Here is a 57,671-nt window from a genome sequence, read left to right on the forward strand (position 1 = left end):
CACTTCAATATGAGCAGAATCTAGTTGCCTAGAAAAATATTTATTCAATTTTAAAGCAAGAACATACAGGTTCCAACTTTAAGGGTACACGTCAAAATGGTGTTTATCAATCAGTTTTATTTTGGAAATAATTCTTTCCGTAACGATGCATAAATAGGTTGTCCGCCTAGTAAATTACTGGTGATATAGGCAATGAAAGTTAGAATCGTCATCGGTAGAATTTGGTCAACAGACCCAACCATTTCTGTTAGTAAAGTAATTGCAGTAAAAGGAGCCTCTTCGATTGCCCCAAAGTAGGCTGCCATTGAAATAACGATAAGGTTAAGATAGCATGTTGCGGGAATGATGTTTTGGTGGATCATAATTACACTTGCAATTGCGCCGATTAATGACCCTAATACAAGAATTGGCATGAAAATTCCACCAGGAACAGAAGCGCCATAGCTAATCATGGAAAAACAAAAACGGACGATGAAGAAAATAACAAAAAGTCCCAAAAGACTTGTTAAATTTTTATGTTGGTTAAGATTGACGATGTAAGAAATGAAATCATGACTTCCTCCTAAAATACGAGCATTCCACAATCCGATTGGAATTACGAGAAATAGAGGGATTGCACTGTGATAAATACTAGGAAACTTAATCTTACTGTACCACCAATGCAAGTTTAAAAGAGTATATTGATAGCCAAAAGCGAGTAAACCAATTAAAATGCCAAGAAGAACTAACCAACCATAGCAATCTTTTGGGACATTTGAATGGACTGGTATATAGAGGCAGGGACGAACTCCAAAAAATAAAATTGTCACAAAATCAGATGTGATTGCGGCTGCGAGGGCAGTAATACAACCCTGGGGATGAAAATCAAAGGTGATTTCTTCTAAAAGAAAGATAACTCCTGCTAGTGGGGCACTAAATGCAGCTGAAAGACCAGCGGCAACACCGCACTCTAGAAGGAATCTTGTTTCTTTTTTACTTATCATAAACTTTTCTCCCAATAATTGACCGATACAAGCTCCCATTTGAATACATGGACCTTCACGACCGAGAAAAAGTCCTGGACAAATTGCTAACAATCCACCAATGAATTTGCGCCATAAGACACTCCAAGCATTCATTTGATGTTCATTTAATAAAATAGCTTCAATTTGTGGTACTCCTGATCCAACTAAGTCGAGTAAGGAGGGCTTAAGGATTCTACTAAGAATGAAAATAATTAAAACTGTAATTATAATATAAGGGATAAGGAGTTGGGGATGTTGAGTCATTACCGGATAAATAAACATTAATAATTTTAACGTATGATCAATAATCCATCGAAAAATACTTACAATAAATCCGGTCAAAGCCCCAACAATAATGGCTTTACCTATTAATGAGATAAATGCCATTGACATCGGTTTCGATAAGACATCACGGGCACGTTTAATGTTAGACTGGCTATTTGACACAACAATTCCGCCTTTCAAAAATTTAAGGGTTATTTAACTTGTATTATACACGTTCTAAATAATATTTAGTGTTGATATGGTAAAATCGAAAATATGTTGCACAATAATTAACTTGGAGGAAAAGAAATGGAATTTATTGCAGTATTAGCAGGTTTGCTACTAGCAACACAAATTGTGGCGCATCTATGCCGGCGGGTTGAGATACCTGAAGTAATTGGACAGATTCTGGTAGGAATTATTGCAGGCCCTGCTGTTTTAGATTGGGTTCATCTAAACTCAATGATGAATGAATTTCAGGAAATTGGGGTTATTATCTTGATGTTCATTGCAGGGCTAGAAAGTGACTTGTCTCTATTAAAAAGATACTTGAAGCCAGCTGTTGTTGTAGCAATTCTGGGGGTAATTATCCCTATTGTAGTTATGGGACCAGTAAGTTATATATTTGGCTTTACTAAGCTTGAATCACTATTTATCGGGGTTATTTTTGCAACAACATCCGTTAGTATTTCAGTTGCAGTATTACGTGAATTTAATCGACTCGATAGCCGAGAAGGAGCAACAGTACTTGGAGCAGCAGTTGCCGATGATATTATTGGCGTTATTTTATTGAGTGTAATGATTAGCGTGATTAACGGAAGTAGCAATAGTGGTCACGGTAATGGGCAACCTTTGGGGATTGTCCTCTTGATGCAATTAGTATTCTTTGGTGGTACCTATCTATTGATCCGCTGGTTAGCACCTTACCTGATTCATATGAGTGATCGCCTATTAACGGTTGCTTCAACATCAGTAATGGCGATGATCATTTGTTTAGGAATGGCGGCAATTGCTGATTATGTTGGTTTGAGTGGGGCTGTTGGTTCCTTCTTTGCGGGAATTGCGGTTGCAAATACAAAGCATAAAGAAGTTGTTGACCGCAGCTTTATTCCAATTGGGTATGCAATGTTTATTCCGCTATTCTTTGTTAGCGTAGGCCTAAATATGCGCTTTGATAACATTAGTGAATCGCTTGTTTTTGTAATTGTAATGACAATCCTTGCGTGCCTAACAAAACTACTTGGATGTGGAGCGGGTGCTAAGTTATCTGGATTTAGCATGCCAAGTTCTTATGTTGTCGGCAGTGGAATGGTTGCCCGTGGGGAAATGGGCTTGATTACCGCTCAAATTGGTTATGAAGCTCATCTTCTTTCACCAATGTATTATTCAGATGTAATTACTGTGATTATTATCGCAACTGTATTAGCGCCATTTATCTTAAAGCATGCATTGAAACAATCAGCAAACGAACTTGAGTAAAGGGGACTTTTGATGGAAAATCATGAACGAGAAACGGAACAGGCACGAGTTGATAATGTTGAGAAGCAAATTGACCAACAAGTAGCTGCAACCACTAAAGCTGTTGAAGATGCTCATCGTGAAACACGAGCAGTTGAACGGAATTATAGTGAAAATGCGTCTATTAACCGTTATGAAGTTGATGATATTGCCGAATCCCGGTCAATGATTGAACAACAACGCCAATTAGTTTCGCGAGCAGCAGAAAGTGAATCAATTCTAAAACACCAATTAAGAACGCTAAAAAATTTAAAAGGATCACCGTATTTTGGACGGATTGATATTCAAGATCCTGGTGATGATAAGAGTGAAACCCTATATATTGGTACTTCATCTTTAATGAATGAAGATAAAACAGACTTTTTGATTTACGACTGGCGAGCACCAATTTCTGGAGTTTACTATAATGGTACCCTTGGTAAAGTAAAGTATGAAACGCCTGCGGGGATGCAAACCACAGAATTAAAAAAGAAACGGCAATTTACTATTAAAGATGGTAAGATCACGAACATGTTTGATACTAATGAAACTGTTGGTGATGAAGTTTTGCAAGCGGCTCTGGGAAAACAAAATGACCAGTATATGCATAATATTGTGGCAACAATTCAAAAAGAGCAAAATGATATTATTCGAGATACGCGTAGTGACCTTTTGCTAGTACAAGGAGTTGCCGGTTCGGGGAAGACTTCAGCAATCCTTCAACGAATTGCATATTTGCTTTATCATAGTCGAACAGAATTGAACGCTGATCAGATTGTTCTCTTTAGTCCTAATAAGTTATTCAGTCACTATATTTCTGAAGTTTTACCAAGTCTAGGGGAACGAAATATGCGGCAAGTAACACTGGAAGGATTTATTCGTCGGCGTTTTGAAGGATTGCAAGTAGAAACATTATTTGATCGCTATGAAGAACGGCAAAAACCTGAAAATACATCGCACGTTGTTGCCGACTTTATTGAAAGTGAATCTTTTATGACATTGATTGCACGTTACGTAGAAAAGATGACAATTGATGATTTGCAGTTTGCTGATATTCGCTTTAATGGTCAAATCTTCTTTTCTGCTGACCACATCAAGGCTCTTTATAAAAAATTACCATTGACGATGGCTCCTGCTGATAAGTTAGTTCAGTTAAAGAATAAGTTAATTCGTGAATTACAGCGGCGGGTTAAAGATGAGGCCAAAAAGGATTGGGTGGCTAAAGAGTTAGATTCACTTGATTTACAACAATTGCATAACCTTTATGGTAAGAAAACAATTGATGACTTTAAGAATGAAGATGAGCAATATGCTTACCTTTCACAGCGGTGGACTAAACGACGCTTACGTGTTATTGCCGATGCAATTTATAATAATTATTTTCTGGATTTTTATAATCAATATAATAAGTTTTTGCATAAGGTAGAAGTGCCTAAGACAATTAGTCAGCGGGAATGGGCGACAATGATTCTTGCATTTCAAGACGAGATTGAATACCATCGGTTGGAATTAATGCATGCAGCACCTTTGATGTATCTGCGTGATTTGATTTCCGGTACGGGACAAAATCGTTCTTTTCAATATGTGTTTATTGACGAGATGCAAGACTATTCAACCGCAATGTTGATCTATTTAAAACACGCCTTTCCCCAAGCTAAGTTTACGGTCCTTGGTGATAGTGAACAGGCTTTGTTTAAACCGTTACAATTACCGGAAGAGTTATTAAATAAACTTAGTGGGGTATTAAAGGCTAAACGGCCTAATTTAATTGCTTTACGGCGGAGTTATCGTTCCACGACGGAAATTACTAATTTTGCTAAAGCATTGTTGCCAGATGGTGATAAGATAATTTCGTTTACCCGTCATGGGAAGAAGCCGCGCCTATTAGTACGTTATTCTGATAAAGAGAGCCAGCAAAGTTTGTTAGATGAGACTCTTAAATTAGCTGGTGAACATGAAACGGTAGCTATCCTAACTAAGAATCAAGCACAAGCAACTGCTATTTATCAATTGCTTCATCGGCAAAAGGTTGAAAATATTCACCTCTTAGATAAAAATACAAGTGAATTGCCAAAGGGAATCTTAATCCTTCCTATTTACTTAGCAAAAGGACTCGAATTTGATGCAGTCCTTGCTGCTGATGTCTCTGCTAAAAACTTGGCTAACACTGATGAAGTCGGTATGATTTATACAATGGCATCACGAGCAATGCATGAATTAGTACTTTTGAGTAATGGCCCGGTTAGTGATGCTGTTAATGAAAAGGCAGGGCGACTCCTGACGATTGAGTACCAACTACCAAATAAAAATTAATATGTCTATTAACTAAAAACGCTTTCAAGAAGTGGTGACTTATGATAGTCTAAAGGTTGTAGACATAGAAAAAGGAGATGCTTCGCCATGGTTAAAGACGAATACACACTTGTACTAGTAAAGCCTGATGGGGTAAAGACTCGGCATATTGGTGATATTATTACCCGGATTGAAAGAAAGGGTTATAACATTGAAGCACTTAAAATGATTGAACCATCAGAGGAAAAGCTTCGTCAGCACTATTTTGATAAAGTTGATAAGCCATTCTTCCCTGAATTGCTAGAATACATGACAGAAGGGCCAATTGTTGGGATAGTTGTCTCTGGTACTAATGTGATTCAAGCAATTCACAATATGGCAGGTGCTACTAACCCTGGTGAAGCTGAATGGGGAACAATTCGTGGTGACTATGGTCGGGAATGGCCGGATGGGAACTTACGAAATATCATTCATACCTCAGATAATGTTGATAGTGCCACTCGTGAAATTGGTATCTGGTTCCCAGAATTTAATATTAAAGATAAGCAATAAATGAAGAGAGTGAGAATAATCTTCTCGACAAGGTAGTAAGCAAAGTTAGGACGATGTAGGCTAATTATCGTTCGTGCTTAGACTTGGGCCTTGTGGTGAGACGAAGCTAGTTCCACGTTATTTTGCTATTGTTCGTAAAAGCAGTAGGGGTTGGGATATAAGTCAGGTTCTTTTCACAAAAGACAAATAGCACACAAAATGGCCGCCAACGCTCGGTAAAAGCCGAACATTGGCGGCCTATTGTTGCTTGTGAGGGGGCTCTTAGAGGCTAACTTCGCGTCGAAAAACAAAGTCGCGAGTGACTTCTGTCCCGCTCTTTTTATTAAATTTCTCCCTTGTGCCTTTGAAGTTTTCGTTGAGCAGCAAGAGTATTGCGTTCCCAAAAAACACCATCAGTATAGCCTTGGATGGTACGATTATCTTTAACTTGATTAAGACGATACTGTCCCCAGGCACAATATAGCAGGCTCTGTTCAATTCCTAGATAATGTCGGTCTAGTTTAGCGGCAGTTACGAGACTTGAACCTGAGCCAGCGAAAGGATCAAAGATAAAGTCATTTGGATTCGAGCTAGCAAGGATGATTTTGGCAAGAAGTTTTTCAGGCTTTTGAGTTGGATGTCCAGTGTTTTCTGGCATTGACCAGTAAGGAATTGAAATATCATCCCAAAAATTAGAGGGCATTGTATCGCGGAAATTGCCATTTTTAGTTGCTTGCCAATCTTTAGCTACTCCGTCTTGTCGGTACGGGGCAACTACTTGACGACGTTGTTTAACTTGGTTGACATTAAAAGTGTAATTATCTGCATCGGTGGTTAAAAACCAAATATCTTCCATCCCGTTTTTCCAATTTTTCTGTGATCCACGGCCCTTTTCGCGCTGCCAGGTGATACGATTCTGAATAGTGAAATTTTGTTCGAGGACTGGAGCGAGTGCAATACTAGTTGCCCAGTCAGAAAAAACGTAGATACTAGCGTGTTTTTTTAGTAAAGGTCTTAAAAGATTAATCCATTTTTGAGTATAAGCTTGATATTGGCTAGTAGACATTTTTTTGAAGTTTAAACCGTCATAGTGTTTATTAAGATTATAAGGAGGGTCAATAAGGGCAAGATCAACCTGGTGAGGGGCTAGTTTAGTCATTACCTTAAAGGAATCCCCGTTGATGATTTTATCGGATGTTTTCTGAAGATTATCAGTAGGTTGAATAATTTGATTGAGGAGTTTAGCTGAAGCTTCCTCTAGCGTAAAATCGATTGTTTTATTTCTTTTTGAGCGCATATTGACCACTCCTGTTCGACGTTTAATATTATTATACTTGTCATATTCAGGATTGTCTTGCCTTTTTAGTAGGAGTTGGATTAAAATTGAGTATATTAAGTAGCACGAGCCATAGCGAGGGACGGTCGGTGAAAAGGTCCCCAAAGTGCGAAATGGTCACAACAAAATATATAATGAGTGGCAATGATGATTGCAATTTAGGTGGTACCGCGCGAAAAGCGTCCTATTTAGTTTATATGACTAAGTAGGGCGTTTTGTAATTTAGGAGGAATTTAAAATGGCAGAAGAAAAACACGTTATTTTAACTGGTGATCGACCAACAGGTAAGTTGCATATTGGACACTATGTAGGTTCATTAAAGAATCGGGTTGAATTACAAAATACAGGTAAATATGATACCTTTATCATGATTGCTGACCAACAAGCATTGACTGATAATGCCCGTGATCCTGAAAAAATCCGTCATAGTCTCCATGAAGTTGCCCTTGATTATTTGGCGGTTGGAATTGACCCGAAGAAATCAACAATCTTGGTTCAATCACAAATTCCAGCACTGAGTGAATTAACGATGCACTACCTTAACTTAGTAACCGTTGCGCGTTTACGCCGAAACCCAACTGTTAAGACTGAGATTAAGCAAAAGAAATTTGGTGAAAGTGTGCCAGCCGGATTCTTTATTTATCCAGTAAGCCAAGCAGCGGATATTACGGCATTTAAGGCTGATACAGTACCGGTTGGTGATGACCAAGAACCGATGCTTGAACAAACTCGTGAAATTGTGCGAACATTCAATCGTATTTACCAACAAGATATTTTGGTTGAACCTGAAGGGGTATTCCCACCAAAGGGTCAAGGACGGATTCCAGGACTGGATGGCAACGCAAAGATGAGTAAGTCCCTTGGCAATGCAATTTATCTTTCTGATGATGCTGATACAGTGCAGAAGAAAGTAATGTCGATGTATACTGACCCAACACATATCAAAGTTAGTGATCCTGGTCATGTCGAAGGCAATACTGTCTTTACTTACCTTGACATCTTTGATCCAGATAAAGAGCAAGTTGCTAAATTGAAGGAACAATATCAAGCTGGTGGCCTTGGAGATGTTAAGATCAAACGCTACTTAAATGAAGTCCTTGAGGCTGAACTTGAGCCAATTCGCAAGCGGCGCGAAGAGTATGCAGCTAATCTGGATTATGTTGATCAAGTTCTTAAAGAAGGATCAGCACGGGCAAATGAAGTTGCTAATCAAACACTTAAAGAAGTTCGTGATGCAATTGGGATTAACTACTTTGGCTAAAAATATAAACTGAAAAAGCGAGGTTGCTAGGAAAATAAGTTTTTCCTTGAGCCCCGTTTTTTTTCGTGTCTCCTATAGCAGAACATGGTAACATAAAAGAGATGTATTTATACGAAAAATAATTAATTAAAGCGGAGGTGAAAATGGTGGAAAACCTCGCGATTGTAGACCTCGGCTCAAACTCGGCCCGAATGGCAATAACAGAAATTGCTCCAGATGGACGATTTCGTGAAATTCGACGTGTAAAAGAAAATACACGTTTATCTGAGGGAATGGGACGAGAAAAAATGTTACAAGAGAGTGCAATCGAACGAACGATTACGGCTCTAAAACGATTTAAAAAAATCTACCAAGAGATTCCGAATATTAAGGTTCGTGCGATCACAACTGCAGCAGTTCGGCAGGCCCGAAATCGCCAAGAATTTTTGAATCGAGTCCAACGGGAAGTCGGTATTCATCTACAAGTTTTATCTGGTAAAAAAGAAGCCTATTATGATTACTTAGGCGTTGTTCGGACATTGCGACTTAACCACTGTTTAATTCTAGACGTTGGTGGAGCAAGCTGTGAATTGATATTGGTGCAGCAGCGAAAAGCACGTAATTTAATTTCTATTCCGGTGGGGGCTGTTAATTTATCAGAACAATACCACTTAAATGGCTATGTTCGTTCAGCTGACCTTTTTCGTGCTCAGGTAGCCATAAATGAACGATTGACTAAAATTCCGTGGTTACGATATGCGACACGTGTTCCGATTGTTTTGTTAGGTGGTGCTAACCGGACTTTGGCGCGTATGACTCAATCCTATCATCACCATCACCGCCGAAACGGTTCGATTCATGGGTATCAGCTTTCCTCACGAGTAGTGTTTGCTACTTACCGTGAATTATTAAATCGTAACTTGGCCCAGCGTAAACGTATAACTGGTCTAGAACCGGAACGAGCAGATATTATTATTGGTGGAATGCTGCCTCTTGTAACCCTTTTGCAACGCAATAGTGATGGTCGGGTTATTTTTTCGGAGAGTGGTGTCCGCGAAGGGATTATCACTGAATATGTAAATCAAAGGAAGCGACACCATGACTGATTGGCAACACGGTTTTTATAAATTATCTGCCGATGATCGACGGCAACAATTGACAAAAGCTCGTCAATTATCCCCCCTTGAAGAACAAGTATTAGCGAATACTAGTTCAGATTTAGGAGATGAGCTAGTCGAAAATTATATTACTGATTATTCTTTACCTGAAGGAGTAGCCTTAAATATAACAGTAAACAATCATCAGTATGTTGTACCAATGGTGATTGAAGAGCCTTCAGTCATTGCTGCTGCTAGTAATGGTGCGCATCGGGTAAGCAGGTCGGGAGGATTTATTGCCCCTCAGCAGGTCCGCCAGTTAGTGGGGCAAGTTGTTTTAGACGATGTAACGGATAAAGCAGCGGTTAAATCATGGTTATTGGCACACCGAGATGAAATTTTAACGATTGCAAACCAGGCTCACCCCTCAATGCAAGCACGTGGCGGGGGGGCAAAGTCGCTGAAAGTGCGTAATCCTGGTGACTTCATTAGCATTGATTTAGGGATTGATGTTTGCCAGGCGATGGGCGCAAATAGCGTTAATACGATGGCAGAAGCGGTTGGCAACTGGTTAACAGATCAAGGCTTCCATGTTATTACCGCAATTTTAAGTAATCTTGCAACGCGGAGCCTGCAAACTGCTACTTGTAAAGTAAACTTTCGATATTTAGCCACTACTGAGATGGATGGGGAACAAGTTGCACAACGAATAGCCCGACTTAGTGATCTTGCACAAGTTGATCCTTACCGCGCAGCTACCCATAATAAGGGGATAATGAATGGAATAGACGCAGTTATGATTGCAAGTGGAAATGATTGGCGGGCAATTGAAAGCGGTGCCCATGCCTATGCTGCTCGCGATGGTCAATACCGAGGCTTAAGCACTTGGAAAATCCAGGATGACTACTTGGTAGGAAAAATCGCTCTGCCTTTACCAGTTGGTGTAATTGGTGGATCAATTGGGTTAAATAAAATGACCAAGATAAACTATCATATTAGCCAAATTAAAAGTGCCGAAGAATTAGCAGCCGTAACCGCGAGTGTAGGCTTAGCACAAAATCTAGCTGCTTTACGGGCATTGACAACCACAGGGATCCAAGCCGGTCATATGAAACTTCAATACCGCTCATTAGCAGCAAGTGTTGGAGCTACGCCAGCCGAAGTTCCGTTAGTAGTGGCTCAATTAAAGCAGCAACCGCATGTTGACCAAGCCCTTGCTAAAGAAATATTATCAACGATCAGAAAGGACCAAGCTAATGACTGAAGAAAGAATTACACTAAATAAAGAAAATCAAGCACTCCTCGATCAGGTTAATAACCTTTATCCTGAGGGCAGTGTCTTTGTTCAGTTTCATGGTGATAAGTCGGGATACGTTCGCCATGACCAGGCAACTCAGCAAACTATTCCTGGTGCCTTGGTTATTATTGTGACTGACTTGACTGCTCCAAATTACACTGCTTCCCATGAATTATTGCACCTTTTGATGTTACTCAAAGGTTTTCCACAAATCTTTTTCCAGCTATCTCTTGGGGATAAGGAACTCGATGAGCAAATGATGATTATGTCAACGGACTTGTATAATATTGCAGTGCATCGAGTAGTGGTTGCAGAACAACGTAAGCATGGTTTTATTACTGATGAGATTGAAACAGAGTATCTAAAGGGAATTGAGCATACGTTAACTCCAGAAAAAGAGGAAGATGATGAACGGACTTTACGGCTGTTAACTCTTTTGGATGCCTTAGTCTTTTATGGTGCTCACATTTCAAAATATGAAAAAGTCTTAGAAGAAAAGTACCCTCATGCATTGGCGGCAGCCAAAAAGATGTATGCTGAGATTACAAAGAAACCAATTAAGTCACCGTTTGATATGCGGCGGTCAATTGTTAAGATCTATTCTTTGTTTGACCAACAGATGCAGGAATGGGGCTTGCCAGCATTACATAATAATGAATATACAACCGTCTCTCCCGTATTAAGTGCCCGTCAATTACGCTTAGAGATGCGCCAAGTTTTTGAAATCTATCATTCTGATATGAAAGAACGAGGAACAGATAGGCGTGCATATGTTGGTCTTCGGCGGAGTGATGGGCAAAATTCATTTACTCTTCCGGCACCAGCCCAGAATGCGCCAGAAGCCTTTAAGAAGATATATGATCAATCAGTAAAGGAATTCCTTGAACAGAATAGCATTCCATACATTGTAAGGAAGTGAGCTAGATGGATGCGACGATTCAAAAAACATTTGACGACGCAAAAAATATTGTCTTTCTAACGGGAGCCGGTGTTTCAACAGCTTCTGGTATTCCTGATTTTAGGTCAGCAAACGGTTTATATACGCAGAATCGTAATGCTGAATATTACTTAAGCCATCGTTATTTTGTTAGTGATCCAGAAGGCTTTTATGAATTTTGCAAAAAAAACTTGTATTTTCCAGATGCAAGGCCAAATGTAATTCATCAAAAACAGGCAGCATTAACACAACAGGACCGTGCTACTGTTATCACCCAAAATATTGATAACTTATATGAAGAAGCCGAAACAAAACACTTGATTGATTTTCATGGAAACCTCTTCCGAATTTATTGTGAAAAGTGTCATGAAACAGTGTCGGTGCGTGAATATTTGAAGAGTCGCTTGCATCAAAGGGATAATGGTCCCTTGCGCCCAGATATTGTGCTATATGATGAAGGAATTAAGCAAGAAGATATTGTCAATTCGGTCAAGGCAATGCAACAAGCTGACTTAGTTGTGGTTGTGGGCACTTCGATGAAGGTATACCCATTTGCGGGACTACTAGATTACCGTAATCCTAATGCTAAGGTGATTGCTGTTAATCAGCAGATATTGCAGTTTCCTTTTGATTTCCAAATGGTTCAAGTTGATGCAACAAAATTTTTTGATGAACTAAAAGTATAAAAAAGAAGCTGCAGTTGTCTGAGGACAATTTCCAGCTTCTTTTTGCTCCAGTGTTTATTCAAAGGGAATGACCTTCCTATCAATATTGAATGGTAGGGCTTAAGAGCGTTGAAAAATGAATATAGATTTATTTTTGAATGTCGAAGAATTTGCTAAATGATTTGATGAGGATTTTCAAGGGATAAAAGGGAGGATTAACGATGAAAATAACGATGGGGATGACAACGTGGACAGAACATCCGGTGCTTATTCATGATGAGCAACGCCCGGTAAGACTTGATGAGTATGCTCAATATTTTCCGGTGGTTGAGGTTGATACTTTCTTCTATGCTTTACCTCAAATATCAACAATTCAAAACTGGCTTGCTACGGTTCCCCCAACTTTTCAATTTATAGTTAAAGCTAATCAGAAGATGACATTGCATCAGCGGAATCAGGAACGTGGCGAACTGGAACAAGTATTTCAGCAATATCGTCGGATAATCACCCCTTTAGTAGCCACTGGTCAATTAAAGACAATACTATTTCAATTTCCCCCATATTTCGATGCAACTGTGCGTGACTTTTCCTACTTACGATTAATTCGAGAGTGGTTAGGGAACTTACCAATTGCAGTCGAATTTCGTAATCAAACTTGGTATAAGAAAGAAATTTTACCGTCAGTCTTAGATTTCTGTCGGGAACTCAACTTTACATTAGTGGCCGCTGATGAACCCCATAATACACCAACATCAGTACCATTTGTACTTGCAACAACTAATCCTGACTTAGCAATGTTACGTCTTCATGGGCGAAATCGAAAAGGCTGGGAAAATCAAGGGAAGGAATGGCGGAAGACACGGACTTTGTATCGCTATTCCACGGAAGAACTCCAATGCTTTAAAGAACAAATTGAGTCAATACAGCCGCAACCTAAAGAACTCTGTGTTATCTTCAACAATAACTCAGCTAAGGATGCAGCACCCAATGCATTGAGTCTGCAAAAAATGATGAATATTGAATTCGAGGGGCTGGCACCTAAATCGCCAGAACAGCTTGATCTGTTTTAGGATGGAGCAAGTCCCAATAAAATGCTATACTAAATGTTAAATCTTAATTAGTAATATCTTAGAAAGAGGGGCCTCATATGGCTGAACAAAAACCAACTTATTACATTACAACACCAATTTACTATCCATCTGGTAAGCTCCATATTGGTAATTCATACACAACGATTGCGTGTGATGCAGAAGCACGTTTTAAGCGTCTGATGGGTTATGACGTCTTCTACTTAACAGGAACTGATGAGCATGGCCTTAAGATTGAACAAAAGGCTGAAAAGCTCGGCATGAAGCCACAAGAATACGTTGATCAAATGGCTGCCCAAATTAAAGAACTATGGAATAAACTTGAAATTACAAATGACAAGTTCATTCGGACAACCGACGATTACCATGAAAAAGCGGTTCAAAAGATTTTTCAACAATTGCTTGACCAGGGAGATATTTATAAGGGTAAGTATACTGGTTGGTACTCTGTTGATGATGAAGAATACTTTACGGAAAGCCAGCTAGCAGAAGTTTACCGTGACGAAAACGGCAATGTGATCGGTGGAAAAGCTCCATCAGGTCATGAGGTTCAATTAGTTGAGGAAGAATCATACTTCTTTAAGATGAGCAAGTATGCCGACTGGTTAATGGACTACTATAAGGAACATCCTGACTTTATCGAACCACAATCACGGATGAATGAAATGATCAATAACTTCTTAAAACCAGGACTAGAAGACCTTGCAGTTACGCGGACATCATTTAGCTGGGGCGTTAAGGTACCTAGTGATCCTAAGCACGTGGTATACGTATGGATTGATGCATTATCAAACTATATTACTGCGCTAGGATATGGCAGTAATGATGATAGCCTCTTTAAGAAGTATTGGCCTGCGGATGTCCATATGGTAGGGAAGGAGATTGTTCGGTTCCATACGATTTACTGGCCAATCATGCTTCATGCACTTGGCTTACCATTGCCAAAACATATCATCGGTCATGGCTGGTTAACAATGCGTGACGGTAAGATGTCAAAATCAAAGGGAAATGTTATTTATCCTGAAACGCTTGTTGATCGTTACGGTCTCGATGCTACACGTTACTACTTATTGCGGGCAATGCCATTTGGTAACGATGGAGTCTTTAGTCCAGAAGACTTTGTTGATAAGGTAAACTATGACCTTGCTAACGATCTAGGAAACTTGCTTAATCGGACTGTTGCGATGATTAATAAGTATCAAAACGGTAAATTGGTTGGCACTAATGATGCAACCACTGATTTTGATGCTGATTTAGAACAAACTGCTAGTGATGTAATCGCTGAGTACAAAGAATTAATGGATAAAACACGATTTGCTGAAGCGTTGGCAACTATTTGGAAGCTAGTTAGTCGTGCTAACAAGTACATTGACGAAACTGAACCATGGGTATTAGCAAAAGATGACAGTAAGAAGGCTGTATTATCTGATGTGATGACCCATCTAGCAAAGAGTTTGCGAATTATTGCAGCCTTAATTCAACCAATTATGCCGAACGCACCAAAACAAATTGTTGAACAACTTGGAATTGAAGGGACTAACTTGTCATTAACTGATCTTCAATTTAATGATTTCCCAGCAGAGGCTCAGGTTGTCGCTAAAGGAACTCCGATCTTCCCACGCTTAGATGTAAAGGCTGAAGTTGAATTTATTAAGAGTAAGATGACAGCAAATGAAAAGAAGAAGGGAAGAAAGGCAATGGCTGAAGCAAAAGAAAAAGCTCAAGAGACAGCGCAAGAAGAGAAAAACGATGGTAAAAAGCCAATTCGGATTGATGTCTTTGACAAGGTTGAATTAAAAGTTGCGCAAATTACTGCTGCCGACCATGTAGAAGGCGCTGATAAGCTTCTTAAATTCCACATGGATGATGGGACGGAAGAAGGTCGCCAAATTCTTTCTGGAATTGCTAAATGGTATCCAGATCCTTCTGTTTTAGTAGGGAAGAAAGTTTTGATTGTTGCTAACTTGAAACCACGGAAAATGCGGGGAGAATTAAGCCAAGGAATGCTCTTATCTGCTGAAAAGGACGGTAATGTGCAAGTAGTAACTGTTCCTGATAATTTAGTGCCTGGAATGGGCGTTGAATAAAGTGAGCAATCATCAACACCAGCAGCTGGTTTATGATTCCCATACCCACCTAAATGACGATGTGTTTTATGATGATGTGCCTGCATTTATTAACCGTGCTGCTCATTATGGCGTGACGGAGATGAATATTGTTGGCTCTAATCAGCTGTTAAATACCCGTGCTTTAAAGTTGGGACACCAGTATGATAACCTTCACCCAATTATTGGTTGGCATCCAGAAGACATTGCTACGTGGAATGGCGAGACCAAGAAAGAGTTAGAGCATCAATTAACAGATCCCTTAGTGGTGGGAATTGGCGAGATTGGCTTAGACTATTATAATGATGAGCATTCTCCTCACAAACGGCAACAAGAAATCTTTGCTGAGCAGCTTGAATGGGCGCGCAAACTTAAATTACCAGTCTCAATTCACTGCCGGGATGCGTTAGCTGACACGTATGAAATTTTGCGTAATGCTCATGTTGATGAATTTGGTGGGGTGATGCATAGCTTTAACGGGACACCAGAATGGGCAGAGAAATTTATGGGTCTCGGGATGATGATTTCTTTTAGTGGTGTCGTAAGCTTCAAAAACGCAACAGAAGTCCACGAAGCTGCATTAGCTGTTCCCCTTGAAAAGATGATGGTTGAAACAGACGCTCCTTATCTTACCCCCTTCCCATACCGTGGAAAGCAAAATGAACCCGGCTTTACTAAGTTTACGGTGGATGCAATCGCTAATTTAAAGCAAGTCGATGCGGGAAAGGTAGCATATAAAACATTTACGAACGCCCGCCACTTATTTTTAGAAAATAAAGAAAGAGGCCTATGATTAGAATAAAAGAAGTTATAGTTGTTGAAGGTAAAGATGATACGAAGCAAATCTTAAAGGCTGTTGATGCAGATACTTACGAAACAAATGGGTCGGCAATTTCAACAGCTGACTTGGCAAAATTGAAAAAATTACAAACCAGTCGGGGCCTAATTGTTTTTACTGATCCCGACTTTAATGGGGAACGGATTCGAAAGATAATTAGTGAGGCAATCCCCGGAGTGAAACATGCTTTTATTAGGCGAAAAGACGGTGTGCCAACCGAAGCCCATGGCAGCTTAGGCGTTGAGCATGCAGCGCCGGTAGTCATAAAGTCAGCTTTAGAGCACCTTTACACACAAACAACGACCCCCCAGCAGGTTTTCAAGCGCGAAGACTTGCAAAAAGAGGGATTAACAGGTCAATCGGATTCCCGAAAACGGCGTGAAAAGTTAGGACAATTACTTGGAATCGGCTATGGAAATGGGAAACAATTGATTCACCGCCTAAACATGTTTCAAGTTGATCGAGCAACATTTGAACAAGCAATTAAGCAAATAAATCAGGAGGAAGATCATGAGTAATTCACCAGAAATTGGTAGTCGAACGCGTACGCGCGCGATAATGGAAAAGTATGGAATCCGAACTAAGAAGAGTTTCGGACAGAATTTTCTTACTGATTTAAATGTCCTAAAAAATATCGTTGAGGCGGCGGAAATTACAGCTAATGACAATGTAATTGAAATCGGTCCTGGTATTGGTGCTTTAACAGAGCAATTAGCACAAGCAGCTGGGGAAGTTCTAGCTCTAGAAATTGATCAGGATTTAATTCCGGTCTTAAAAGAAGTATTATCACCATATGATAATGTCAAAGTGATTAATCAAGACGTGCTACAAGCTAATTTGCCAGCACTAATTAAACAAGAATTTAAGGATCCTAGTCGTCCGATTAAGGTGGTTGCTAATCTTCCGTATTACATTACAAGTCCGATTTTAATGAATTTACTGGCTAGTCCTGTTGAGTGGGCAACAATTTGTGTAATGATGCAAAAGGAAGTCGCTCAACGACTCACGGCTAAACCAGGAACTAAACAATATGGAGCTTTAACGTTGGCTATTGAATATCAAATGCGGGCAAAAATTGCTTTTGATGTTTCACGGAAAGTATTTGTGCCGGCGCCTAATGTTGATTCCGCGATTGTTGTATTAACGCCACGGACAGAACCGCTTCCCGTGCAGCCTTTTGATAAGCAAAAACTATTTGGCTTTATCAGAGGATGCTTTGCTCATCGTCGCAAGAGTCTTTGGAATAACTTGCAAAGTGTAATTGGTAAAGATCCAGCAGTAAAAGAGAAAATAACTACTGTTTTAACCCAGTTAGGCATTTCCCCACAAATTCGTCCGGAAAAGTTAACCCTCGAACAATTTGTGGAGCTTGCGAATGCTCTTCATCATCAAAAACTCTTGTAAAAAGAGAGTTGACCGTTATAAAATAGTATGGTAAAATTTTGATTTTTGTAGAAAAAAAGAGTATGCTAATCTACAGTGAGGTGAAGAGGTCGTGCCTAATAGCATTGTAGAAATTAAAAAGAAGCTAGATGAACGGATTGGCAAGCATGTTTTAGTAAAAGCGCAAGCTGGACGTAAACGTATTACCACCCATCACGGTATTTTAAGCAAGACTTATCCTGCAGTATTTATTATTCATTTAAACGATGAACAGGGAACATTGGATCGAGTTTCCTATAGTTATACTGATTTATTAACGCAAAATATTTCAATTGACTTCGATGAAGCAGAATAAGCCAATAAAAATTAAAATTCATATTTAAAAATAATAGGAGTGATTAAAAAACACCTTTCAAAGGGAAGGCATTTTTTAATCACTCCTTTTTGCTTGCAGATTAGTTAGGAAACAGTGGTTGCAAGGATTATAGTTCCGTTAGTATAATTTAACTAACTAAATTATTACAAATAAGGAGGGATGCCGGATGATAGTTACAGAAAAAGCACCAGCAAAATTGAATTTGAGTTTAGACACGCCGATGCGATATTTTGATGGTTCTCCTCAATGGGATATGGTAATGGTCTCGGCAGACCTGGCTGATTATGTAACTGTTGAGACACATCGGCGCCCTGCAACAATTAAAGTCTATACAAACAGTAGCTTTTTACCAAATGATCAACGTAACCTAGCATATCAAGCGGCTCATATTTTACGCAGTCGTTTCCATTGTAAAGATGGCGTTACGATTCGGATTAAGAAACAAATCCCGGTAGCTGCCGGATTAGGTGGTGGCTCTTCAGATGCAGCAGCGGTTTTGCGAGCGTTAAATAATATTTGGCGGTTGGGTTTAAGTTTATCGGAACTGGCAAAGATAGCATTAACGATTGATTCTGATGTTCCATATTGTATATACAACAAATTAGCCCACATTACTGGTCATGGTGAAAAAATTGAATTATTACCACCGCAGCCGCATTATTGGGCAGTGATTGCAAAGCAAAAGATCAGTGTATCCACACCGCAGATCTTGCGGCAAATTAATTATGAAAAACTCCACCATCTTAATAATGAGGCTTTGCTTGTAAAGTTAAAAGAAGAGGATTGGCAAGCAGCAACAAAATATATGGGAAATGTTTTAGAGCCCTTAACGATGAATGTCTATCCGGAAATTGGCCGCCTAAAGAATAAGATGAAAGAATTGGGGGCTGACGTTGCGCAAATGAGTGGGACCGGCCCAACTGTATTCGCAATCTGCCATACGGAATCACGAGCAAGACGGATTCAAAATAGTATTCGTGGATTTTGTCGAGATGTTCATGTTGTAACTTTGCTTTGATCATAATAAAGGACAAGGAGAGAGGAAAGAAGGGCCTCTCTCCTTGTCCTTTTGTTTTTATAGTTGCAATCGAACATAAAATTCGATATGATATTCATTATTCTAAATAGTAACTGTTACGATTAAGAGAGGAAAAAATGAAAAGATATCTTATCGGTGTTAGTAGTATTGTTGCTTTGTTGGTTATAATTCTTGGCTTATCTTTTGTTCCGTGGAAATCACTGGGGAAAAATCAGAAACCGATTAGGGTGGTAACAGGATTAAATTTTTATGGTGAAGTAGCACAAAAAGTGGCCGGCAATCATGGTCAAGTAGTTTCGTTTATTGACAATGCTTCAGTTGATCCTCATGATTATCAACCCAATACTAAGCAAGCACGGCAAGTTGCGAAAGCCAATGTAGTAATTGAAAATGGTCTCGGCTATGATAGCTGGGTAAACAAGCTCGTTAAATCAAGCAGTAATCATAACAAGGTTAAGGTAATTAATGTGGCATCCTTAACCGGAAAGAAAGCTGGCGATAATGAGCATATTTGGTATGCACCTGCGACAGTCGAAAAGTTAGCAAATGATCTTGCAACTCAATATGGTAAACTTGATCCACAACATGCTAAAGATTACCAAAAGAACGCGCAAAAATATTTAGCTTCTCTTAAACCGCTTAATGAAGAGATAGCAAAAGTTAAGCGCCAGGTAAATCCTAGCTCTAATCGCGTGGCAGTAAGTGAACCAGTTTTTGATTATGCCTTAGAAAATGCTGGTTATCAAATTATGGACAAGCATTTTGAAAAAGCTGTTGAAGATGGAAATGATCCATCTCCTAAAGATATTGAAGAAATTCAACAAGCGATCATTAATCACCAGATTGCCTTCTTCGTTGATAATTCACAGACAAATGATAAGGTTGTTGATAATTTAGTTAAACTTGCCCATGAACATGATGTTCCAGTATTAAAGGTAACGGAAACAAAGCCAAATGGGGATGACTATAGGCAGTGGATGCTCAAACAATACCAAGCATTATCACGCATTCAACAAAAGGAGAATTAAGAAAATAATGGCAGTTGTATCAGTTGATGATTTAACGATCGCTTATGGGAATCATACGGTAATCGATCATTTAAGTTTTTCCGTTAATGAAGGAGACTTTTTAGTTGTAGTCGGTGAAAATGGGGTGGGGAAAACGACGCTTGTTCGCTCGATACTTGGGTTTTTAAAACCAAAAAGGGGGACAATAAGTATTCCACCCAGTACCCGAATTGGCTATGTTCCTCAATTTCGTAATATTGATGAGGAATATCCGCTTTCTATCCGCGATTTTGTTGCTTTAAATACTAAACCACGTCTTCTGCCATGGCTGACTAAAAGCGAACGAAACCGTGTTGACAGGATGATTCGTGAAAACAATCTAATAAAGATTGCTGAACGTCCGCTTGGCTTGGCATCAGGTGGTGAGAAGCAGCGGGCATATCTTGCTCAAGCTTTATTGCCTAACCCGAACCTCCTTATTTTGGATGAATCAACGGCAAGTCTGGATAATGAAATGAAGTATGAATTGCTCGATCTGGTAGCTCGTTTCCAACAAAATGGCCTAAGTGTAATGTTTATCACTCATGATTGGGACCTAGCAGAGCAATATGGGACACGTTTTTTGTACCTCTCTCCCGGTACTTATTCCACTGGGCCAATTAACGAGTTGCCCAGTCCGGTAAAGGGGGATAAAAATTAATGTTAACTTTAAGTTTTATGCGTCACGCATTTGTCGCCAGTACATTTATTGCAATTATTTGTGGAATTATTGGAGTCTTTGTTGTTGCCCGAAATTTATCGTTCTTAACGCATACTCTGTCTGAAATTGGGTTTGCTGGTGGTGCTTTTGCTGTTTTTGCTGGGTGGTCAGCGTTAAATGGAATGATTTTGTTTACGATGTTAAGTTCAGTCATTGTTGGCCAAATGAGTATAAAAGAATCACGACGAGAAGCGGTTATTAGTGCGGTTTCTGCCCTATTCATTGGTTTAGGAATCCTTTTCTTATCTTTGAGTAGTCAGTCAGCTAGCTCAGCAACAAGTATTTTATTTGGAAGTGTGGTTGGAATTAGTTTGAATGAGGTATGGCAACTTGTCTACCTGTCCATCCTTGTGTTGATTATTTTGTTGTTGATGTATCGTCGACTTAAGTTTGACTCTTTTGATGCAATTGGGGCGCAAGTCAGCGGAATAAATCAAACAGTCATTTCGGTTGTTTTTTTGTTACTCCTTGCGTTGAGCGTTAGTGTCGCCGCTCAGATAGTTGGTTCCTTGTTAATTTTTATTCTCCTAACATTACCAGCTGCTAGCGCTAAATATTTTACACATGGTGTAGCACGGATGATTATTCTAGCGATTTTATTTTCACTGTTAGGAACATGGCTAGGCCTTTTTCTTGGATATTTGACAGATTGGCCAGTGAGTTTCTTTATTGCAGTAATTGAAGTTATTATCTATGCAGCAGCTTTGGTTTATAATAAGTTTATCGAATCAAATTAATTTAATTATTGGGAAGGTTGAAGTGTTATTTCAAACTTCCTTTTTTCTCAGTAAACACTAAATTTTTTACCGAAAATCCGAACATTTTATGTTAAAATCAATGTTAATTAATCCTTTTTGAAAGGCAGAGAAAAACATGAAAATTAGACGGAGTAACCGACTAGTGGATATGACACGTTACTTGCTTGAACATCCGCGATCATTAGTATCGTTGAAGTTTTTCGGTGAACGTTACGGTTCTGCTAAGTCATCAATCAGTGAAGATTTAGGGATTGTTAAACATACCTTCCAAACTTGGGGACAAGGACGATTAGAGACGATTCCTGGAGCAAGTGGTGGCGCGGTATTAACGCCTTTTTATTCTAAAGAAAATGCTCAAGTGGCCATTGATAACTTGGTTGACCGAGTTAATGATGACTCACGTTTGTTGCCAGGCGGCTATGTTTACTTATCAGATTTAATTGGCCAACCAGAAATTTTGCGGCAGATTGGTAAGTTAATTGCTACTCAATATGTTGATACTGATGTTGATGTTATTATGACAGTTGAGACTAAAGGAATTCCGATTGCCCAAAGTGTTGCGATGTACATGAATAAACCATTTGTTATTGTTCGTAACAGTTCGCATATTACTGAAGGGCCTACTGTGAGTGTTAATTATGTCTCCGGCTCTGTCCAACGAATAAAGAAGATGGAATTATCCCGGCGGACGTTATCAGCCGGGGCTAATGTTCTTGTTGTCGATGACTTTATGAAGGGTGGCGGCACGATTAATGGAATGAAATCGTTGATTAAAGAATTTGATGCTAACTTAGCCGGGATTACTGTTTTTGCAGAAGGCCGTCCAGTAAACGATCAACGGTTAGTGGATAATTGTACTTCATTAATCAAAGTGGAAACCAAAGATGGTACTGGGAAGAAGATCGCAGCCCAAGCAGGGAGTTTCATGGAAAACGTATTTGATAAGAAAGTAGAGAATTAGGAAATGACAAAACGTAATGCAATTATTTTAGCTGCTGGTAAAGGTACACGGATGCGCTCAAAGTTATACAAAGTTTTACACCAGGTTTGTGGTAAGACGATGGTTGAGCATGTTTTAACCCAATTGGAAAAGGCCCAAATTGACAATATCATTACGATTGTTGGTTTTGGTGCTGAAACAGTTGAGCAACAATTAGGTCATCGTACTAAGTATGCTCTCCAAGAACAACAACTGGGAACTGGGCATGCAGTAATGCAAACAAAAGACCTTTTGGCAAATGAAGATGGCGAAACAATTATTGTTAGTGGTGATACGCCTTTATTTACTGCCGAGACCTTTGAAAAGCTCTTTGAATATCATGAACAGCGGCATGCGGCAGCAACTATTTTAACTTCTATTGCGCCTGATCCAACTGGTTATGGCCGGATTGTCCGCAATGATGTTGGAATTGTCGAACGAATCGTTGAACAAAAGGATGCTACTATTCAAGAGCAAGCAATTAAGGAAATCAATACTGGGGTTTATTGTTTTGATAATAAGAAATTGTTTGCAGCCCTTAGTAAAATTACGAATGATAATGCGCAAGGTGAATATTATTTAACTGATGTTATCGGTATTCTAAAGCAAGAAAATGAAATCGTAACAGCCTACAAGATGGATAACTTTGATGAATCGATGGGTGTAAATGATCGTGTTGCCCTTGCCCGCGCAAATAAGGTAATGCGTAACCGGATTAATACTCATTGGATGCGTGAAGGAGTTTCAATGATTGATCCTGAAGCAACTTATATCGATGCGGATGTTAAGATCGGTCGCGATACAGTTATTGAGGGTGGCGTTGTAATCAAGGGCCATACAGAAATTGGTAATGATTGTTATATTGGTGCTGGTTCGCGAATTACTGATTCCAAGATTCACGATGGGGTGAAAATTATTTCTTCTACCCTTCAAGGAGCAGAAATGCATAATGGTAGTGATATTGGTCCTAATAGCCATCTCCGTCCAGAAGCAGAAATTGGTGAAAATGTTCATATTGGTAATTTCTGTGAGGTTAAGAAGGCTTACATCGGTGAAGGAACAAAGGTTGGTCACTTGACTTATATTGGTAACGCTACTTTAGGCAAGAATATTAATGTTGGCTGTGGAGTGGTCTTTGTTAACTACGATGGAACGAATAAGCACCATACCAATGTAGGTGACCATGCATTTATTGGTAGTAATAGTAACTTAGTAGCTCCGGTTAATATTGCTAAAGATTCATTTGTAGCTGCTGGTTCGACCATCACGGATAGTACGGAACAATATGATATGGCAATTGCCCGGGCACGGCAGATTAATAAAGAAAATTATGCTAAGAAGCTCCCGTGGTAACTTGCTTTTTGCCTCACTAATTTATATTATGTAAATGGTAGTAGTATAACTTTTATTAATCAGCGGAGGACCTAATGACACAGCAATATTTTGATCAAAATTTAAAAATCTTTGCGTTAAATTCAAACCGTCCCTTAGCAGAAAAGATCGCTAAGCATGTCGGTGTTGATTTAGGAAAATTATCTGTTAATCGTTTTAGTGATGGTGAGATCCAAATTAATATTGAGGAAAGTGTGCGGGGAGACAATGTTTATGTCATCCAGTCGACGTCGGCACCAGTTAATGACAATTTAATGGAGTTGTTAATTATGGTCGATGCGCTGCGTCGTGCTAGTGCCAAGACGATTAATGTGGTGATGCCATACTATGGTTATGCCCGTCAAGACCGGAAAGCACGGAGCCGTGAACCAATTACTGCGAAGTTAGTTGCTAATATGTTGCAAAATTCCGGTGTTGATCGGATTATTGCACTTGATCTTCATGCCGCACAAATTCAAGGGTTCTTTGATATCCCTGTTGATCATTTGATGGGTGCTCCTCTTTTAGCAGAGTATTTTATCAACCAGGGTGTTGCTGAAAATGCAGTTGTTATTTCTCCTGATCATGGTGGAGTAACACGGGCACGAGCACTTGCTGAGTTCTTAAAGTCGCCAATTGCGATTATTGATAAGCGGCGTCCACGGGCGAACGTTGCGCAAATCATGAATATTATTGGGGACGTTAAGGGCAAGAAATGTATTATGATTGATGATATGATTGATACTGCAGGAACTATTAGTTTAGGTTCGCAAGCATTGATAGATGCAGGAGCAGAAGAAGTCTACGCATCATGTACTCATGCGGTATTATCTGGCCCAGCAATTGAACGTTTACGGAATGCGCCACTTAAAGAAGTGGTTGTGACGGACTCAATCCAATTGCCAAAGGAAAAACAAATCGATAAAATCAAGCAGGTATCGGTTGCTCCACTAATCGGGGATGCAATTAAGCGGATTAACGAAAATCGTCCTGTTAGTCCACTCTTTAAGCAAGTATTCCAAAGTGCACAGTTAGTGAAGAAGTAATTTTAAGTAAACTGGAATTTGAATTTAGTAAATAGAGTGAGGTCGAAAGGAAAAACATTTTCGTTTTCTTTCGGCCGTTCTTGTTTTAAAAGAATATAAAGTTTGAGGAAAGACAAACAGTCATTATCAATTCATGTTATAATACGATGTGAAATAAGGAGGAGAAAAATGACAACAATTAAGTTTTTCAAAAAAGCAATGGTTGGAACAGCGGCGGTCGCTACTATCTTTGCCCTAGCTGGTTGTGGTAAACAATCTGCGTCAAGTAGTGATACAAGCTCTTCCAGCACATCGTCTGTCCGTTCTTCCGAAAGTAAAGCTTCAAAGGCTTATCGTACAGCTAATAAGCTCATTCAAAATCATGATTATGAAGGAGCATATGAACAGTTAAACCAATTAAATGATCATAATGCCCAAACGGAAGCACTTGCTGATGATTTACAAAGCTACATGGATGCTCAAAAGGCATATGAAAACGGTGATTATGATAGTGCTAAGAATAGTTTGAAGTCACAAAAATCAACTAGTACAGCGATGCGCAATGCATATGCTGACTTACAAAGCAAGGTAAGCTCTGCCCAAGGTTCTAATAGCTCACAAACTTCATCATCTACTAATAAGAAGGCAGGTTCTACAAACTCATCAACTCAACAATCGACTCCTGCTGCTAACCAAGCTGCATCTGATGCAACTAGTGATAATGTAGTACAACAATTTGCTAATAAGATGGGCTTCAGTGGTTCTCAAGGTTACCAAATTATGCCAACAGGTAAGGATGGTAATGTTTATAAGTTTGAAGTTCGGCAGAACAATAGTGATAATACTGTTGCAAGCTTAATTGGTATTTACCAATATAACAGTCAAACTGGGGCAGTAACAAAAATCGCTTAACTAAAACGTAATGAAAAGTAAGAGATAGGGTTTGTAAGGGCTTATCTCTTATTTTTTTAATTAAGAAAGGATGGTTATGCACCAGGAATTGTTGTTTAACCAAGCTAATTATAAAAATATTCCGTTAGCTAATCGAGTTTGCCCAACCAACATTGATGGATTTGTTGGGCACCAACATTTACCTGAAAAAGGGAAGGTTATTCGTAAAATCATAATGAGTGACTAGCTGCAACCATTAATTTGGGACTACTTGGAACAAAGTTGCCAAACATTTTATCATCCTAGTATCCAGGGCCGAGAGCCACGTTTTCAGGCGCAAATGGAGTGGCATCGAGAACATGATTAAAAAACGGTGGGGCTATGACATGAGTCAGGTTCCTTTCACAAAAGACAAATAGCGCAGTACAACAATGGCCTCCAACGCTCGGTAAAACCGAACATTGGAGGCCTATTATTGCTTGCGGGGGCTTCCCAAGGCTAGCTTCGCATCGGAAAACGAAGTCACGAGTGATTTCTGTCTCGTTTCCACCGTTTATTTTACTTTAAGACATATTTTGCGATTGCTTGACCAACGCCATCATGATTATTATCACTAGTTGTAACATCAGCAATTTTTAGGGTATCCGGAATTGAGTTTCCCATCGCTACTCCCAAGCCAGCAAATTCGATCATTGAATCATCGTTTTGCGCGTTACCGAGAGCCATTACTTCTTCTTTTTTAATTCCTAGTTCTTTACTAAGTAATTGAAGGGCATTTCCTTTACTTGCTTGTTTATTCATAAATTCCAAATAAAAGTCTTCGCTGCGGACAATTGAAAAGCGATCACGCATTTCTGCCGGAAACTCTGTCCATGCTTTGTCAATTTGTTCTTTAGTATCAACCATCATTGCTTTGGCGATAACGTATTGATCTTGCATTTTGGAAAGTTCTTCAAAGGTGCGGTAACGGATTGGCATACTTACAAGATCTGACTCGTAGACGGTATATGGACTTAGATCTCGATTAATTGTGTAGATGTAATCTCGGGTTTCAATTTGAGACTTGATGCCTTCTTTAATACAATAAGTTTGCCAGTCGGCATAGTCATTGAAAGACATTGTGTAATTAACCAAGACGTTGCCACTGGTTGATTGAGCTAGGGCACCGTTGAAGCTAATAACAAATTCGTTATCTGAATCATTTAAGCCCAATTGGTTAAGGTATGCTTTTACGCCGGTCATTGGGCGGCCAGTGCATAGGACGATCTTTACTCCTTGTGCGCTGGCTTTTTTTATTGCGGCAACAGTTTGTGGTGTGATTTCACGCTGGTCATTGATTAATGTTCCGTCGATATCGATTGCGACTAATTTAATTGCCATTATTTTTGCTCCTTTGGGTTAATAATATGATTATTCTTGATATAGCTTTGAAATTCTTCATAGATTGGTTCGAAAATTTCGATATTGTTTCGCATTTCAAGCATCTCTTTTGGGAAAAAGAACCGTTGATCTCCGGCTTCTCGTCCTGATACGCTAGCGACTAAGGTGCTAACTTGGGATAGTTCGATAAAATCACCGTTGGGTTGGAGAAGCTCGATTTGGGTTTGAGCATTAGAATCTTGAGGATGATAAGTATCGTATGGAAGTTTAAAGCTATCGTTAACTGCGGTGTAATACTGACTATTAAATCCAGCGGTTTGGATTAGTTTTCTTAAAGTTGGTAAAAGCTTTTGTGTATTTTTATCATAAATGACTGATTTAAATGGGCGACGGTTAAGAAAACGACTAGCAAGATCACTTAAAATTTCATCACGGGAATGTGTCCAATGAATAAAATAAGTGGTTAAAACACCGTCATCAAGCGCTAAATAGTCATCAAGGGTGAATTTACCATTAAAAAAAGGCATAAGCATATGGGGGGTAAAATCAGGCTCAAAGTCATTCGGGTGCTGGTAAATATATTTTGCCCGCATTAAGAGGTGGTCTAAGATAACTTCCATCGAACGCGAAACAGGATGAAAGTAGACTTGAAGATACATTTGTAGCCGACTGATAATATAATCTTCTACTGCGTGCATTCCCGAAATTTCAAATGCAATGCCACTTTTAACGGGGCGCATAACGTGGAGAACCCGATCAAGGTCAAACTTTCCGTAGTTTGTTCCCGTATAATATGCGTCACGTTGTAAGTAGTCCATCCGGTCCGCATCAACTTGACTTGAGATCATCTGAACTACTTGAGGATTCTCATAAGTATGGTCGATCACACTAGCAACTTGGTGCGGAAAGTCAGGTGAGACACGTCGCAGTATTTTGTTGATATTAGTGCTACTATCAGTGATCAACTGCCGAGTGATTTGTTCATGGTTGGTATGGAAAATATGCTCAAAGGTGTGGGAATAAGGACCGTGCCCTAAATCGTGGAGGAGGGCTGCGCATAAAGCAACTGGCCGTTCATGGTCATCCCAAAGCCCATCATCAGGATGTTGACAAGGGTAATTACGCTGAAAATAGTTGCACATTTGGCGAGTGATTTCATAGACTCCCAAGCAGTGACCAAAACGGGAATGCTCAGCCCCATGAAAGGTAAAAGATGATGTTCCTAGTTGCTTAATTCGTCGCAATCGTTGAAACTCGGGAGTGTTAATTAAGTCCATAATAATTTGATTATCGACAATAATTTGTCCGTGAATTGGATCACGAAAAACCTTTTCACGGTGTAGCTTTTCGTCATAAAAGTAATTCATATTAACCTTCTTTCTTTAGACGTTCTTGTAAACGTTCCATGCTGATTAGTTCTCTATTGAGGGTAGATATAAAATTAGGTGACCACATTAAATTATTAAGACTATCAGGAGCAGTAAGTGGTACAACTGCTTGGATTTGTTGAATTACGTCGGGGACATTTAATTGAATGTTGAGAACTTTAGAAATAGTTGTCATTGCTCCTGGCCAAACGTCTGGAAAATGCCACTTATTTTGATTTTGTTGCAGGCCAGTATCGTAAAAATCACGAATTAGTTTTCCACGCTCTTGTTGATTACCGCAAATACTTAAGTAGAGCATTACCGTAACGCCCATTTTGTTCCGTCGTTGAGAAATACCACCGATTTTTTTGCCGTTAACGCTGATATCGAAACTTCCCGGGCAATACGAATGGGTGATTTCACCAGTAGCAATTTTTAAGTTTGGGATGGCCTCCTGGATTAGGTTAACCATTCGTTGGTAGGCTTCGTCAATAGTTAATTCATGATCCTCAAGATGCCAAGGATAGAAAATTGACAAGTTTAAGATACCGTCGTCACTAACAACTGCCAATCCTCCTGAATTACGTATAAAATAATGAAAACCACGATGAGTAAGCAAATTAAGGGCTGTTGATAAATGGGGCAATCGTTGGTCCTTTAATCCTAAAATAACCGTATCTTCTAATGTCCAAAAATGAAGAAGGGGGAATTTAAGGTCGTTGGCTGAACGTAACAAAGCGTTGGTATAGATGAAAGATGAAAGATTGTCTGAGGGAGATAAAGGTTGAATAAACTGTTGAAAACATTGATTCTTAAAATTAGGCATCGTACTTCTTCTTTTCTGTGAAATAATATATCTATATTATACAAGAACTCGTGAGAACATGGACGTTTCACGGGGTATTTATTAGTAAAAAGAGTATAATAATGGCGATGAGAAAAGCGAAAGGAGGAGTTTATTATCAAAAGCGTAATTCCTGTCCATGTAGATCTCTCAACGATCATTGATCAGAATGGACAGCAAGAAAAATTTACCTTTACCGAAGAAGGTACTTTTGTTGAAATGAATGGTAAGTATTATTTACGGTACATTGAACACCAAGACGGGCAAGAAACTCCTGTGCAAATTAAATTTGAAGATGAGTTGATCCGTTTAAGAAGGCGTGGAAATGTCGAAACAAACCTATTTTTAGACCCAACACAAGAAACCATCATGCGGTATCAAACAGGATACGGCATGATTAAAATTGAGGTGTTAACAGAAAGTTTGGAAAAATACGTTGATGTAAAGGCCCCAGCTGGTCACCTTTCTGTTAAGTATCAACTAAAACAAGCGGGACAATTAATAGGGAGTTATCAACTAGAATTGCAATTTAGCGCTTAATATTGTATGATGTAGTTTAGACTTTTTGAAGGGATGTGCACCAATTTGGATTTAAAGGTTTTTGACGGTCAGGACAAATCAGAACTTTCAATGATTGAAGTCGCACACGCTATTTTAGCTCACCATGGAGAAGCAATGGCGTTTGTTGATTTGACCAACGAGGTTCAGCAATATCTGGGTAAGAGCGATGAGGAAATTCGTGAGCGTCTTGCACAGTTTTATACTGACTTAAATGTTGATGGCAGTTTTATTTCCCTTGGTGACAACACGTGGGGTCTGCGTGCTTGGTACCCATTCGAATCTATCGATGAAGCCACGGTTGGTGAAAACGAAGAAGATGAAGAGGATGATCGTCCAAAGAAGAAGCGGCGTAAAGTCAATGCTTTCCTCGCAGACACCGATGACGATGACGATGTAATTGACTATGATAATGATGATCCTGAAGATGAGGATCTTGATACTGACGATGACACTGATGACGATGAAGATTATGATGATGACGCTGATGACTTCAGTGATGACGATGATGATCTTGATGATGGTATCGAAGGTCAACTGTCAGAATTACATGATGAGGAAGACGATGACGAGGATGATGAATAATTTTCAACTTTGAGCTTGACTATTATTTGTTGACCCTGTATTATCTTTCTTGGGCGCCTGTAAAGACAGGCCAATAAGTTCGTAGATAAATAAGCTCCCTGTTTCATTGCTTTATTTGAAATAGGGAGTTTTTCTATTATCGCACCCACAAATATAAAAAAGGAGTAGACGACAATGACGAAATACATTTTTGTAACTGGTGGAGTTGTATCATCATTAGGAAAGGGAATCGTTGCTGCCTCTTTAGGACGATTATTAAAAAATCGGGGCCTAAAAATTGCAATTCAAAAATTTGACCCTTATATCAATGTCGATCCCGGTACGATGAGTCCATACCAACACGGTGAAGTGTTTGTGACTGATGATGGAACCGAAACAGATTTGGACCTTGGTCACTATGAACGTTTTATCGATAATGATCTAAATAAATATTCAAATGTTACAACGGGTAAAATCTACTCTGAAGTTCTTCGCAAGGAACGCCGTGGGGATTATCTTGGGGGAACAGTACAAGTTATTCCCCATATCACTAATGCTATTAAGGACAAGATTAAGCGTGCCGGTGAAAGTACCGATGCTGAAGTTGTAATTACCGAAATTGGTGGGACTGTTGGGGATATTGAATCTCAACCATTTATGGAAGCAATTCGCCAAATGAAAGAAGAAGTGGGCAGTGAAAATGTACTGTATATCCATACTACCTTAGTACCATATCTTCGGGCTGCTGGTGAAATGAAGACTAAGCCAACCCAACATAGTGTGCGCGAATTACGTGGTTTAGGAATTCAACCTAATATTTTAGTTGTGCGGACAGAACAACCAATCACAGATGATATGCGAAAGAAGATCGCCTTATTCTGTGACGTTGATCCTAAGGCTGTTGTTGAATCAATGGATGTCCATACCCTGTATGAAATTCCATTGAACTTACAAAAACAAGGAATGGATCAATTAGTTGTCGACCACTTTGGTTTAGCTGTACCAGAAGCTGACATGACAGAATGGACAGAAATGGTAAATCATATCGAACATGACTTAACGAAGACCGTTAAGATTGCGATGGTTGGTAAGTATACTGACTTACAGGATGCTTATATTTCTGTTAATGAATCATTGCGTCACGCCGGTTATCCTGTAAATGCTAAGGTGAAGATTGACCACTTTAATGCTGAAAACATTACGCCAGAAAATGTTGAAGAGACCTTGAAGGATTATGATGGTATTCTTGTTCCTGGTGGTTTCGGAAATCGGGGAGTCGAAGGAATGATCACTGCAATTCAGTATGCGCGGGAAAATGATGTTCCTTACCTCGGTATTTGTTTAGGGATGCAGACAGCATGTATTGAATTTGCACGGGATGTGTTAGGCTACACTGACGCAAACTCAACTGAATTTGATCCAAACACTAAACACAACATTATTGACTTGATGGCAGATCAAGCTGATATTGAAGACATGGGAGGGACACAACGGCTTGGTGCATATCCATGTAAGCTTAAACCAGGAACGGTTGCTGCAGCGGCTTATGGTAATCAATCAATGATCAGTGAACGGCACCGTCACCGTTATGAATTTAATAACGACTACCGTCAAGAAATGGAGAATCATGGCTTGGTTATTTCCGGAGTGAACCCAGATCGGAATTTAGTTGAAGTGGTAGAAATTCCTGATAAGAAGTTCTTTGTGGCAGCTCAATACCACCCAGAATTCAAATCTCGTCCTAACCACCCTGAGGGATTATTTGCTGCATTTGTAAAAGCTGCTGTTGAGGACAAATAAAAATTTAAAGTGTATAATATATTTAATACAAGAGATGGGGGCAAAAACGTCACTTCTCTTGTTTTTTAATTTAGTATAATTGTTAAATTTTAAGTTAAATATGCTGATTTTGGGCCTGACCTTATGATTTTTTTTAAGATTGTTTATAAAAGGTTGTAATTCTTTTGATATTTCATTATCATTACAGTTGACTGTTTTGTAACTGAAATAATCATTAACTTAGCTTAAATGAAAAACAGACTAAAATTTTTAAGTGAGGAAACGCAGAAATGAAGAAAATGATCATTCAAGGAGGAAACCGTCTTTCTGGCGAAGTCACGATCGGTGGTGCCAAAAATAGTACAGTTGCTTTAATCCCAGCTGCTATTCTTGCGGATACCCCTGTAGAGTTTGACACGGTTCCAGATATCTTGGATGTTCACAATCTGATGATTATTTTGGAGTCAATGAATGTAAAGTCCGAGTTTAGTCACGGAGTTTTAGATATTGATCCAACACAAATCGTAGAAGCTGAACTTCCAAGCAAGGCAATTAAAAGTCTTCGGGCTTCCTATTACTTTATGGGTGCATTATTAGGTCGTTTCCATCGCGCGACATTAACATTTCCGGGAGGCGATAATATCGGCCCCCGCCCAATTGACCAACACTTAAAAGCATTTAGAGCACTTGGAGCAACCGTTAGCGAAGAAAAAGGTACTGTCCATTTAGATGCGCCGAATGGCTTACATGGGTCTCGGATCTTTTTAGATATGGTATCAGTTGGTGCAACGATTAATGCTATCTTAGCAGCTGTTCGCGCAGAAGGAACAACGATTATTGAAAATGCGGCTCGTGAGCCAGAAATTATTGATTTAGCAACGTTTTTAAATAATATGGGCGCTAAAATTCGGGGTGTAGGAACCGATACGATCCGGATCACTGGAGTAAAGACTCTCCAGTCAATGAATACTCATACAATTATTGCTGATCGAATTGAAGCAGGAACATACTTATCATTAGCAGCAGCGCTTGGTGATGGGATTATGATCCATAATGTTATTCCTGAACACTTAGAATCATTTACTAGTAAGATGATTGAAATGGGTGTTGAACTTCAAATCGATAGTGATAAGATTTATGTACCAAAGTCCAGTCACTTACACCCAGTTACTGTTAAGACAATGCCATTCCCTGGGTTTGCTACTGATTTACAACAACCGCTTACCCCGTTGATGTCGCGTGCTGACGGTGATAGTACGATTGTTGATACTATTTATCCAAAGCGGGTAAAGCATATTTCCCAATTACAAAAAATGGGGATGAAGATAGAAGCGCATGATGGGATGATCGTCGTTAAACATACGGAAAAGTTACATGGCGCAGAGGTCCTTGCAGGTGAGATTCGTGCAGGAGCAGCTTTGACGATTGCTGGATTAATGGCAGATGGGCAGACTATAATTAATAATGCTGGAAATATTTTACGTGGTTACGATCGGATTGTATGGAAGCTTAATCGCCTTCATGCTAATGTTTCTATTGAGGACGATTCTTCAGTAAAAATTGGTTAGAAGTTGCGTACTTCTTTAAATCGTGGTATCCTGTTAAAGTTGATTATCTATGTTTCAGGCAATGATTCATGGCAAAAGGAGCGTAATAAATTATGAAACAAGGAATTCATCCAGATTATCATCCAGTAGTTTTTGAAGATTCATCTACTGGTTACAAGTTTCTCTCTGGCTCAACAGCCACTTCAAGTGAAACTGTTAAGTGGGAAGACGGTAACGAATATCCATTAATTCGGGTTGAAGTTACTTCAGATTCACACCCATTCTATACTGGTAAGCAAAAGTTTACTCAAGCCGACGGTGCTGTCGACAAGTTCAACAAGAAGTACGGTCTCAAGTAATCGAACTTCTTAATAATAAGAAACCGGGAAAACTGATTGTTTTTCCGGTTTTTGTTTAATAGTTATTTATTGAGATTACTTGGAACCTTTAAGTGTGCAGGATACTATTTATGTATAATGTTAATAGTTGCGAAAGTTAGGTCTACTTATGTATGAAAAAATAATTAATCGAGTTGTTTCGCTTCATCATTATTCTTTTGTGAGGATAATACGCCAAACATTGATTATAATTTTTCCAATTGTTTTTATTGGAACAATGGCGAAGATGATTTTAAAAACATTTTTTAAACCAGATGGCTTTATTTATAATATTGCTTTCCTGGATAGAATTCCTCAGAGTGTATTACGGCTCATTGATTTTATGTTAACAAGTATCGGCCAATTAACGTTAGGAATTTTAGGAGTCTATATTGTTTATATCGCAGCTGATCTTACTGCTAAATTATATCAACGCGATGGTAAATTTGCGGGAATTACAGCAATTTTAACCCTTCTTTTAATGGCATACCGATATGATAAGTTACCATCGTCTCCTTCCTTTAATTTTTATCAGCGCCTGCTTAACGGTAATAGCCTTTTGTTTGTATTGGCTCTTGGATATGGGATCGGGCAGTTTTATCGCGTGCTAACGCCTTCTCAAATAACGTTCCCGCAAAATGGAAGTAATCCTAATTCATTACGATTGTTGCAAAAACGAGCATTTAGTTCTATATTGCCTCTGATTATTAGTATTAGTTTTGGGGTAGTAGTAGCAATATTCTTAAATTCTAATACAATCTATCATGCATGGTTTAATAGCTATTCTTCATTAGTTAGTGCTGCGCAAGAGCATCGTCAATTATGGTTAACTTTATTAGCATCAATCGGTATAACGTTAATGGATTGGCTAGGATTAGGGGTTCCATATAGTACAATGGCAATGTCCGGTGAATCATTTACTGTTAACTTAAACTATGCTCTTGCCCACGGAACCCCATGGAATGTTCCTTATAAGTATTTAGGAAGTTCCCTCTATAATTCATTTGCTAATTTTGGGGGTGACGGTTTAATCCTTGCACTGATTGTAGCAATCCTTTTGACTTCTAATGGATCGTATATGCACCGAATTGCTCGTTGGACAGTTTTACCCACGCTTTTTAATTTTAACTATGCGACAATCATTGGGTTACCAGTTCTATTTAACCCCCTCTTTATCGTTCCATTTATATTTCTGCCGATTATAAATATTTTACTTGCAAGTTTAGCGATTGCCATTCACATAATACCGTCAACCCCTTATCCGGTTCTTCAGGGAACACCAGGCCCACTAATTGGATTTCTTGGGACAAATGGTAACTGGGGAACACTTATTTTTACTTTAATTTTGCTTTTGTTAGATATTGTTGCGTATCTTCCCTTTGTAAAATTAGCATTAAAGGTTGAGTACCGTTTGACGCTCGAAGAAGAGGATGTGGTTAGTCATGGGAAAAATAACTAAAATAACTCTCCATAGTCACTTAGTCTTAGTGTGCTTAATGGTTCTTTTGATTCTTATGGCTATTCCGGCATATTTTTGGATGAAAGATACGAATAAATCTTTAGCTGCCCAGCATAACTCGAGAATGTCGCCAGTAATTATGGTGCCAGGTAGTTCAGCTACTCAGAATCGTTTTAATCCGTTAATTAAAAAAATTAATGAGGACAGTCCCAAAAAACATAGTGTATTACGATTAAAAGTCAAAAATAATGGGGAAATTACTTCAGAAGGATGGATTAATCGGGGAGATAATGAACCAATTATTGTTATTGGTTTTGAAAATAACCATGATGGTTACCAAAATATTAAAAAGCAGGCTAAAATGGTTAATCAAGTTATCGAGCGGCTAACTGAAGAATATAATTTCAATAATTTTAAGGCGTTTGGTCATTCTAATGGTGGTCTGGTTTGGACATATTGGCTTGAACATTATTATACTGAATATAAGGATACAATCATAATTAAAAAATTGATGACCTTGGGTACACCATATAACTTTGCAGAATCTTCTGTGAATCACCCAACGCAAATGTTTTCTGATTTTGTAAAATATCGAAATCGAATTCCCAAAAATTTATTAGTTTATTCTGTCGCTGGTACAGAAACTTATACTTCAGATGGGTTAGTCCCAGAAGGAAGCGTTGATGCCGGCAAGTATATTTACCAAAAACAAGTTGCTCATTATACAAGTATGACTGTTACTGGAAAAGATGCCCAACACTCTAACTTGCCAGAGAATAAACAGGTGGTACGGTTAATTGAAGAATACCTACTAGATCTAAATGATAATGGTAACCCTAATTCACAAAATAAGCAGGGGACTACTCAAAGCTAATTAAGCAAGCTATACTAAATTTATAATAAAAAGTAAGGGGCTCAATATCGTGAAAAAAGATAACAAGCGATCATTTGAATGGTTACGGTGGACAACGGTTGTTATTCTGTTATTGATATCAGTTGTTTTGATTTTTAACCAACAGATTAAGTCTTACATAGTAGGGAGCTATAAACCGGAGATTACTCGCCAAACGGTTCAAAGTAACCAAAAGAAAAAGGCAACCTATGATTTTCAAAGTGTTAAAGATCTTAACCTCCAAACAGCTGCGAAGGCTCGTGCAAATAAGCAATCGATTAATACCATTGGAGCAATTACAGTACCCGCTATTAAGATGACGCTTCCAATTGCCAATGGGGTTGATAATACAACGCTCGCATTAGCAGCAGGAACTCTTCGTCCAGACATGAAAATGGGGGAAGGCAACTATGCGTTAGCTGGTCATAATATGGCCCACGGGAGTAAAATCCTCTTTTCACCATTGTACTATCATGCTAAGGTAGGCCAGATGATTTATATCACAAACATGGATCGCGTTTATGAATATAAGATTTATCAACGTCAATTTATTGCGGCAACCCGTGTGGATGTGGTAGACAATACGCCTGAGAAGATTATTACTTTGATTACCTGTGATGCAACTGGTGCTAATCGATTGATGATTCGCGGAAAATTTGTTAAATCCGAGCCATTTACTCAAGCACCACAGAAAGTACAGAAGAATTTTAGTGAGAAATATACGACAGGTCGTTAAAAATAAGGGGGGAATGAGGCAGAAGTCACTCATGACTTCTGCCTCGTTCTCCCGCAAGCAACAAGAGGCCTCCAATGTTCGGTTTTACCGAGCGTTGGAGGCCATTGTTGTACTGCGCTATTTGTCTTTTGTAAAAGGAACCTGACTTGTGTTACAACCTCTCAGCTGCTTTCACTAATAACAGCTAGATAACGTGGAACTAGCCTCGCGTCGGTACAAGGCTCAAGTTTGAACGATAATCCGTCCTTACCGGTTTATTCTTAATCTACTACCTTGTCGAGGAGTTTATTTTTGCTTAACCTCTTCTCCTTTTTTATTGACCAGTTTTTGCCAATATTTGTAATTCATTTCAAACTAATAAAAACACAAGGACTTTAAAATAAGTGTGAAAATTTATATAACAGCGCATTGATGAAGATCCAGCTAATAGATGGGGTCGTTGAAATTTCCGGATTCAATCAGTTGTTGTTAGTGTAATTCTTTAGTAATTTTATCCAGCCATAATGGTAATGTTTCATTTAGGCTATTGTAAGTATCTTCAAAGCGGTGAGTATACCATGGATCGGGGATTTCTTGATCTGCTTTGTCTGGAATTACTTCATATGCTAAATGGACTTTATCCCGGTCCTGAGCTGGGGCAATGCGTTGCAAGTTGTACTTGTTCATATTATCCATACAGATGATGTAATCAGCCCAATTGAAGTCTTGCCGCGTAATCGGACGTGAAATTAGGCCATCTGTTGATAAACCGTGCGCGTGCATTGTCCTTGTGGCACCTGGGTGAGGACCGTTTCCTTCTTCTTCGTTACTTGTTCCAGCAGAATCAACATTGATTTTGCCATTTAATCCTGCGTCATCAACCATTTGCTTAAACAATGCCTCAGCCATTGGTGACCGACAAATATTTCCTAAGCATACAAATAAAACGTTCATGTAATCACCTCATTTATACTTCTATCATACCGAAAAAGATAATATTTTGCTAAAATCTTCGGTAAGCTTCACACTATCCTTAAGTTTTTGGTAAAATTAAGGATAAATATTTTTTAGAGGAGGAACAAAAATGACCCTTATTATTATAATTGTTGTCATTGTCTTGCTGATTGCTATTTATGCCGGCCTTTACAACAGTTTGATTCAATTGCGGACACACGCACAAGAATCATGGAGTCAGATTGATGTTCAATTACAACGACGTAACGACTTGATCCCTAACTTAATTTCAACAGTCAAGGGCTATAGCAAGTATGAAGCGGGGACCTTGGAAAAGGTAACAAAGCTTCGGACAGAATTAAATAGTGTTCCAGATAGCGATCATGCTAAAAAAATGGAAGTTTCTAATGAGTTAACGGGAACTTTACGGACCCTGTTTGCGGTTGCGGAAAATTATCCCGACTTAAAGGCAAGTGCTGAATACCAAAAATTAATGGAAGAATTAACCAATACTGAAAATAAGATTGCCTACTCACGGCAGCTTTATAATAGTACTGTTGCTGCTTTAGATGCGAAGATTCAATCTTTTCCAAGTAATATTGTGGCTAAAATTCATCATTTTCAACAAATGGATTACTTACAAGTTCCAGGAGAAGCTAAGGCTGTGCCAAAAGTTTCATTTGATGATTTAGGTGATTAAGCATGTTATATCAGCAAATTGCCCGTAATAAACGAAAAACAATTTTAGTGATGTTTGGGTTCTTTGTATTGCTTGCTTTAATTGGAGCAGCAATTGGATATTTATTTGCGCGGACAGCGATTGGTGGCATGATTATTGCTGCAATTATTGCGGTAATTTATATGTCCGTGATCATTGGTCAATCGACTGATGTAGTAATGCGGATGAATAATGCGACAGAGGTGCGGTCAGCGAGTGATGCGCCAGAGCTTTGGCATATTGTTGAAGACATGGCTTTGGTAGCACGGGTACCGATGCCTAAGGTTTATATCATCCATGATCCAAGTCCCAATGCTTTTGCGACTGGTAATGATCCTGAGCATGCTGCCGTGGCCGCTACTACTGGTTTAATGGAGAAGATGAATCGTGAGGAGCTAGAGGGGGTAATGGCCCATGAAATGACTCACGTTCGTAATTACGATATTCGCCTGCAAACAATTGCGTTAGCCCTAGCATCTGCAATTGCAATGCTTGTCAATTTTGCTGGAAACTTCTGGTGGATTGGTGGTCGTAGCAGTAGTGATGATCGAGATAATCCGTCAAGTATTTTTGCAATTCTTGGTTCGATCCTCTTGATTATTTTGGCGCCGTTAGCAGCAACCATTGCTCAGATGGCACTTTCACGTAATCGGGAATATTTGGCTGATGCTGGTGCTGTTGAATTAACCCGTAATCCACAAGGGATGATTAGTGCACTAGAAAAACTGAAAACTGCTATCCCCATGAAACATGTGGATCCCAGCAGTTCGGCGTTATATATTAGTGATCCAGAAAAGAACGCGAAACATCATCCCTTTTCAAACCTATTTGACACTCATCCACCGTTGGATAAGCGAATTGAACGGTTACGTCAAATGTAATAAATTGATCGAATGAGACTGGGAAAAGCAAATTTTTCCCCAGTCTCATCGTTTTTAATCGCCTTATACTAGTGAGGGTGATATAATTAAAAAGCTAGACCAAAGTATCAAAAGAAGAGGTATCTTTTTCATGAAAATGAAATTAGCGGAAATTGCCAAGGCAATTAACGCACAAAATGACATTGAACAATGGAAAGACGTAGAAGTGACTAGTGTGTCATTTGACAGTCGACACTTAGATCAGGGGAGCTTATTTATTCCGTTGCAAGGTGCCCAGGATGGCCACCAATACGTACCGAGTGCTTTTACCAATGGCGCTGTGGCTAGTTTATGGGCTAGTGACCATGAGATAACAGATCTGACTCACCCGCTATTAGTTGTTAACGATCCACTAGCGGCTCTTCAACAACTTGGTAAGTACTACTTACATAAAATCAATCCAATTGTCGTTGCGGTTACAGGAAGTAATGGTAAAACGACGACTAAAGATATGATTGCGTCGATTTTAAGTACTCAGTTTAATGTCACAAAGACATATGCTAATTTTAATAATGAGATTGGGGTTCCAGTAACGCTTCTTAATATGGAGTCTAATACAGAAGCGATTGTAGTTGAAATGGGAATGGATCGTTTTGGTCAACTTGACTTCTTGAGTAAGCTTGTAAATCCGGATATTGCTGTGATTACAATGATTGGGGAAGCTCATATAGAATTCTTCGGGACTCGTGATAAAATTGCCGACGCAAAGATGGAAATTACCCATGGCCTAAAGGAAGATGGAACATTAGTATTTAACGGTGATGAGCCTTTATTAGAGGAACGGGTAAAAGACATTACTCAACGACAGATGCGCTTTGGTCGGCAACTAAGTAATAATTTGTATGCAACAAGTGTTCACGATGAACCACGGCAGTTATCATTTACTGTAAATGAATGGCCGGATGAAGAATTTACCATTCCAATGGTCGGTGAATACAATGTTAATAATGCCTTAGCTGCAATGGAAGTTGGGAAGATTCTGCATATTACTCCCAATCACATGAAGCAAGCGTTGGCAAATGTTGAGTTAACGGAAAACCGTGCTGAATGGGTTAAGGGGAAGAATGGAGAACAAATCTTAAGTGACGTTTACAATTCAAATCCTACCGCTGCCAAGGAAGTTCTTAAGACAATTGCAGAGACTCCAGTAAACGGTCGCCGAATCGCCGTGTTAGGAGACATGTTAGAATTGGGAGATGCCGCGCCTGAGTTGCATGCTAGCTTAGTAGAAGAGATTGACCACCAAAAGATTGCTAGTGTTTACCTTGTGGGTAAACAAATGAAAAATCTTAAAGATAAGTTAATCCAAGAAGGTTACCCAGCTGAAGATATTCATTATTATGCTGCTAGCGACCTTCAACAATTAATTGCTGATCTGACATCTACTTTGACAGGTGAAGATATTGTTTTATTGAAAGCAAGTCACGGCATTCACTTAGAAGAAGTTTTGACGGCATTAAAAGTAGAATAGTTAATGTATTTGCCAGTCGATTGCTGATGCTTACATCATAAATCGACTGGTCGTTTTTAGGAGGAAAATTTTTGAAGTTTAGTGAATTAGGCTTATCAGATAGCCTATTAAAAGCAATCAAACGGAGCGGATACGAAGAAGCAACGCCAATCCAAGAACAAACAATTCCAATGGTTCTTGATGGTAAGGATGTGATCGGCCAAGCGCAGACAGGGACTGGGAAGACTGCTGCTTTTGGGTTACCCATCATTGAAAAAGTTGATACTGATAATCCAAATATCCAAGCGATTATTATTTCGCCAACCCGTGAATTAGCAATTCAAACCCAAGAAGAACTGTATCGTCTTGGTAAAGATAAGCATGCTCGTGTGCAGGTAGTATACGGTGGTGCAGATATTCGGCGCCAAATTAAGAATTTGAAACAGCACCCCCAAATTCTTGTTGGTACGCCTGGACGGTTGCGTGACCATATTAACCGTCATACGGTTAAACTTGATCACATCAAGACCCTTGTCCTCGATGAGGCAGACGAAATGTTGAACATGGGATTTTTAGAAGATATTGAATCGATTATTAAAGAAACTCCAGATGAGCGGCAGACATTGTTATTTTCGGCAACAATGCCACCAGAAATCAAGCAAATTGGGGTTCAGTTTATGTCTGATCCAGAAACTGTTCGAATTAAAGCGAAGGAATTAACTACTGATTTAGTTGATCAATATTATGTTCGAGCACGTGACTATGAAAAATTTGATATCATGACTCGCTTAATAGATGTTCAGGATCCCGACTTAACAATTATTTTTGGCCGTACTAAGCGCCGGGTAGATGAATTATCTAAGGGATTGATTGCTCGGGGATATAACGCAGCGGGGATCCATGGTGACCTTACACAGGATAAACGGTCTAAGATCATGTGGAAGTTTAAGAATAATGAACTTGATATCTTGGTTGCAACAGATGTAGCTGCTCGAGGGTTAGATATCTCAGGTGTTACTCATGTTTATAATTATGATATTCCTTCTGATCCTGATAGTTATGTTCACCGAATTGGACGAACTGGTCGTGCTGGGCATCATGGTGTGTCATTAACTTTTGTTACTCCGAATGAAATGGATTATCTCCATGAAATTGAAAAATTAACACGTGTACGGATGCTGCCACTCAAGCCACCAACGGCCGAAGAAGCATTTAAGGGCCAAGTTGCATCGGCTTTTAACGACATTGATGAATTGATTGCACAGGATTCAACTGATCGATATGAAGAAGCAGCTGAAAAGTTATTAGAAACTCATAATGCAACCGATCTTGTAGCAGCGTTGCTAAATAATATGACGAAGGAAGCAGCAAGTGAAGTTCCGGTCAAGATTACACCAGAGCGACCACTTCCACGACGCAATAAGCGGAATGGTCACCGAAATAATTCGCATGGTGGTAATCACTATCGGCGGAAGAATTTCCGTCGTCATCACCATAGTGGTCACCGGAATGATAACCATGGTAAGAGTCATTCGAGTCGTCATTCATTTAATATCCGTCATCGGAAAGAAGATTAAATTAATTAGTCGTTTGATAAACTTAAGCTAGTTTAGGATAAAATAAAAGTGCCCCGCTCTTATTTAGGAATGTATAAATAAGAGCGGGGTATTTCGTTATCTTTTTATAAAAATATTTATGCTAATTATTTGATTTATTTATAATGTATTTGTTACGATTATTACAATGATTGGTATCTGAGAAGATGAGCTCATATAGATATTCGACTATTATTCCATCATGCAAAATTTAAGCGTAAAGGGGGAATAATTTTTCTTGTTTGGTACTTGAGGAGTTGCAGGGTTATTATGCCTTGTGAGAGAGAGGTTTGGACGATGCAAAAATTAGAGCAATTGATTGATAAAAACTTTGCTGAAACAGCTTATGGTAAGGTGGCAAACTATATTCCGATATTAGGAATTGTTGATCCGCAGCAATTGGGCATTGCAATTTATAACGTTGATGAGGACGAAATTGGGACTGCAGGAATGGCCGGAACAAGATTTGCGATAGAGAGTATTGCGAAGGTAGTAGCCCTAATATTAGCGATCAAGCGATTAGGGCATAAGCGTGTATTGGCAGAACTTGAAAATGGTTCAGTAGATTATAGTCTCGGTTCAGCGCTATTGGATGATGAATTAACCGGACAGGTCCACCAAGTAAATTACTTTAATAATTCCTCCGCCTTGTTGACGACCGCCTTAATTGACCAGTTGATGGGTCAAAATAGTTTCAATGCGTTGCTTGGTTTCTGCCGGGAAATCTGCAATGATCCATGTATCAGTTTAAATGAGCGTTTGTTTAGGTCGGCAATTATGAATGATAAAGATTTTCATACCCTAGCTTACTATATGAAAGATAAAGATATTTTAGAGACCGTTGATCAAACACTGATAACATATTTTATGCAGAGTTCGATGATGGTGACGGCACAGAGCCTTGCTAACTTAGGAGCTGTCTTGGCAAACGATGGAATTAAGCCTTGGGATAATGTGCGTCTTCTTAGCCATGAAGATAACGAATTGGTGAAGAAATTACTAACAACAGTTGGTTCATTTGAAGAATCAAAAGAATACACAATTAAGATCGGACTTCCGATTAAAAGTGGAACTGGCGGTAGCTTATTAGCTTGTGCTCCGCAAAAATGTGGTATTGGTGTTTTCAGTCCAGCTCTTGATCAGTACGGTAATAGTTTGGCAGGAATGAGCTTACTACAAGATGTTGTCAACCAATTAGATTTAGTAGTTTAATAAAGAGGTTGTGACATAAGTTAGGTTCCTTTTACAAAAGACAAATAGTGCAGTACAACAATGGCCTCCAACACTCGGTAAAACCGAACATTGGAGGCCATTGTTGTTTGCAGGAGTTCCCAGAGGCTAGCTTCGTGCCGAAAAACGAAGTCACAAGTGACCCCTGTCTCGCTTCCTTTATTAATGTAATTTTTCTTGGAACTTTTGTAAGTTACCGGGAGTTGGGTTTAGGTTAGTCCACTCTGGTGAGAGGAACTTACTATTAATTTGATAATGTGGTTGTGGTTGCTTGTTGGAAATAAAACTATTAGTAGCTTTATCAACCTTTACCCAACCAGCCCAACCGATATGGATGGTATCTTCCATAAATCCAGGTTTATCACCATCATGAGAAAGATCCAAAATATGATTAAAGCCTTGTTGGCGAAGTTGAAATTTAATTTTTTCAACAGACTGGTAATACATATTCATGTCCATCCCCGTGTACTTTTCCCACTTTGAATTAACCGGTGGAATGATGAAGAGAACATTTGAATTAGTATTCTTAAACTGATTCAAGACTACTTCCAAATCGCCATATTCTGGTGACTTCGTATAGTTAAAATTACGTTGTGATCCCTTTGTTTTTGCTAAATTTTTCTTCACCCGCTGCGTATAGAAGCTGTTTTTGATACCAAAACGGTTGTTATTAGTATCACGTTCCGCTTCGTTCATTGCATCATCATAAAGTTCATTGTAATTATAATGTTGAGGAAGCTTTTTAACGTTTGGGAGGATATGCTTACCATAGTTGTTATTCAATTGAAAACCGGAGAAGAGGGCATCTTCATGGACAAGCATATTAAGCCGGAAACGAATAACGCTCATATCAAAGCTATTAAGGGATTTTCCTTCTGCAATCTTTTTGGCATATGAAGAAATAGTCCCATCTTTACCAAGCATCGCCACTAATCGCGTTGCAACGTAACGATCGTATGGTGATTTAGGATTAGCATGCTGAAGCCAATTAAGGTTAGCGAGTTCACCATTGTAGTACTTGAAAGCAGGTGGTTGAACACCCTGCTTAGTAAACCACTGTGGTGAAATAATATAGACTGCTTTATTATTTCTCATCTGCGTTTCCATTGAGTTAATATTAAAAAATTGCGGAAGAGACTGGGTACCCCGAGAGCCAAAGAGGAAAGGGGTGTAGTTATGATAACGAGCAGCCATTACAGAAGGATGGAAACGATCCATTCGCCGTAATTCACTAGAACCAAAAAATGGAACATAATGAGTATGCTTATCACTGAGCGCTTGTTGTTTGATTGATTGGTTCTTAAAAACAACGGGGCTTAGTGATACTGCAGCTTTATGTTCAATCGCCGCTGAGTGCTTTTTACTAATCGGCAGTGAAAACAAAAGAACTACTAATAGACAAGCGACAATCAGCGGGCCAAAGATTGACCACAGCTTTTTGCCATTATGCATTTTGGAGCTCCTTTACCCGTTCTTCAATTTTTTCAATAGTATCCCATTGGCTACGGTCAAATTCTGAAACTGGTACTTGAACACCGAAAGCATCTTGTAAACCAAGCAGAAGGCTAACAGTTGCCATTGAGTCTAAAAGACCACTTTCAAAAAGATTTTGACTTGCATCACTAAAGTCTGCTGTGTCCCGACCAGTTGCATCAGCTAAAATATTAATAATTTGTTCTTGCATAATTAAAATCCTCCTAAAATTATTTGAATAGATAAGTATCTAAGAACCCACTGAAGATCAAGAAGGTAAACATTACAAAGTTAAATGTGACAAAAATAGCAACTCCAGTAGTGAACTTATTATGTGGTAGCTGTTTTAAGTTTTTACGCTTGAAACGGAGCCACCAGTCATTGACTACTAGGCCCAGACCTTGGAGAAAACCATATAGAATATAGTACCAGGTAATTCCATGCCAAAAGCCCATTAGTAACATATTAAGCATATATGCGGTTGATGACAAGGTATTTCGATTCTTAAACCATCGTTTTTTGGTGGCAAGAAACACGAACCGCATAAAGATATAATCACGGAACCAGAAAGAAAGGCTGATGTGCCAACGATTCCAGAACTCTTTAAGGTTTTTCGATTTGAACGGTTGCTTAAAGTTCATTGGGGTACGTACACCCATAAAGTAACTAATAGCAACTGCAAACAATGAATAACCAGCAAAGTCAAAGAATAAGTAAAGTCCGTAAGTGTACATGACACCGACTAAGTTCCAAGAAGGGAATGATGGATCAGCCAAGGCCGCTTTTTCAAAGAAGGGGTAAAAACGCTGACCAAAGAAATAACCGATGACAAACTTGTACAAGAAACCAAGGAATAAGTAGAAAATTCCGGTGTTAATAAGATTTAAATATTCCTCTCTAGTCGGGACCTTTTTATAATCTTTTTCAAAACGCCGATAACGATCAATTGGTCCCGAGGTAATGGTTGGCATGAAGAGAATGAAACGAATGAACTTCCATGGGGAAATCTCTTTGATCATGCCGTCACGCGTTTCAATTACTGTTCCGACTGCCCTGAAAGTTAAATAACTAATTCCCAAGAACCCAAGGAGGGAGTTATGACCAACCATTGCTGGTGAAAGCTTAACAATTACAATCGGCAAAATTGATAAGGCGGCAGTGAAGTAAAAAACACCACTCGAATTATTATTTTGCCGGTAGCGATGATAAGCCATTACAATAATTGTCTGGTAAATAACATAAGCAATTAATGAAATTCCTTGTTGCCAGCTTGAACCATCGAACATTAAGAAGATAAAAATGAAACTAATTAATGCTTCATACCAGCTAAACCTCTTCCCAAAGTAAAGGCCGATTCCCAACGGCAAAATAGCAAGAAGTAAGTAGAAGAAGTATACCGGGGTTCCATAAGCACTGAAATTAGGAAGGTTTGAAATCCAATCAATCATTACTTGTTAGCCTCAGCAATCATTTGTTTAACTGCAATCTTGCCATTTGCAGACATTGGGAATGATTCACGGTAAACGAATTGGGTAGGCATCATATATGGCATGATTAAGCCGTCTAAGCTTTCACGAATTTGTTTTGTTAATCCGGTCTCATCTTCAGTGGGTTCATTTGGAATAACGTAGGCAATCAGGTGCGTAACTTTGCCGTCTTTATTATATTTTGGAACCGCAACTGCTTGTTTGATTAGGGGACTCTTTTCAAGACTAGCACGAACTTCATCAAGTTCAATCCGGTAGCCATGTAATTTAATTTGGAAATCCATGCGGCCTTTGTGGTGAAGTAAACCATCACTATCAAGAGTACCCGCATCCCCGGTCCGGTAAGCAGGTACACCATCAATTTTAAAGAATGACTTGGCTGTTTTTTCTGGATTATTCATGTAGCCACGTGCCACACTATTACCACTAATTACAATTTCACCTTGTTCATCAGGAGAAGTGATTTCCTGATCGCCATTCCAAATGGATAAATTAACTCCTGGTTTTGCATAACCAACTGGTAAGCGATCATTATTTTCAATGATTTCAGGTGTGATTTCAATGCCTGAGACGGCGACCGTTGTTTCAGTAGGACCGTAAGTGTTGAAGATTTTAGCATCTGGGAACCGTTGGTGTAACCCTTTAGCAGTCTTTACTGTTAACTCTTCACCACAGAAGAGAAATGTCTGTAAGCTTGGCATTTTTTGTTGGTTAAATGCCGGGCTAAGCATTAACATATCAGCAAAGGATGGTGTCCCTACAAATACCTCAAGATCAAGGGTTGGTAAGGCAGTAAACATCTGACCAAAATTCTCAACAACTTCATGAGGAAGTGCCTTGATTGTCCCGCCATTAAGTAGTGCCGGTAACCAGTACATATTTGAAAGATCAAATGAATATGGTGGCTGACCTAAGAAATTAGCATGCTCTTTGATTTTAAATTCATCACTTAACATCCAGTCAACAAAGGTCATAAAATTGTTGTGACTAACCTCGACCCCTTTTGGTGAACCGGTAGTTCCAGATGTGAAAAGAACATAAGCTAGTTCGTCACCATTAATCATTGTTGAAGTATCAAAAGTTTGCGGTGTTGCTAAAATTTTTTCAAGCCGTTGATGATCGACAATTGGGGCATCAAACTGGAGATCATTACTTGGAAAATCATTAACAGCAATAATCATCGCTGGTTTAGCAGTATCCAAGATTGATTGCATCCGTGGAATTGCAGAATCGTTGGACACGGGAATATAAGGATGACCAGCCTTTAGTGCTGCTAAAAAGCTAATAATCATTTCAACTTGATGATCACCATATACGAGAATCGGACTACGATCAGACAAAGATTGAGTACTAAGCCATGCCGCTAAAGTATCAACTGCTGAACTTAAGTCCGCATAAGTGGTCGTTTTACCCATTTCATCATATGCGATCCGTGTTGAGTTGTCTTTGGCAATTTGTTCAAAGACTGTAATAATATTCTTACTCATGTATTATCTATTTCCTCCGCATTAAAATTCGTTGTAGATAAATGGCTCTTGGCCTGCTCCATAATAACCATAAAGGTATATTAATAAAAGAAGCACTACAAAGTAAAATAATGTTTTTAAGATGAATCGTAATGCAGGATGGCGTTGAATAATCTGAGCCATAGTTCTCCTTCTCTCATCTTTATAAATTTGTAATTGACATTCATATCAAGAATACCATTAATTATTCATCCCGGCTAATACGGTGATTTACTTTCACCTTAATATAGGATTCTTAAGAAAAAATTAATAGAATGTTCAAAAATAAGAATGTTTATTGCCTTAAAATTATAACTTTTTCTGAGCTAATTGTAACTATAAAAATATAAACTTTATTTATAATTTTATTTGATATGACAATGATGGACTAATGTAACAATAATTGCAAGAAGGGCCTATTTTCGATAAGATTAAGCGGTAGATATATAGTGAGAACTAAGGAGACGAATTGCTAGATGATTAAGGGAATTGGAATCGATATAACCGAGATTGAGCGAGTTAAGAAGGCGGCGACCGCGCATTCTCAATTCATCCAGCGTGTATTGACACCGGCTGAACAAGAACAATATAGTCAGTTTAGTGGTCAGCGATCAGTCGAATATCTTGCTGGTCGGTGGTCATTAAAAGAATCTTTTGCTAAGGCATATGGAACAGGAATTGGTGTTAAACTAGGATTTCATGATATTGAAATCATTGATAACCAGTATGGTGCGCCGATTGTGACCAAATCGCCGTATAATGGTAATGCTCATGCTTCAGTGAGTCATACTGCCACATTAGTAATGACAGAAGTAATTTTAGAAAGTGAGAATAAATAAATGGTTAATGGTCGTTTGCGAGATACATCATTAATAGTAGACTTAGATGCCTTACGTCATAATATTCAAGAACAGAAAAAAGTATTGCCAGAAGATAGTAGAATCCTTGCCGTTGTAAAAGCGAATGCTTATGGCAATGGATTGATTCCTGTTGCTCAAACAGCAATGGCTAGTGGTGCAAGTGGTTTATGTGTGGCAATTTTAGATGAAGCCTTAGAATTACGGGATAGCGGGATTGAAGCCATGACGCTTGTCCTGGGAATTACGCCAGTTAAAGATGCATTGATTGCTGCTCAAGCCGGAGTTTCGTTAACAGTCGGCTCCTTAGATTGGCTTGAACAATATCATCGGCTAGCACAAGTTGCCAAGCCTAAAAAACCATTAAAGATTCATCTTGGGATTGATTCAGGAATGGGACGGATTGGTTTTACAGAGGTAGATACATTTAAGCAAGCTGTTAAGTTGCTTGATAGTCCCGAATTTGAATTTGAAGGGATGTTCACTCATTTTGCAACTGCTGATAGTCCTGATGAAAATTACTTTAATCAGCAGGTTCAACGTTGGCATAAATTTGTTGCCGGCCTTAATGAGCTGCCACCATATGTTCATATGGCAAATTCGGCAACCGGTTTATGGCATCGAGAGACAATCACTGCTAATACAGTTCGGATGGGTATTTCAATGTATGGACAAAACCCATCTGGCCGTGACTTAAAACTAACGCTTGATTTACAACCAGTTAGTTCTTTAGTATCATCCATTAGCTTTGTTAAGCAATTAAAGGCGGGACGGTCTGTCAGTTATGGGGCAACTTATACTGCTAAGCAAGATGAATGGTTAGCCACCTTGCCCATTGGTTATGCTGATGGCTATCCACGGTGTATGACTGGTTATAAAGTATTAGTTGACGGTCAATTTTGTGATATTGCAGGACGAGTATGTATGGATCAAATGATGATTCGCCTTCCTAAGTATTACCCAGTCGGTACTCCAGTAGTATTGATGGGCAAGTCCGGCGATCAAGAAATTACAGCAACTGATTTAGCTGAACAGGCCGGAACTATTAACTATGAAATCCTAACTAATATTAGTAATCGGGTTCATCGCATTTATCGCCAAAGTAAATAATTAAGGGAAGCGAAGGTAATGACAAAACGAAAAGTAAAACGGGGTGACATCTATTACGCTGACTTATCCCCGGTAATTGGATCGGAACAGGGTGGCGTTCGTCCAGTCCTGATTCTTCAAAATGACGTGGGAAATCATTATAGTCCAACAGTAATCATTGCTGCGATTACGGCCCAAATGCAAAAAAAGAAGATGCCTACTCATGTCCAATTAAAAGGTAAGTCGTTACCGTTAACTCATGATTCGGTCATTTTGTTGGAGCAATTACGAACGATTGATAAACAACGATTGAAAGACCGAATTGCTCATTTGTCGTCAGAAACAATGGCAAAGGTGGATAAAGCATTAACAATTAGTGTAGGGTTAAATGCTGCCTATGATGAAAATAAATGAGTTTGACAATTTGCGTTAGAACTCGTATACTCACTATTAAATTAATCACGGTTCTTTTAATGTAGCCCAGAGAGACTACAAAAGACAAAATAATATAAGCATAGTGGGCATAAAACTATGCTTCCTCTTTTGTAAAGCTCTAGGACCATTAAAGGGACTAGAGCTTTTTTAAGTCTAAGGAGGACATCTTGTGAAAGAGCAAAAGGGGACAACAATTTTTAGTATTCCAATGCAGAGCAGAAAGACTAATACTTGGGATATGTTTGCCACATGGGTCGGAGCGAATGCTAATAATGGTACATGGTTTGTCGGCGGAGTCCTTGCCGCCTGTGGATTTGCGGTTGCTATGAAGGTTTTAGTACTGTCATCCGCCTTATCATATGTATTCTTGAGTTTAGTTGGTTACATTGGTTATAAGACTGGGGTATCAACGATGAGTCTAAGCCGGGCTTCATTTGGTGAACGGGGCAGTTATCTCCCATCATTAGTTAATATTACCCAATTTATTGGTTGGACAGCAGTTAATACTTTTATCGCAGCCCAATCAGTAAGTATTCTTTTCCATGACTTGTTAGGATGGCCTGTGTGGGGACAGCATGGTGGCTATTTAGGGTTAATAGTCGGGATTATTATCATGAGCGTGCTCCACATTATTAGTGTTTCTAGTGGATCACGTTCGGTTCAAATGATTGAACGCTTAGGAATAATCCTTGTTCTTGTGTTCGTCATTTGGGAGTCAGTGGCTGTTTTTCGAACTGTTTCCTTTAGTCAAATTGTAAATTGGCATGTTCCTGCGCAATCAAAAATGGCAGTCGGCGCGGCGGTTGATTATGTAGCAGCTTTTAATTTAGCCTGGGTAACTGCCGGTGCTGATTTCACCCGCTTTACGGCTAAAGAAAAGAACGCAACTTTGACGCCATTCCTCGGTGCGTTACTAGGGGTTGTATGGTTTGCTTTTATCGGCCTGATTTCGACAATTAGCATTGCAGTCACAAGTGGTGTTTATAATGCAAATAACTCCGATCCGTCAACGATTGCTAGTAAGTTAGGATTAGGAGTAGTTGCTCTCCTTGTTATTATTTTGACATCGATGACGGCTAATGCTGTTAACTTATTAGCGGCGGGTTCAGCGCTATCAAATATCTTCACCAAGCTCAAGTTAAAGTATTCATTATGGATTGTTGTGCTGTTGGCGACAATTGTGACCTTTATTCCGATGTTTGTGGGGAGTTTCTTGAGTGCTTTTGAATCGTTCCTTGACTATGTGGGGATGGTATTAGGACCAACAATTGCAATTATTTGTACTGATTTTTATTTCCGTGCTCACCGGCAATATGATATTGATGAATTAGGTAAAGTTGGTGGAAAATATTGGTATCGCGGCGGAGTTAACTGGGTAGCAATTATTGTCTTTGCTATTGGGGTAGCCTTCTTCTTGAGTGTTCACCAGATGTCGATCTTTGTAAATACGATCGGAGCAACATTCATTGATATGTGTTTGAGTGGTATCCTATATTATGTAATTATGTTGCTGGTTGACCGAAAGGAAGATGAATTATGCTATTAAAAAATGTCCATGTTGATAATCATGAAGAAGTAGTCGATGTTCGAATTCTCAATGGAAAATTTAGTGAAATTAAGGCTAACATAACACCTCGGGACGGTGAAGAGGTTATTAATGGTAAAGAAAATTTACTTTTACCACCGTTTGTTGATTCGCATGTTCATTTAGATGCGACGCTTACTGCTGGTCAGCCAGAATGGAATGAAACCGGAACTCTATTTGATGATATTCGGATTTGGAGTGAACGGAAACAAGATTTAACTAAGGAAGATGTTAAATCGCGTGCGAAAAAAACGTTATTAAATATGGTGGGCCATGGAATTCAGCATGTAAGAAGCCATGTTGATGTTACTGATCCCCATTTAATTGCGGTCCGTGCTCTTTTGGAATTGCGGAAAGAATTAAAAGACCAAATCGACTTGCAATTAGTTGCCTTTCCTCAAGAAGGTATCCTTAGTTATCCTCATGGCCGGGAATTAATGGAGCAGGCGGTTAAAGAGGGCGTAGATGTCGTTGGTGGTATTCCTCATTTTGAATTTACAACTGAATATGGTTGGCAATCCGTACACTTCTTAATGGCACTAGCAGATAAGTATGACCGGTTAGTGGATGTTCACTGTGATGAAATTGATGATCCTGCTTCCCGTAATCTTGAAGTTTTAGCAACCGAAGCTTATGAACGAGGAATGAAGGACCGGGTTACTGCTAGTCATACTACCGCAATGGGTTCTTATAATGATGCTTATACCTATAAATTATTCCGGCTATTAAAAATAAGTGATATTAACTTTGTATCTAATCCATTAGTTAATGTTCACCTTGGTGGCCGTTTTGATACTTATCCAAAGCGGCGAGGCGTTACTCGGATTAAGGAATTAACGGCAGCTGGAATTAACGTTTCCTTTGGTGAGGATGATATCCAAGATCCATGGAATCCACTAGGTGATGGTAACATGTTAGATGCGGTGACGATGGGAGTTTACATTGCTCATTTGATGGGTTATCATCAACTTCAAGATGCCTTCAATTATGTAACTTATAATGGTGCTAAGACATTGCACATTAGTGATAATTATGGGATTGAAGTAGGGAAACCAGCAAACTGTATCTTACTGAATGCTCACGACTTCTACAATGCCCTTAATAAGCATGTTGAAGTTCTTTATAATATTCGGCACGGAAAGATCCTTGCTCAGACAAAGCCAGCTGAGACAAAGGTTAATATCAAATAAGATTAAAATAATTGAATTGAGAAGCTTAGAAAAGCATTGAGGAAAATTAATATTTTGAAAATTAAAAAGCGATCTGTGGTTAAGTTAATCACAGGTCGCTTTAATTCAATAGCTTTGGTGCAAGTCTTCAATTTCTGAAACTTCTAACCCTTTTTTCTCGAGCCGCTTAACAATTCTTTCCATCTTTTCCTTAGTGATATCAGCAGGTAAGGTATATAAAACGCGCTTCATTGTTTCATCGTTTGGATCGAGTGAAATAACATTTACGATCTGACAAAAACGCGTAATTTCTTTTGCAGCTGTTACGAGTGCTCCCCGTTCATCAGGGGTAATGACGGTTAGAACATAGCTCCCGTTGTTGACATTCCAGCCGGCAGCTAGCATTCGTAGAAGACTGTTGTGGGTTAAGATTCCGTAAAACTGGTTATTGTTGTCTAGTACCGCAATATATGGAAGGTCACGAATAGCAAAGAAGATGGAGAAGAAAGCCGCGTTAATTGAGATGAATTTAGTGGCATTCTTTAATAATGCTGTTACTGGTAAATGCATATCCCCTTGGCGTGCTTTATGTCGGTAAAGGTGCATCTTATAAATATTTCCCCGAAAAATCTTTCCTGACTTATCTAGAACTGGAACACACCGATAGCCGGTATCCTCCAAGACAGTTAGCGCCTCATCCAATGTTGCTGTTTCTGGAAGAGTTGTTAAGGTGGCCTTTGGTTTGATTAATGAATTGAAAATCATAATTAACATCCTTTTTATCGATTAAATGCACTCACTATAATAACACATTTCTATCAAAAATTAGAAAAAGATTAGAGAATTTATATTGCTAATCCAAATTAGTATGCTGAAAAAAGTAACATAGGGTATAATACTAGTAAAAATTTATGCTGGACGGGAAGAGAAACCGTGCGGCTTTTTTGCGTGAAAGGAATGAAGGATAATGAAAATGATTGTTGGTTTGGGAAACATCGGAACGCGATATGATGAGACCCGTCATAATACTGGTTTTATGGTGGTTGATCAACTAGCACGGGATTATCACCTGGGAGCATTCACCCACCTAAAGCAGGAAGCGGTAGCAGTTAGTGGAGTAATTAATGATGAAAAGGTAATGTTGGTAAAGCCGACAACGTTTATGAATGATTCAGGACGAGCAGTTGGACCACTAGTAAACTATTATGATATTGACTTAGATGATCTTGTAATTATTAATGATGACTTAGATATGCCAGTTGGCAAGGTACGCTTAAAAACGCATGGAGCTTCCGGTGGTCATAATGGCCTTAAAAGCATTATCAGCGCGTTAGGGACCAAGAACTTCAACCGAGTAAAAGTTGGGATTGACCATCCACAACAAGGAACGGTGGTTAGTCATGTCTTAGGTAAATTTTCTAAAGACGAACGACCTAAATTTGATCAAGCGGTTGAACAAGCTGAGCATGCATTAGAAGATTGGATTAATGGGGAAGACTTTGCTAAGTTAATGAATGATTATAATTAAAATAGAAAGGTGGCGTTGATGGTGCAAATAGAAAATTTAATCGAGAAGACGCCATCATTTAAACAAATTACGGCCGACCTCCAACCAAAGAACCATCAATTGATAACGGGGATTTCTGGATCGGCACGAACCGAATTACTAAGTGCGCTTTCTAAAGAAGGACAGCAACCAATTCTAGTAGTGACTGACACAATTTCACATATGCAGGAATTAGCTAGTGACTTAGAGAACCTTCTTCCTGCCAATCGTGTTTACCAGTTTCCAGTTGAAGAGGTTTTAGCAGCGGAAGTAGCAACTAGTTCTCCTAACTATCGTCTTCAGCGGGTGCTAGCCTTAAATGCATTGCTTAATAAAGAACCGGCAGTTGTTGTTGCGTCTGCTGCGGGTTTACGACGCAATATTATTTCACCCGTATACTTTGGCCACGCCTCCTTAAAGGTTAGGACTGGTGGGGAAGTGGATCCGGCTAAAATGCGGCAACAGTTAAGCGCAATGGGATACCAATATCAAAAAATGGTCTTGCGTCCTGGCGATTTTGCAATTCGTGGATCGATTATTGATGTCTATGCCTTAAATACTGATAATCCTGTTAGAATTGATCTCTTTGATACAGAAGTTGATTCACTCCGGTATTTTGATGCTAGTACCCAGCGAAGTATCGATAATGTTGAGGAAGTTCAGATACTGCCAGCAACAGATTTTATTATCCCCTCAACTGAATTTTCCCGGGTGACTGAAGCGCTTGCGGCGGAATATAAAGGGGTGTTGAAGAAGTTAAGCGCTGAAGATACGGATATTAAACAACAGGTGGCTAACCGCTTTGAACCATTATTAAACGCTCTTAAGAATCAGCACTTACCTAATGAACTTTTAGAATTTAGCAACTTAGTTTACCCGACAAAGTATTCATTATTTGATTACCTTCCTAGTAACGGGACGATTTACTTTGATGACCTGACGCGGATAAAGCAATTTGCTAAGCAGATGACCAAAGAAGATGCTGGTTGGTTTAAGAATAAGGTTGCTCATCATCAATTAACAGCAGTTCCTGACCTTAGTAATGACGTATCATCAATAATAAAAAAGGACCAGCACCCACAAATTTATGGGGCCCTATTTAAAAAAGGTCTCGGTAACATTAAACTTAGTCAAATTACCGACCTAAAAACCAGGACGATGCAGCGGTTCTTTGGGCAAATGCCCCTGCTAAAAGCTGAACTGCAACGATGGATTGACCAAGGCCAAACGGTAGTATTAATGGCTAATAGTCCAGAGCGGCGAAAGCAAATTGCCCAAACGCTAGCTGATTTTAAGATCACTGCTACGGAAACTGACTTAACAAATATCAAGCCTAATGTTGTCCAAATTATTGCTGCTAACTTAAATAATGGATTTGAAATGCCGCTTGCCGGGCTGGTTGTTATTACGGAAGGTGAGATGTTTAAGCAGGTAAAGAAGGTTCATCATCGCCCACAAAAACTCGCCAATGCGGAACGGTTAAAAAATTATACCGACCTTAAACCGGGTGATTACGTGGTTCATGTCAATCATGGGATCGGTATTTTTAGTGGAATCAAGACGATGGAAGTTGACCATGTTCATCAAGATTACATGATCATTAATTATCGGGATAATGCCCAGATATATGTTCCAGTAACTCAGCTAAACCTTGTCCAAAAGTATGTTTCATCAGAATCGAAGGCTCCGCATATCAATAAGCTTGGCGGTAATGAGTGGGCAAAAACTAAACACCGCGTTTCTTCAAAAATTGAAGATATCGCCGATGAATTAGTTGACTTATATGCTAAGCGAGAAGCAGAGAAAGGATATGCTTTTCCGAAAGACGATTATCTCCAAAAACAATTTGATGCGAACTTTCCATATAATGAAACTCGGGACCAGCTACGAAGTATTAATGAAATTAAAGAAGATATGGAAAAGCCCAAGCCAATGGATCGATTATTAGTTGGGGATGTTGGCTATGGTAAAACCGAAGTAGCAATGCGGGCAATTTTTAAGGCAGTTACTGGCGGGAAGCAGGTTGCCTTCTTGGTACCAACAACTGTTCTTGCCCAGCAACATTACAACACCCTCATGCGCCGGTTTGAGGGATTCCCAATCAATATTGCCTTGATGTCACGTTTTAAGACGCCAAAAGAGCTCAAAGAGACAGAAGCAGAGCTAAAGGATGGAAGTGTCGATGTCGTTGTCGGGACTCATCGAATCCTATCAAAAGATGTTGAATTCAAGGACCTTGGGCTGTTAATTGTTGATGAAGAACAGCGATTTGGGGTAAAACATAAGGAAAAACTAAAACAATTAAAAAATAATGTTGATGTTTTAACCTTAACGGCAACCCCGATCCCCCGAACCTTGCATATGTCAATGCTGGGCGTACGGGACTTATCGGTTCT

General features: G+C 39.1%; 55 protein-coding genes (1 of these 55 running past the window's edge). 43 read left to right on the forward strand and 12 right to left on the reverse strand.

The genetic code is table 11. From position 1 onward, the window contains the following. Positions 1-116: 116 nt before the first annotated feature. The gene (locus H5R88_RS00705) at positions 117-1,391 is read right to left on the reverse strand and encodes a ClC family H(+)/Cl(-) exchange transporter (protein WP_182577717.1); all 1,275 of its coding nucleotides are present in this window, start codon (positions 1,389-1,391) and stop codon (positions 117-119) included. Positions 1,392-1,577: 186 nt separating this feature from the next. Between H5R88_RS00705 and H5R88_RS00710 the strand changes: the two genes are divergently transcribed. The 3 genes from H5R88_RS00710 to ndk all read left to right on the forward strand — a co-directional run bounded on the left by H5R88_RS00710 (position 1,578) and on the right by ndk (position 5,609). Beyond that, the gene (locus H5R88_RS00710; protein WP_182577660.1) at positions 1,578-2,747 is read left to right on the forward strand and encodes a cation:proton antiporter; all 1,170 of its coding nucleotides are present in this window, start codon (positions 1,578-1,580) and stop codon (positions 2,745-2,747) included. A gap of 12 nt (positions 2,748-2,759) precedes the next feature. Further along, positions 2,760-5,078 (forward strand): RNA polymerase recycling motor HelD, encoded by a 2,319-nt coding sequence (helD, locus tag H5R88_RS00715; protein ID WP_182577661.1) that lies wholly within the window; start codon positions 2,760-2,762, stop codon positions 5,076-5,078. Between the two features lie 87 nt (positions 5,079-5,165). After that, positions 5,166-5,609, forward strand: a complete 444-nt coding sequence (gene ndk / locus H5R88_RS00720) for a nucleoside-diphosphate kinase (protein WP_182577662.1) — start codon at positions 5,166-5,168, stop codon at positions 5,607-5,609. 322 nt (positions 5,610-5,931) lie between these two features. On the opposite strand, the gene H5R88_RS00725 is transcribed toward ndk, so the two are convergent. Beyond that, the gene (locus H5R88_RS00725) at positions 5,932-6,885 is read right to left on the reverse strand and encodes a DNA-methyltransferase (protein ID WP_182577663.1); all 954 of its coding nucleotides are present in this window, start codon (positions 6,883-6,885) and stop codon (positions 5,932-5,934) included. A gap of 277 nt (positions 6,886-7,162) precedes the next feature. Between H5R88_RS00725 and trpS the strand changes: the two genes are divergently transcribed. The 20 genes from trpS (at position 7,163) to H5R88_RS00825 (ending at position 26,027) form a co-directional block, all read left to right on the forward strand. After that, complete coding sequence (gene trpS, locus H5R88_RS00730; protein WP_182577664.1) at positions 7,163-8,185, forward strand: tryptophan--tRNA ligase; 1,023 nt, start codon at positions 7,163-7,165, stop codon at positions 8,183-8,185. A 143-nt stretch (positions 8,186-8,328) separates the two neighbouring features. Next, positions 8,329-9,270, forward strand: coding sequence for a Ppx/GppA family phosphatase (locus H5R88_RS00735; protein WP_182577665.1), 942 nt, complete (start codon positions 8,329-8,331; stop codon positions 9,268-9,270). Further along, on the forward strand, positions 9,263-10,525 hold the full coding sequence (locus tag H5R88_RS00740; RefSeq protein WP_182577666.1) for a hydroxymethylglutaryl-CoA reductase, degradative: 1,263 nt from the start codon (positions 9,263-9,265) through the stop codon (positions 10,523-10,525). The genes H5R88_RS00735 and H5R88_RS00740 overlap by 8 nt, the downstream gene beginning before the upstream one ends. Next, a complete protein-coding gene (locus H5R88_RS00745) occupies positions 10,518-11,477 on the forward strand; it encodes an HELLH-NELLK family protein (RefSeq protein WP_182577667.1) in 960 nt (319 codons plus the stop codon). Before H5R88_RS00740 ends, H5R88_RS00745 begins: the two co-directional genes overlap by 8 nt. Before the next feature lie 5 nt (positions 11,478-11,482). Then, on the forward strand, positions 11,483-12,181 hold the full coding sequence (locus tag H5R88_RS00750; protein WP_182577668.1) for an NAD-dependent protein deacylase: 699 nt from the start codon (positions 11,483-11,485) through the stop codon (positions 12,179-12,181). Between the two features lie 200 nt (positions 12,182-12,381). Continuing rightward, positions 12,382-13,230 (forward strand): DUF72 domain-containing protein, encoded by an 849-nt coding sequence (locus H5R88_RS00755; protein WP_182577669.1) that lies wholly within the window; start codon positions 12,382-12,384, stop codon positions 13,228-13,230. Between the two features lie 77 nt (positions 13,231-13,307). Next, complete coding sequence (gene metG / locus H5R88_RS00760; RefSeq protein WP_182577670.1) at positions 13,308-15,335, forward strand: methionine--tRNA ligase; 2,028 nt, start codon at positions 13,308-13,310, stop codon at positions 15,333-15,335. Beyond that, the gene (locus tag H5R88_RS00765) at positions 15,328-16,146 is read left to right on the forward strand and encodes a TatD family hydrolase (protein ID WP_182577671.1); all 819 of its coding nucleotides are present in this window, start codon (positions 15,328-15,330) and stop codon (positions 16,144-16,146) included. Before metG ends, H5R88_RS00765 begins: the two co-directional genes overlap by 8 nt. Next, on the forward strand, positions 16,143-16,709 hold the full coding sequence (rnmV, locus tag H5R88_RS00770) for a ribonuclease M5 (protein WP_182577672.1): 567 nt from the start codon (positions 16,143-16,145) through the stop codon (positions 16,707-16,709). Before H5R88_RS00765 ends, rnmV begins: the two co-directional genes overlap by 4 nt. Continuing rightward, positions 16,702-17,595, forward strand: coding sequence for a 16S rRNA (adenine(1518)-N(6)/adenine(1519)-N(6))-dimethyltransferase RsmA (gene rsmA / locus H5R88_RS00775; protein ID WP_182577673.1), 894 nt, complete (start codon positions 16,702-16,704; stop codon positions 17,593-17,595). Before rnmV ends, rsmA begins: the two co-directional genes overlap by 8 nt. A gap of 91 nt (positions 17,596-17,686) precedes the next feature. Beyond that, positions 17,687-17,929: a Veg family protein gene (locus tag H5R88_RS00780; protein WP_182577674.1), complete on the forward strand. Its 243-nt coding sequence runs from the start codon at positions 17,687-17,689 to the stop codon at positions 17,927-17,929. 187 nt (positions 17,930-18,116) lie between these two features. After that, positions 18,117-18,968 (forward strand): 4-(cytidine 5'-diphospho)-2-C-methyl-D-erythritol kinase, encoded by an 852-nt coding sequence (gene ispE, locus H5R88_RS00785; protein WP_182577675.1) that lies wholly within the window; start codon positions 18,117-18,119, stop codon positions 18,966-18,968. 137 nt (positions 18,969-19,105) lie between these two features. After that, positions 19,106-20,017 carry a metal ABC transporter solute-binding protein, Zn/Mn family gene (locus H5R88_RS00790; RefSeq protein WP_182577676.1) on the forward strand — a complete coding sequence of 304 codons (912 nt, stop codon included), beginning with the start codon at positions 19,106-19,108 and terminating at the stop codon, positions 20,015-20,017. Positions 20,018-20,024: 7 nt separating this feature from the next. Further along, a complete protein-coding gene (locus H5R88_RS00795; RefSeq protein WP_182577677.1) occupies positions 20,025-20,696 on the forward strand; it encodes an ATP-binding cassette domain-containing protein in 672 nt (223 codons plus the stop codon). Further along, positions 20,696-21,493 (forward strand): metal ABC transporter permease, encoded by a 798-nt coding sequence (locus H5R88_RS00800; protein WP_182600040.1) that lies wholly within the window; start codon positions 20,696-20,698, stop codon positions 21,491-21,493. Before H5R88_RS00795 ends, H5R88_RS00800 begins: the two co-directional genes overlap by 1 nt. 136 nt (positions 21,494-21,629) lie before the next feature. After that, positions 21,630-22,475: a pur operon repressor gene (gene purR / locus H5R88_RS00805; protein WP_182577679.1), complete on the forward strand. Its 846-nt coding sequence runs from the start codon at positions 21,630-21,632 to the stop codon at positions 22,473-22,475. Between the two features lie 3 nt (positions 22,476-22,478). After that, positions 22,479-23,846 carry a bifunctional UDP-N-acetylglucosamine diphosphorylase/glucosamine-1-phosphate N-acetyltransferase GlmU gene (gene glmU / locus H5R88_RS00810; protein ID WP_182577680.1) on the forward strand — a complete coding sequence of 456 codons (1,368 nt, stop codon included), beginning with the start codon at positions 22,479-22,481 and terminating at the stop codon, positions 23,844-23,846. Positions 23,847-23,920: 74 nt separating this feature from the next. Then, positions 23,921-24,910: a ribose-phosphate diphosphokinase gene (locus H5R88_RS00815; protein WP_182600041.1), complete on the forward strand. Its 990-nt coding sequence runs from the start codon at positions 23,921-23,923 to the stop codon at positions 24,908-24,910. A gap of 168 nt (positions 24,911-25,078) precedes the next feature. Next, entirely contained in the window at positions 25,079-25,801 is a 723-nt protein-coding gene (locus tag H5R88_RS00820) for an outer membrane protein assembly factor BamD (RefSeq protein WP_182577682.1), read from the forward strand. Between the two features lie 76 nt (positions 25,802-25,877). Next, entirely contained in the window at positions 25,878-26,027 is a 150-nt protein-coding gene (locus tag H5R88_RS00825) for a hypothetical protein (RefSeq protein ID WP_182577683.1), read from the forward strand. 311 nt (positions 26,028-26,338) lie between these two features. Here H5R88_RS00825 and yidA read toward each other — a convergent pair whose 3' ends face one another. The 3 genes from yidA to H5R88_RS00840 are packed head-to-tail and all read right to left on the reverse strand — an operon-like array spanning position 26,339 to position 29,353. Continuing rightward, on the reverse strand, positions 26,339-27,160 hold the full coding sequence (gene yidA / locus H5R88_RS00830) for a sugar-phosphatase (protein WP_182577684.1): 822 nt from the start codon (positions 27,158-27,160) through the stop codon (positions 26,339-26,341). Next, a complete protein-coding gene (locus H5R88_RS00835) occupies positions 27,160-28,527 on the reverse strand; it encodes an HD domain-containing protein (protein WP_182577685.1) in 1,368 nt (455 codons plus the stop codon). The genes yidA and H5R88_RS00835 overlap by 1 nt, the downstream gene beginning before the upstream one ends. A 1-nt stretch (position 28,528) precedes the next feature. Continuing rightward, complete coding sequence (locus H5R88_RS00840; protein ID WP_182577686.1) at positions 28,529-29,353, reverse strand: lipoate--protein ligase family protein; 825 nt, start codon at positions 29,351-29,353, stop codon at positions 28,529-28,531. 147 nt (positions 29,354-29,500) lie between these two features. On the opposite strand from H5R88_RS00840, the gene H5R88_RS00845 reads away from it, so the two are divergent. From H5R88_RS00845 to H5R88_RS00880, 8 genes are all read left to right on the forward strand, one after another. Then, entirely contained in the window at positions 29,501-29,911 is a 411-nt protein-coding gene (locus H5R88_RS00845) for a YwiB family protein (RefSeq protein WP_182577718.1), read from the forward strand. Between the two features lie 45 nt (positions 29,912-29,956). Then, positions 29,957-30,514 carry a DNA-directed RNA polymerase subunit delta gene (gene rpoE, locus H5R88_RS00850; protein WP_182577687.1) on the forward strand — a complete coding sequence of 186 codons (558 nt, stop codon included), beginning with the start codon at positions 29,957-29,959 and terminating at the stop codon, positions 30,512-30,514. A 174-nt stretch (positions 30,515-30,688) separates the two neighbouring features. After that, the gene (gene pyrG / locus H5R88_RS00855; protein WP_182577688.1) at positions 30,689-32,293 is read left to right on the forward strand and encodes a CTP synthase; all 1,605 of its coding nucleotides are present in this window, start codon (positions 30,689-30,691) and stop codon (positions 32,291-32,293) included. A gap of 269 nt (positions 32,294-32,562) precedes the next feature. Then, complete coding sequence (gene murA, locus H5R88_RS00860) at positions 32,563-33,840, forward strand: UDP-N-acetylglucosamine 1-carboxyvinyltransferase (RefSeq protein ID WP_182577689.1); 1,278 nt, start codon at positions 32,563-32,565, stop codon at positions 33,838-33,840. A 92-nt stretch (positions 33,841-33,932) separates the two neighbouring features. Next, on the forward strand, positions 33,933-34,178 hold the full coding sequence (locus H5R88_RS00865) for a type B 50S ribosomal protein L31 (protein WP_003665599.1): 246 nt from the start codon (positions 33,933-33,935) through the stop codon (positions 34,176-34,178). A 220-nt stretch (positions 34,179-34,398) separates the two neighbouring features. Continuing rightward, positions 34,399-35,655, forward strand: coding sequence for a PTS sugar transporter subunit IIC (locus tag H5R88_RS00870; protein ID WP_231794813.1), 1,257 nt, complete (start codon positions 34,399-34,401; stop codon positions 35,653-35,655). Next, entirely contained in the window at positions 35,639-36,529 is an 891-nt protein-coding gene (locus tag H5R88_RS00875; protein WP_182600042.1) for an alpha/beta hydrolase, read from the forward strand. The genes H5R88_RS00870 and H5R88_RS00875 overlap by 17 nt, the downstream gene beginning before the upstream one ends. Before the next feature lie 49 nt (positions 36,530-36,578). Then, a complete protein-coding gene (locus H5R88_RS00880; protein WP_182577692.1) occupies positions 36,579-37,283 on the forward strand; it encodes a class A sortase in 705 nt (234 codons plus the stop codon). A gap of 468 nt (positions 37,284-37,751) precedes the next feature. On the opposite strand, the gene H5R88_RS00885 is transcribed toward H5R88_RS00880, so the two are convergent. Continuing rightward, positions 37,752-38,216 (reverse strand): low molecular weight protein-tyrosine-phosphatase, encoded by a 465-nt coding sequence (locus H5R88_RS00885; protein WP_182577693.1) that lies wholly within the window; start codon positions 38,214-38,216, stop codon positions 37,752-37,754. Positions 38,217-38,346: 130 nt separating this feature from the next. On the opposite strand from H5R88_RS00885, the gene H5R88_RS00890 reads away from it, so the two are divergent. The 5 genes from H5R88_RS00890 (at position 38,347) to H5R88_RS00910 (ending at position 44,111) form a co-directional block, all read left to right on the forward strand. Continuing rightward, on the forward strand, positions 38,347-38,916 hold the full coding sequence (locus H5R88_RS00890; protein ID WP_182577694.1) for a LemA family protein: 570 nt from the start codon (positions 38,347-38,349) through the stop codon (positions 38,914-38,916). Between the two features lie 2 nt (positions 38,917-38,918). Then, positions 38,919-39,815, forward strand: a complete 897-nt coding sequence (htpX, locus tag H5R88_RS00895) for a zinc metalloprotease HtpX (protein ID WP_182600043.1) — start codon at positions 38,919-38,921, stop codon at positions 39,813-39,815. Positions 39,816-39,945: 130 nt separating this feature from the next. Then, entirely contained in the window at positions 39,946-41,325 is a 1,380-nt protein-coding gene (locus H5R88_RS00900) for a UDP-N-acetylmuramoyl-tripeptide--D-alanyl-D-alanine ligase (RefSeq protein WP_182600044.1), read from the forward strand. 71 nt (positions 41,326-41,396) lie between these two features. Next, positions 41,397-42,881: a degradosome RNA helicase CshA gene (gene cshA / locus H5R88_RS00905; protein ID WP_182577697.1), complete on the forward strand. Its 1,485-nt coding sequence runs from the start codon at positions 41,397-41,399 to the stop codon at positions 42,879-42,881. A gap of 288 nt (positions 42,882-43,169) precedes the next feature. After that, the gene (locus H5R88_RS00910; protein WP_182600045.1) at positions 43,170-44,111 is read left to right on the forward strand and encodes a glutaminase; all 942 of its coding nucleotides are present in this window, start codon (positions 43,170-43,172) and stop codon (positions 44,109-44,111) included. Between the two features lie 180 nt (positions 44,112-44,291). Here H5R88_RS00910 and dltD read toward each other — a convergent pair whose 3' ends face one another. Genes dltD through dltX form a run of 5 tightly spaced genes read right to left on the reverse strand, consistent with a single transcriptional unit; the run spans position 44,292 to position 48,738 of the window. After that, a complete protein-coding gene (gene dltD, locus H5R88_RS00915; RefSeq protein ID WP_182600046.1) occupies positions 44,292-45,581 on the reverse strand; it encodes a D-alanyl-lipoteichoic acid biosynthesis protein DltD in 1,290 nt (429 codons plus the stop codon). Continuing rightward, entirely contained in the window at positions 45,574-45,813 is a 240-nt protein-coding gene (gene dltC / locus H5R88_RS00920) for a D-alanine--poly(phosphoribitol) ligase subunit DltC (RefSeq protein ID WP_003665624.1), read from the reverse strand. Before dltC ends, dltD begins: the two co-directional genes overlap by 8 nt. 19 nt (positions 45,814-45,832) lie before the next feature. Next, positions 45,833-47,050, reverse strand: coding sequence for a D-alanyl-lipoteichoic acid biosynthesis protein DltB (gene dltB / locus H5R88_RS00925; RefSeq protein ID WP_182600047.1), 1,218 nt, complete (start codon positions 47,048-47,050; stop codon positions 45,833-45,835). Beyond that, positions 47,050-48,576, reverse strand: coding sequence for a D-alanine--poly(phosphoribitol) ligase subunit DltA (dltA, locus tag H5R88_RS00930; protein ID WP_182600048.1), 1,527 nt, complete (start codon positions 48,574-48,576; stop codon positions 47,050-47,052). Before dltA ends, dltB begins: the two co-directional genes overlap by 1 nt. Before the next feature lie 21 nt (positions 48,577-48,597). Next, positions 48,598-48,738, reverse strand: a complete 141-nt coding sequence (gene dltX / locus H5R88_RS00935; RefSeq protein WP_003665629.1) for a teichoic acid D-Ala incorporation-associated protein DltX — start codon at positions 48,736-48,738, stop codon at positions 48,598-48,600. 332 nt (positions 48,739-49,070) lie between these two features. On the opposite strand from dltX, the gene acpS reads away from it, so the two are divergent. The 5 genes from acpS to codA all read left to right on the forward strand — a co-directional run bounded on the left by acpS (position 49,071) and on the right by codA (position 53,750). After that, positions 49,071-49,433, forward strand: a complete 363-nt coding sequence (gene acpS, locus H5R88_RS00940) for a holo-ACP synthase (protein WP_182577702.1) — start codon at positions 49,071-49,073, stop codon at positions 49,431-49,433. Next, a complete protein-coding gene (alr, locus tag H5R88_RS00945; RefSeq protein WP_182577703.1) occupies positions 49,434-50,561 on the forward strand; it encodes an alanine racemase in 1,128 nt (375 codons plus the stop codon). A gap of 18 nt (positions 50,562-50,579) precedes the next feature. After that, positions 50,580-50,954 carry a type II toxin-antitoxin system PemK/MazF family toxin gene (locus H5R88_RS00950; protein ID WP_182577704.1) on the forward strand — a complete coding sequence of 125 codons (375 nt, stop codon included), beginning with the start codon at positions 50,580-50,582 and terminating at the stop codon, positions 50,952-50,954. Between the two features lie 190 nt (positions 50,955-51,144). Further along, positions 51,145-52,521 carry a cytosine permease gene (locus H5R88_RS00955; protein WP_182600049.1) on the forward strand — a complete coding sequence of 459 codons (1,377 nt, stop codon included), beginning with the start codon at positions 51,145-51,147 and terminating at the stop codon, positions 52,519-52,521. After that, the gene (codA, locus tag H5R88_RS00960; protein ID WP_182600050.1) at positions 52,512-53,750 is read left to right on the forward strand and encodes a cytosine deaminase; all 1,239 of its coding nucleotides are present in this window, start codon (positions 52,512-52,514) and stop codon (positions 53,748-53,750) included. The genes H5R88_RS00955 and codA overlap by 10 nt, the downstream gene beginning before the upstream one ends. A 105-nt stretch (positions 53,751-53,855) precedes the next feature. Here codA and cbpA read toward each other — a convergent pair whose 3' ends face one another. Next, complete coding sequence (gene cbpA / locus H5R88_RS00965; protein ID WP_182577707.1) at positions 53,856-54,494, reverse strand: cyclic di-AMP binding protein CbpA; 639 nt, start codon at positions 54,492-54,494, stop codon at positions 53,856-53,858. A gap of 202 nt (positions 54,495-54,696) precedes the next feature. Between cbpA and pth the strand changes: the two genes are divergently transcribed. Further along, entirely contained in the window at positions 54,697-55,257 is a 561-nt protein-coding gene (pth, locus tag H5R88_RS00970) for an aminoacyl-tRNA hydrolase (protein ID WP_182600051.1), read from the forward strand. 18 nt (positions 55,258-55,275) lie between these two features. Next, positions 55,276-57,671, forward strand: the 5' portion of a protein-coding gene (gene mfd, locus H5R88_RS00975) for a transcription-repair coupling factor (RefSeq protein WP_182600052.1). It continues 1,144 nt past the right edge of the window; only the first 2,396 of its 3,540 coding nucleotides appear in the window; it begins with the start codon at positions 55,276-55,278; its stop codon lies beyond the right edge, outside the window.

The organism is Limosilactobacillus agrestis (assembly GCF_014145585.1).
GTDB lineage: Bacteria > Bacillota > Bacilli > Lactobacillales > Lactobacillaceae > Limosilactobacillus > Limosilactobacillus agrestis.

Bases quoted from the DNA above. Each gene is read 5' to 3' on its own strand.
- H5R88_RS00865 (WP_003665599.1), top strand. From the start codon at position 33,933: ATGAAACAAGGAATTCATCCAGATTATCATCCAGTAGTTTTTGAAGAT.
- dltB (WP_182600047.1), bottom strand. From the start codon at position 47,050: ATGATTGATTGGATTTCAAACCTTCCTAATTTCAGTGCTTATGGAACC.
- dltC (WP_003665624.1), bottom strand. From the start codon at position 45,813: ATGCAAGAACAAATTATTAATATTTTAGCTGATGCAACTGGTCGGGAC.
- H5R88_RS00725 (WP_182577663.1), bottom strand. From the start codon at position 6,885: ATGCGCTCAAAAAGAAATAAAACAATCGATTTTACGCTAGAGGAAGCT.
- pth (WP_182600051.1), top strand. From the start codon at position 54,697: ATGAAAATGATTGTTGGTTTGGGAAACATCGGAACGCGATATGATGAG.
- H5R88_RS00755 (WP_182577669.1), top strand. From the start codon at position 12,382: ATGAAAATAACGATGGGGATGACAACGTGGACAGAACATCCGGTGCTT.
- metG (WP_182577670.1), top strand. From the start codon at position 13,308: ATGGCTGAACAAAAACCAACTTATTACATTACAACACCAATTTACTAT.
- H5R88_RS00820 (WP_182577682.1), top strand. From the start codon at position 25,079: ATGACAACAATTAAGTTTTTCAAAAAAGCAATGGTTGGAACAGCGGCG.
- alr (WP_182577703.1), top strand. From the start codon at position 49,434: ATGGTTAATGGTCGTTTGCGAGATACATCATTAATAGTAGACTTAGAT.
- H5R88_RS00840 (WP_182577686.1), bottom strand. From the start codon at position 29,353: ATGCCTAATTTTAAGAATCAATGTTTTCAACAGTTTATTCAACCTTTA.
- H5R88_RS00750 (WP_182577668.1), top strand. From the start codon at position 11,483: ATGGATGCGACGATTCAAAAAACATTTGACGACGCAAAAAATATTGTC.
- dltA (WP_182600048.1), bottom strand. From the start codon at position 48,576: ATGAGTAAGAATATTATTACAGTCTTTGAACAAATTGCCAAAGACAAC.
- H5R88_RS00900 (WP_182600044.1), top strand. From the start codon at position 39,946: ATGAAAATGAAATTAGCGGAAATTGCCAAGGCAATTAACGCACAAAAT.
- dltX (WP_003665629.1), bottom strand. From the start codon at position 48,738: ATGGCTCAGATTATTCAACGCCATCCTGCATTACGATTCATCTTAAAA.
- H5R88_RS00705 (WP_182577717.1), bottom strand. From the start codon at position 1,391: ATGGCATTTATCTCATTAATAGGTAAAGCCATTATTGTTGGGGCTTTG.
- H5R88_RS00875 (WP_182600042.1), top strand. From the start codon at position 35,639: ATGGGAAAAATAACTAAAATAACTCTCCATAGTCACTTAGTCTTAGTG.
- ispE (WP_182577675.1), top strand. From the start codon at position 18,117: ATGATAGTTACAGAAAAAGCACCAGCAAAATTGAATTTGAGTTTAGAC.
- H5R88_RS00795 (WP_182577677.1), top strand. From the start codon at position 20,025: ATGGCAGTTGTATCAGTTGATGATTTAACGATCGCTTATGGGAATCAT.
- cbpA (WP_182577707.1), bottom strand. From the start codon at position 54,494: ATGATTTTCAATTCATTAATCAAACCAAAGGCCACCTTAACAACTCTT.
- H5R88_RS00745 (WP_182577667.1), top strand. From the start codon at position 10,518: ATGACTGAAGAAAGAATTACACTAAATAAAGAAAATCAAGCACTCCTC.
- H5R88_RS00910 (WP_182600045.1), top strand. From the start codon at position 43,170: ATGCCTTGTGAGAGAGAGGTTTGGACGATGCAAAAATTAGAGCAATTG.
- trpS (WP_182577664.1), top strand. From the start codon at position 7,163: ATGGCAGAAGAAAAACACGTTATTTTAACTGGTGATCGACCAACAGGT.
- rnmV (WP_182577672.1), top strand. From the start codon at position 16,143: ATGATTAGAATAAAAGAAGTTATAGTTGTTGAAGGTAAAGATGATACG.
- murA (WP_182577689.1), top strand. From the start codon at position 32,563: ATGAAGAAAATGATCATTCAAGGAGGAAACCGTCTTTCTGGCGAAGTC.
- helD (WP_182577661.1), top strand. From the start codon at position 2,760: ATGGAAAATCATGAACGAGAAACGGAACAGGCACGAGTTGATAATGTT.
- H5R88_RS00885 (WP_182577693.1), bottom strand. From the start codon at position 38,216: ATGAACGTTTTATTTGTATGCTTAGGAAATATTTGTCGGTCACCAATG.
- ndk (WP_182577662.1), top strand. From the start codon at position 5,166: ATGGTTAAAGACGAATACACACTTGTACTAGTAAAGCCTGATGGGGTA.
- H5R88_RS00790 (WP_182577676.1), top strand. From the start codon at position 19,106: ATGAAAAGATATCTTATCGGTGTTAGTAGTATTGTTGCTTTGTTGGTT.
- glmU (WP_182577680.1), top strand. From the start codon at position 22,479: ATGACAAAACGTAATGCAATTATTTTAGCTGCTGGTAAAGGTACACGG.
- rsmA (WP_182577673.1), top strand. From the start codon at position 16,702: ATGAGTAATTCACCAGAAATTGGTAGTCGAACGCGTACGCGCGCGATA.
- purR (WP_182577679.1), top strand. From the start codon at position 21,630: ATGAAAATTAGACGGAGTAACCGACTAGTGGATATGACACGTTACTTG.
- acpS (WP_182577702.1), top strand. From the start codon at position 49,071: ATGATTAAGGGAATTGGAATCGATATAACCGAGATTGAGCGAGTTAAG.
- yidA (WP_182577684.1), bottom strand. From the start codon at position 27,160: ATGGCAATTAAATTAGTCGCAATCGATATCGACGGAACATTAATCAAT.
- H5R88_RS00950 (WP_182577704.1), top strand. From the start codon at position 50,580: ATGACAAAACGAAAAGTAAAACGGGGTGACATCTATTACGCTGACTTA.
- H5R88_RS00825 (WP_182577683.1), top strand. From the start codon at position 25,878: ATGCACCAGGAATTGTTGTTTAACCAAGCTAATTATAAAAATATTCCG.
- H5R88_RS00890 (WP_182577694.1), top strand. From the start codon at position 38,347: ATGACCCTTATTATTATAATTGTTGTCATTGTCTTGCTGATTGCTATT.
- pyrG (WP_182577688.1), top strand. From the start codon at position 30,689: ATGACGAAATACATTTTTGTAACTGGTGGAGTTGTATCATCATTAGGA.
- H5R88_RS00735 (WP_182577665.1), top strand. From the start codon at position 8,329: ATGGTGGAAAACCTCGCGATTGTAGACCTCGGCTCAAACTCGGCCCGA.
- htpX (WP_182600043.1), top strand. From the start codon at position 38,919: ATGTTATATCAGCAAATTGCCCGTAATAAACGAAAAACAATTTTAGTG.
- H5R88_RS00800 (WP_182600040.1), top strand. From the start codon at position 20,696: ATGTTAACTTTAAGTTTTATGCGTCACGCATTTGTCGCCAGTACATTT.
- H5R88_RS00740 (WP_182577666.1), top strand. From the start codon at position 9,263: ATGACTGATTGGCAACACGGTTTTTATAAATTATCTGCCGATGATCGA.
- H5R88_RS00835 (WP_182577685.1), bottom strand. From the start codon at position 28,527: ATGAATTACTTTTATGACGAAAAGCTACACCGTGAAAAGGTTTTTCGT.
- dltD (WP_182600046.1), bottom strand. From the start codon at position 45,581: ATGCATAATGGCAAAAAGCTGTGGTCAATCTTTGGCCCGCTGATTGTC.
- H5R88_RS00815 (WP_182600041.1), top strand. From the start codon at position 23,921: ATGACACAGCAATATTTTGATCAAAATTTAAAAATCTTTGCGTTAAAT.
- codA (WP_182600050.1), top strand. From the start codon at position 52,512: ATGCTATTAAAAAATGTCCATGTTGATAATCATGAAGAAGTAGTCGAT.
- H5R88_RS00710 (WP_182577660.1), top strand. From the start codon at position 1,578: ATGGAATTTATTGCAGTATTAGCAGGTTTGCTACTAGCAACACAAATT.